Origin of the sequence: Azospirillum aestuarii (assembly GCF_016632405.1) — a bacterium.
Classification (GTDB): Bacteria; Pseudomonadota; Alphaproteobacteria; order Azospirillales; family Azospirillaceae; genus Azospirillum; species Azospirillum aestuarii.
In genome coordinates, this window is sequence record NZ_JAEPIV010000015.1 from 57,294 (window position 1) to 114,210 (window position 56,917).

The 56,917-nt window shown below is 69.2% G+C and carries 50 protein-coding genes and 1 pseudogene (2 of these 51 only partly in view); 17 read left to right on the forward strand and 34 right to left on the reverse strand.

Annotated features, from left to right (window positions below; genetic code table 11):
- On the forward strand, positions 1–74 hold the end of the coding sequence (locus JJL56_RS21970; protein ID WP_200486271.1) for a hypothetical protein. It extends 235 nt beyond the left edge of the window; the window shows 74 of its 309 coding nt (coding positions 236–309); its start codon lies off the left edge, out of view; the stop codon is at positions 72–74.
- Between the two features lie 63 nt (positions 75–137).
- The gene (locus tag JJL56_RS21975) at positions 138–392 is read left to right on the forward strand and encodes a DUF4167 domain-containing protein (RefSeq protein ID WP_200486272.1); all 255 of its coding nucleotides are present in this window, start codon (positions 138–140) and stop codon (positions 390–392) included.
- A 132-nt stretch (positions 393–524) separates the two neighbouring features.
- Here the strand turns inward: JJL56_RS21975 and JJL56_RS21980 are convergent, their stop codons facing one another.
- The 5 genes from JJL56_RS21980 to JJL56_RS22000 form a co-directional block, all read right to left on the reverse strand.
- Positions 525–1,052 carry a hypothetical protein gene (locus JJL56_RS21980; protein WP_200486273.1) on the reverse strand — a complete coding sequence of 176 codons (528 nt, stop codon included), beginning with the start codon at positions 1,050–1,052 and terminating at the stop codon, positions 525–527.
- A 44-nt stretch (positions 1,053–1,096) separates the two neighbouring features.
- Positions 1,097–2,956, reverse strand: a complete 1,860-nt coding sequence (locus JJL56_RS21985; RefSeq protein WP_200486274.1) for a DUF294 nucleotidyltransferase-like domain-containing protein — start codon at positions 2,954–2,956, stop codon at positions 1,097–1,099.
- A 98-nt stretch (positions 2,957–3,054) separates the two neighbouring features.
- Positions 3,055–4,818, reverse strand: coding sequence for a sodium:solute symporter family protein (locus JJL56_RS21990; RefSeq protein WP_200486275.1), 1,764 nt, complete (start codon positions 4,816–4,818; stop codon positions 3,055–3,057).
- Positions 4,819–4,835: 17 nt separating this feature from the next.
- Positions 4,836–5,117 (reverse strand): DUF4212 domain-containing protein, encoded by a 282-nt coding sequence (locus JJL56_RS21995; protein ID WP_200486276.1) that lies wholly within the window; start codon positions 5,115–5,117, stop codon positions 4,836–4,838.
- Positions 5,118–5,960: 843 nt separating this feature from the next.
- On the reverse strand, positions 5,961–6,176 hold the full coding sequence (locus JJL56_RS22000; RefSeq protein ID WP_200486277.1) for a hypothetical protein: 216 nt from the start codon (positions 6,174–6,176) through the stop codon (positions 5,961–5,963).
- Between the two features lie 460 nt (positions 6,177–6,636).
- Here JJL56_RS22000 and JJL56_RS22005 point away from each other — a divergent pair, with 460 nt between their 5' ends.
- The 4 genes from JJL56_RS22005 to JJL56_RS22020 all read left to right on the forward strand — a co-directional run bounded on the left by JJL56_RS22005 (position 6,637) and on the right by JJL56_RS22020 (position 11,110).
- On the forward strand, positions 6,637–8,832 hold the full coding sequence (locus tag JJL56_RS22005) for a heavy metal translocating P-type ATPase (protein ID WP_200486278.1): 2,196 nt from the start codon (positions 6,637–6,639) through the stop codon (positions 8,830–8,832).
- An 11-nt stretch (positions 8,833–8,843) separates the two neighbouring features.
- Positions 8,844–9,374: a signal peptidase II gene (gene lspA / locus JJL56_RS22010; protein WP_200486279.1), complete on the forward strand. Its 531-nt coding sequence runs from the start codon at positions 8,844–8,846 to the stop codon at positions 9,372–9,374.
- Between the two features lie 39 nt (positions 9,375–9,413).
- Complete coding sequence (locus tag JJL56_RS22015; protein ID WP_200486280.1) at positions 9,414–10,064, forward strand: DsbA family protein; 651 nt, start codon at positions 9,414–9,416, stop codon at positions 10,062–10,064.
- Between the two features lie 167 nt (positions 10,065–10,231).
- The gene (locus tag JJL56_RS22020; protein ID WP_200486281.1) at positions 10,232–11,110 is read left to right on the forward strand and encodes a cation diffusion facilitator family transporter; all 879 of its coding nucleotides are present in this window, start codon (positions 10,232–10,234) and stop codon (positions 11,108–11,110) included.
- A gap of 5 nt (positions 11,111–11,115) precedes the next feature.
- On the opposite strand, the gene JJL56_RS22025 is transcribed toward JJL56_RS22020, so the two are convergent.
- From JJL56_RS22025 to JJL56_RS22050, 6 genes are all read right to left on the reverse strand, one after another.
- The gene (locus tag JJL56_RS22025) at positions 11,116–11,988 is read right to left on the reverse strand and encodes an IclR family transcriptional regulator (protein ID WP_200486282.1); all 873 of its coding nucleotides are present in this window, start codon (positions 11,986–11,988) and stop codon (positions 11,116–11,118) included.
- Between the two features lie 85 nt (positions 11,989–12,073).
- A complete protein-coding gene (dapA, locus tag JJL56_RS22030) occupies positions 12,074–12,994 on the reverse strand; it encodes a 4-hydroxy-tetrahydrodipicolinate synthase (RefSeq protein WP_200486283.1) in 921 nt (306 codons plus the stop codon).
- A 49-nt stretch (positions 12,995–13,043) separates the two neighbouring features.
- Positions 13,044–14,828 (reverse strand): ABC transporter permease subunit, encoded by a 1,785-nt coding sequence (locus tag JJL56_RS22035; RefSeq protein WP_200486284.1) that lies wholly within the window; start codon positions 14,826–14,828, stop codon positions 13,044–13,046.
- A gap of 1 nt (position 14,829) precedes the next feature.
- The gene (locus JJL56_RS22040) at positions 14,830–15,963 is read right to left on the reverse strand and encodes an ABC transporter ATP-binding protein (protein WP_200486285.1); all 1,134 of its coding nucleotides are present in this window, start codon (positions 15,961–15,963) and stop codon (positions 14,830–14,832) included.
- A gap of 121 nt (positions 15,964–16,084) precedes the next feature.
- Positions 16,085–17,167, reverse strand: coding sequence for an ABC transporter substrate-binding protein (locus tag JJL56_RS22045; protein ID WP_200486286.1), 1,083 nt, complete (start codon positions 17,165–17,167; stop codon positions 16,085–16,087).
- Between the two features lie 58 nt (positions 17,168–17,225).
- Positions 17,226–18,653, reverse strand: a complete 1,428-nt coding sequence (locus JJL56_RS22050) for an FAD-linked oxidase C-terminal domain-containing protein (protein ID WP_200486287.1) — start codon at positions 18,651–18,653, stop codon at positions 17,226–17,228.
- A 367-nt stretch (positions 18,654–19,020) separates the two neighbouring features.
- Between JJL56_RS22050 and JJL56_RS22055 the strand changes: the two genes are divergently transcribed.
- From JJL56_RS22055 to JJL56_RS22090, 8 genes are read left to right on the forward strand one after another with little or no spacing between them, the layout of a single operon-like run.
- Positions 19,021–20,157, forward strand: a complete 1,137-nt coding sequence (locus JJL56_RS22055) for a PepSY-associated TM helix domain-containing protein (RefSeq protein WP_200486288.1) — start codon at positions 19,021–19,023, stop codon at positions 20,155–20,157.
- A complete protein-coding gene (locus JJL56_RS22060; RefSeq protein ID WP_200486289.1) occupies positions 20,150–20,608 on the forward strand; it encodes a hypothetical protein in 459 nt (152 codons plus the stop codon). Before JJL56_RS22055 ends, JJL56_RS22060 begins: the two co-directional genes overlap by 8 nt.
- Complete coding sequence (locus JJL56_RS22065) at positions 20,605–20,922, forward strand: hypothetical protein (protein ID WP_200486290.1); 318 nt, start codon at positions 20,605–20,607, stop codon at positions 20,920–20,922. Before JJL56_RS22060 ends, JJL56_RS22065 begins: the two co-directional genes overlap by 4 nt.
- Positions 20,923–20,944: 22 nt before the next feature.
- Entirely contained in the window at positions 20,945–21,508 is a 564-nt protein-coding gene (locus tag JJL56_RS22070) for a DUF6162 family protein (RefSeq protein WP_200486291.1), read from the forward strand.
- A complete protein-coding gene (locus tag JJL56_RS22075; RefSeq protein WP_200486292.1) occupies positions 21,505–22,425 on the forward strand; it encodes a metal ABC transporter solute-binding protein, Zn/Mn family in 921 nt (306 codons plus the stop codon). The genes JJL56_RS22070 and JJL56_RS22075 overlap by 4 nt, the downstream gene beginning before the upstream one ends.
- Positions 22,422–23,150, forward strand: coding sequence for an ATP-binding cassette domain-containing protein (locus tag JJL56_RS22080; RefSeq protein WP_200486293.1), 729 nt, complete (start codon positions 22,422–22,424; stop codon positions 23,148–23,150). Before JJL56_RS22075 ends, JJL56_RS22080 begins: the two co-directional genes overlap by 4 nt.
- Positions 23,147–24,037, forward strand: a complete 891-nt coding sequence (locus tag JJL56_RS22085) for a metal ABC transporter permease (RefSeq protein WP_200486294.1) — start codon at positions 23,147–23,149, stop codon at positions 24,035–24,037. The genes JJL56_RS22080 and JJL56_RS22085 overlap by 4 nt, the downstream gene beginning before the upstream one ends.
- Positions 24,034–24,897 carry a metal ABC transporter solute-binding protein, Zn/Mn family gene (locus JJL56_RS22090; RefSeq protein ID WP_200486295.1) on the forward strand — a complete coding sequence of 288 codons (864 nt, stop codon included), beginning with the start codon at positions 24,034–24,036 and terminating at the stop codon, positions 24,895–24,897. The genes JJL56_RS22085 and JJL56_RS22090 overlap by 4 nt, the downstream gene beginning before the upstream one ends.
- A 113-nt stretch (positions 24,898–25,010) precedes the next feature.
- On the opposite strand, the gene JJL56_RS22095 is transcribed toward JJL56_RS22090, so the two are convergent.
- The 17 genes from JJL56_RS22095 to JJL56_RS22170 all read right to left on the reverse strand — a co-directional run bounded on the left by JJL56_RS22095 (position 25,011) and on the right by JJL56_RS22170 (position 46,460).
- Positions 25,011–26,948, reverse strand: a complete 1,938-nt coding sequence (locus tag JJL56_RS22095; protein ID WP_200486296.1) for a MacB family efflux pump subunit — start codon at positions 26,946–26,948, stop codon at positions 25,011–25,013.
- Positions 26,945–28,168 carry an efflux RND transporter periplasmic adaptor subunit gene (locus JJL56_RS22100; protein ID WP_211111937.1) on the reverse strand — a complete coding sequence of 408 codons (1,224 nt, stop codon included), beginning with the start codon at positions 28,166–28,168 and terminating at the stop codon, positions 26,945–26,947. Before JJL56_RS22100 ends, JJL56_RS22095 begins: the two co-directional genes overlap by 4 nt.
- Complete coding sequence (locus JJL56_RS22105) at positions 28,168–30,678, reverse strand: TonB-dependent siderophore receptor (RefSeq protein WP_200486298.1); 2,511 nt, start codon at positions 30,676–30,678, stop codon at positions 28,168–28,170. The genes JJL56_RS22100 and JJL56_RS22105 overlap by 1 nt, the downstream gene beginning before the upstream one ends.
- 112 nt (positions 30,679–30,790) lie before the next feature.
- The gene (locus JJL56_RS22110) at positions 30,791–31,672 is read right to left on the reverse strand and encodes a FecR domain-containing protein (protein WP_200486299.1); all 882 of its coding nucleotides are present in this window, start codon (positions 31,670–31,672) and stop codon (positions 30,791–30,793) included.
- A 65-nt stretch (positions 31,673–31,737) separates the two neighbouring features.
- Complete coding sequence (locus tag JJL56_RS22115; RefSeq protein WP_200486300.1) at positions 31,738–32,244, reverse strand: sigma-70 family RNA polymerase sigma factor; 507 nt, start codon at positions 32,242–32,244, stop codon at positions 31,738–31,740.
- 423 nt (positions 32,245–32,667) lie between these two features.
- Positions 32,668–33,858, reverse strand: a complete 1,191-nt coding sequence (locus JJL56_RS22120; RefSeq protein ID WP_200486301.1) for an NnrS family protein — start codon at positions 33,856–33,858, stop codon at positions 32,668–32,670.
- A gap of 26 nt (positions 33,859–33,884) precedes the next feature.
- A complete protein-coding gene (locus JJL56_RS22125) occupies positions 33,885–35,099 on the reverse strand; it encodes an NnrS family protein (RefSeq protein ID WP_200486302.1) in 1,215 nt (404 codons plus the stop codon).
- Positions 35,096–35,869 (reverse strand): ATP-binding cassette domain-containing protein, encoded by a 774-nt coding sequence (locus JJL56_RS22130; protein ID WP_200486303.1) that lies wholly within the window; start codon positions 35,867–35,869, stop codon positions 35,096–35,098. Before JJL56_RS22130 ends, JJL56_RS22125 begins: the two co-directional genes overlap by 4 nt.
- A 27-nt stretch (positions 35,870–35,896) precedes the next feature.
- Positions 35,897–38,182, reverse strand: a complete 2,286-nt coding sequence (locus tag JJL56_RS22135) for a TonB-dependent receptor family protein (RefSeq protein WP_247891187.1) — start codon at positions 38,180–38,182, stop codon at positions 35,897–35,899.
- A gap of 172 nt (positions 38,183–38,354) precedes the next feature.
- Complete coding sequence (locus tag JJL56_RS22140) at positions 38,355–39,179, reverse strand: ABC transporter permease (RefSeq protein ID WP_200486304.1); 825 nt, start codon at positions 39,177–39,179, stop codon at positions 38,355–38,357.
- An 8-nt stretch (positions 39,180–39,187) separates the two neighbouring features.
- Positions 39,188–40,180 carry an ABC transporter substrate-binding protein gene (locus tag JJL56_RS22145; RefSeq protein ID WP_200486305.1) on the reverse strand — a complete coding sequence of 331 codons (993 nt, stop codon included), beginning with the start codon at positions 40,178–40,180 and terminating at the stop codon, positions 39,188–39,190.
- Positions 40,181–40,191: 11 nt separating this feature from the next.
- Positions 40,192–40,323: a hypothetical protein gene (locus tag JJL56_RS33730; RefSeq protein WP_282188823.1), complete on the reverse strand. Its 132-nt coding sequence runs from the start codon at positions 40,321–40,323 to the stop codon at positions 40,192–40,194.
- Positions 40,324–40,735: 412 nt separating this feature from the next.
- Complete coding sequence (locus JJL56_RS22150) at positions 40,736–40,873, reverse strand: hypothetical protein (protein ID WP_247890564.1); 138 nt, start codon at positions 40,871–40,873, stop codon at positions 40,736–40,738.
- A 44-nt stretch (positions 40,874–40,917) separates the two neighbouring features.
- On the reverse strand, positions 40,918–42,078 hold the full coding sequence (locus tag JJL56_RS22155) for a PepSY-associated TM helix domain-containing protein (RefSeq protein ID WP_200486307.1): 1,161 nt from the start codon (positions 42,076–42,078) through the stop codon (positions 40,918–40,920).
- A gap of 64 nt (positions 42,079–42,142) precedes the next feature.
- Positions 42,143–44,638 (reverse strand): TonB-dependent siderophore receptor, encoded by a 2,496-nt coding sequence (locus JJL56_RS22160; RefSeq protein ID WP_345772620.1) that lies wholly within the window; start codon positions 44,636–44,638, stop codon positions 42,143–42,145.
- Between the two features lie 160 nt (positions 44,639–44,798).
- Positions 44,799–45,809, reverse strand: a complete 1,011-nt coding sequence (locus JJL56_RS22165) for a FecR family protein (RefSeq protein WP_200486308.1) — start codon at positions 45,807–45,809, stop codon at positions 44,799–44,801.
- Positions 45,810–45,935: 126 nt separating this feature from the next.
- Positions 45,936–46,460, reverse strand: coding sequence for an RNA polymerase sigma factor (locus tag JJL56_RS22170; RefSeq protein ID WP_200486309.1), 525 nt, complete (start codon positions 46,458–46,460; stop codon positions 45,936–45,938).
- 468 nt (positions 46,461–46,928) lie between these two features.
- Between JJL56_RS22170 and JJL56_RS22175 the strand changes: the two genes are divergently transcribed.
- A complete protein-coding gene (locus JJL56_RS22175; protein ID WP_200486310.1) occupies positions 46,929–47,555 on the forward strand; it encodes an FmdE family protein in 627 nt (208 codons plus the stop codon).
- A gap of 23 nt (positions 47,556–47,578) precedes the next feature.
- Complete coding sequence (locus tag JJL56_RS22180; RefSeq protein ID WP_200486311.1) at positions 47,579–48,124, forward strand: hemerythrin domain-containing protein; 546 nt, start codon at positions 47,579–47,581, stop codon at positions 48,122–48,124.
- A gap of 58 nt (positions 48,125–48,182) precedes the next feature.
- Here the strand turns inward: JJL56_RS22180 and JJL56_RS33240 are convergent, their stop codons facing one another.
- Both JJL56_RS33240 and JJL56_RS33950 read right to left on the reverse strand, forming a co-directional pair.
- Entirely contained in the window at positions 48,183–50,747 is a 2,565-nt protein-coding gene (locus JJL56_RS33240; protein WP_282188944.1) for an aldehyde dehydrogenase family protein, read from the reverse strand.
- 67 nt (positions 50,748–50,814) lie between these two features.
- Positions 50,815–51,096, reverse strand: a pseudogene (locus tag JJL56_RS33950) (thiamine pyrophosphate-dependent enzyme); the annotation flags it as partial.
- On the opposite strand from JJL56_RS33950, the gene JJL56_RS22195 reads away from it, so the two are divergent.
- On the forward strand, positions 51,026–51,184 hold the full coding sequence (locus tag JJL56_RS22195; RefSeq protein ID WP_200486343.1) for a hypothetical protein: 159 nt from the start codon (positions 51,026–51,028) through the stop codon (positions 51,182–51,184). The pseudogene JJL56_RS33950 and the gene JJL56_RS22195 sit on opposite strands and share 71 nt — an antisense overlap.
- 35 nt (positions 51,185–51,219) lie before the next feature.
- Here the strand turns inward: JJL56_RS22195 and JJL56_RS22200 are convergent, their stop codons facing one another.
- The 4 genes from JJL56_RS22200 to JJL56_RS22215 form a co-directional block, all read right to left on the reverse strand.
- Entirely contained in the window at positions 51,220–52,341 is a 1,122-nt protein-coding gene (locus JJL56_RS22200; RefSeq protein WP_200486312.1) for an ABC transporter permease, read from the reverse strand.
- A 3-nt stretch (positions 52,342–52,344) separates the two neighbouring features.
- Entirely contained in the window at positions 52,345–55,110 is a 2,766-nt protein-coding gene (gene rbbA, locus JJL56_RS22205) for a ribosome-associated ATPase/putative transporter RbbA (RefSeq protein ID WP_200486313.1), read from the reverse strand.
- Positions 55,107–56,177, reverse strand: coding sequence for an HlyD family secretion protein (locus JJL56_RS22210; protein ID WP_200486314.1), 1,071 nt, complete (start codon positions 56,175–56,177; stop codon positions 55,107–55,109). The genes rbbA and JJL56_RS22210 overlap by 4 nt, the downstream gene beginning before the upstream one ends.
- A 131-nt stretch (positions 56,178–56,308) precedes the next feature.
- A protein-coding gene (locus JJL56_RS22215; RefSeq protein ID WP_200486315.1) for an ROK family transcriptional regulator crosses the window boundary here: on the reverse strand, positions 56,309–56,917 show its 3' portion. It continues 570 nt past the right edge of the window; only the last 609 of its 1,179 coding nucleotides appear in the window; its start codon lies off the right edge, out of view; it ends in the stop codon at positions 56,309–56,311.

The following is a 56,917-nucleotide window of genomic DNA, read 5'->3' on the forward strand; positions in this document are numbered from 1 at the left end:
TCCCGCAGGTCATGAATGATGTGACCGAAGCCTTCCGCGCCCTTTCCGGTGTGACGAGAGAACACCAGGATTGAGCATTCGGGAAAGGCCCTCCCCACTCCTGATCGCGTCTGTCGACCACCCAAGGATCAACGTTCATGCCTTTCGACAATCCGGCTGGTGATCGAGCCCATCGGCAGCCACGGTTCGGTAAAGCGGCTCAACGGCAAGCCGTGCAGGGAGCCCCGGCGCGAGCGCACCAGAAGGTCAATGGCTCCGCCCAGCAAAAGCACGTCCAGTGGCTCGCCCGTTCCGCTGATGCCGAGCGATCCGGTGATTCCGTCGAAGCCGAAACCTGTCGTCAGCACGCGGAGCACTGGTTCCGCGTGGCCCACGGCCGCAACGATCCCTGAGGCTCCGCTGATCCACCGTTATCAGCGTCCTCGGGCCGTGGCGGCGTGACTCATGCCAAAAGGCCTCCGGGAAAACCAGAGCGGTTCAAGGCCATCGGCTCGGCGATCTGATTGAGCAACGGGCAGGCTCGCTTACCCTCGGGGCGTTTTGCAAACCTCGCCGTACAATGCCTTGGGCTCCTCGTCGGATACCCAGACCTCCGGCTTCGGCAGCCCGTCCTGGGTGAAGGTCGTGTCGGCGGTGACCGGCGCCCGGCGGCGCTTGGCGCAGTCGACGATGTGCCGGCTCTTGATCGTTTCCGCGTTCGGCTCCACCAACAGGATGGACACCAGCGCAAGATCGGGATGATCGGGATGACGCATGGTTTCCCGCCCATCCAAGACCATCAGTCCACCGGCGCGGGGCCGGACGAGTGTCCATGGCTCCAGCACGCTGCTGTAGGGAACCGTCGCGATGACGCTCAGCCCTTCGGGAAGGGACGAGGCGGCACGGTCGGCCCAACTGTGGCGAAGCCAAGCGGTGGCGGCCACGATGCTGACGGCTGCCACGATCGGAATGACGGCCTTGGGCAACCGGACGCGAAGCAGCCGTGACAGGATCAGCGTCACGCCGCTCATGGCGAAGGCCGCGCAGACGACGATTATGATTTCAAAAAGCATGAACCCACCTGAAACAACCAATGATTCGCATGGAAAGCCCGTCGCTAGAAACGACCGAGCTGATAGGTCGACGCCATCGCGGTCTGCATGGTCTTGACCACGAAGAAGGCGCTTTTCAAATTGCCTTTTTCGAAACCTGACAACTCCGCAGGAGAGAGGAAATTGTCCGTCGGCTTGCCCTCGCGGGCCATCCGCGCCTGATGACGCAGGCGCGTGATGCCAATGAACTCCAGCGCGTCGATCAGATCCGCGGCGGTCTTCTGGTTGAGCGCCCCTGCCGCCGCCGCGGCCTGCAGCCGGTCGGCGGTGTCGACCGCCGGGCTACCGGCGGCCAGGGCATAGAGCCGCGCGATGTCGACGATCGGTACCACGCCGTTGTGCTTCAGGTCGAGCGTCCGGTCGTGCTCGCCGCCATGGATCAGCACGAGGTTGCGGAAGAATCCGATGGGCGGGTGCCGCGAAACCGCGTTGCCCGCCATGTAGGTCTGGAAGATCCGGTTGGACTTGGCCTTTTCCAGAACGATGTCGTGCAGTCCGTTCAGCAGCTCCGGATCGCCGTGGACGTGCCGCAGGTCGAAGAAGACGCAGCACAGCATCAGCGCCTTGGGCTCCGGCTCCTCGATCCAACGACGGAAATAGCTCTTCCAGACCGACAGCGGTTTGCGCCACTGCGGGTTCATCGCCATCATCCCGCCTGGACAGTAGACGTAGCCGCAGGCGTTCAGCCCCTGGCAGACGGCATCGGCGAGCGCCTCGAAATAGGCGCCGTGCTCCTGCTCGTCGTAGCTGTCGTGCAGGAGCAGGCAATTGTCCTGATCGGACAGCGCCGTCTGCTCATGGCGGGCCTGCGACCCGGCGGCCAGCCAGGCGTAGGGGACCGGGGGCGGGCCGAGGCTGTCCTCGGCGAGGCGAAGCAGGCGGACGGTGACGGCGTCGGTCAGCGCCGACACGATGTGCCCGATGCTGTGCGCCGTGGCGCCGGACTCCGTCAACTGATGGACCAGACCCGGCAGGCCCCGCATCGCCTCCCATACCCCTTGGGGCGATTCGGCGTTGTGGATGTTCCGGGCCAGGAAGACGGGTGAGGCCGTGTGACTCTCGACCACCGACGTCGCGGTCAGGCAGCCCGCCACGGCACCATCCCGCATCACCGGCAAATGGTGGATGTTGTGGCGAGACATCAGCATCAGCGCATCGAGCGCGTAATCCGCGACCTGCATGCGCAGCGGATCGCGGGTCATCACCCGTTCCACCGTCGCGTCGATGGACAGCCCCTCGGCGACGACACGGTTCCGCAGGTCGCGGTCGGTGAGGATGCCCACCAGCGCACCGCCGTCGGTGATCATCACGCAGGACACCCGCTCGTTGCGCATGGTCCGCGCCGCATCACGGATCGCGGTGCCCGTTGGGACCGTGACCGGATCACGGGCCAGCAGAGCGCCGACGCGCTTGTTCAGCAGATCGGAGCCGCGCGTGCCCGGAATCCCATTCACGGAGTCTTGAAGGCGACCGCCCTCGAACGCAGCGAAATGATAGGCGAAGGGAAGGTGGTTGCGGCGCAACCGGTCGAACATCTCGGACGGCATCAGCAGCAGCCGCGTGTCCTCGATGGTCTCGGTACGGTTGACGGCGATGCCGCCCCGCAGGATCGCGCGCACGCCGAAGCACTCGCCCTCGCCCAGCCGCGCGAGCAACTCGCCGTCCGGGCTGCGGGTTTCGGCGGCGCCGAAGCAGACGATGTGCAGGGTGTTCGCCGGTTCACCCGGCGTCATCACGACGGTGCCGCGCGGGACGTCGCGGACGGTCAGGTTGCCGCTGACCTCGGCCAATGTGTCGGGCGGCAGCAGGTCGAAGGGATGATGCCGCCCCAGGAAGGCGTGGAAATCGGTCGGTTCGGCGTTCACGGCAGGGCTCCGCGGCACGGGCGGTGGAAAGGGGTAAAGCGGACCCCGCGCGTGCCGCGGGGTCCGCTCTCCTCACTCGGTCATCCGACCCAGCCGTGTCAGTGGCTGTGAGCGCTTCCGGCACCCGCCGGAAGGCGGATGGTCTCGATCAGCTCCTGCACGTCACGCGGCGGGGCCGCCGTCACCTTGCTGACGGCGAAGGCCACGAGGAAGTTCAGAAGCATGCCCACCGAGCCGATGCCCTCCGGAGAGATGCCGAACATCCAGTTGGCCGGGACGTCGGCGGCGAACGGCGTGATGAAGATGCCCTTGAAGTACAGGATGTAGCCCATCGTGAAGATGAGGCCGGTCAGCATGCCGGCGATCGCGCCCTCGCGGGTGATCGTCCGGGAGAAGATGCCCATCAGGATCGCCGGGAACAGCGATGCCGCCGCCAGACCGAAGGCGAAGGCCACCACCTGGGCCACGAAGGCCGGTGGATTCCATCCGAGATAGCCCGCGATCAGGATGGCCACGGCTGCGGCCAGTCGGCCCGCCGTCAGTTCCTGTTTCTCCGTGATGTTCGGGGTAAGCGCGCCCTTCATCAGGTCGTGCGAGATCGAGGACGAGATGACGAGCAGCAGACCCGCGGCCGTGGAGAGCGCGGCGGCGATCCCGCCCGCGGCCACGAGCGCGATCACCCAGTTCGGCAGGTTGGCGATCTCCGGGTTGGCGAGCACCATGATGTCGTTGTTGACGGTCAGCTCGTTGCCCTTCCAGCCCCAGGCGGAGGCCTTCTCGGCGAACTGCGGATTCTTGTCGTTGTAGTACTGGATGCGGCCGTCGCCGTTCTTGTCCTGGAACGCCAGCAGGCCGGTCTTCTCCCAGCGCTTGAACCACTCGGGGCGCTGCTCGTACTCCAGATTCGCGGTGGCGACGCCGACGTCGCCGTTCTGGATCGTGGTGGTCAGGTTGAAGCGGGCCATGGCGCCGACCGCCGGGGCCACGGTGTAGAGCAGGGCGATGAACACCAGCGCCCAGCCGGTGGACGAGCGGGCGTCACGCACCTTGGGCACGGTGAAGAAACGCACGATCACGTGCGGCAGGCCGGCGGTGCCCGCCATCAGCACCAGCGTGATGCAGAAGATGTCGATGGTCGTCTTGTTGCCGTCGGTGTAGGCCGCGAAGCCCAGGTCGGTCACCAGGGTGTTCAGCCGGTCGAGCATGTAGCCGCCCGTGGTCAGCTCCGAGCCCATGGCGACCTGTGGCACCGGATTGCCGGTGAGGTTGAAGGCGATAAAGACGGCCGGGACCGTGTAGGCGGAGATCAGCACGACATACTGCGCCACCTGGGTGTAGGTGATGCCCTTCATGCCGCCCAGCACCGCGTAGACGAACACGATGCCCATGCCGACGATCAGGCCAGTCTCGACGCTCACTTCCATGAAACGGGAGAACACGATGCCGACGCCGCGCATCTGGCCGGCGACGTAGGTGAAGGAGATGAAGATCAGGCAGACCACCGCCACCAGTCGGGCGGCCTTGGAATAGTACCGGTCGCCGATGAACTCCGGTACCGTGAACTTGCCGTACTTGCGCAGGTACGGGGCCAGCAGCATGGCGAGCAGCACGTAGCCGCCGGTCCAGCCCATCAGGTAGACCGAGCCGCCATAGCCCAGGAAGGCGATCAAGCCGGCCATCGAGATGAAGGAGGCGGCGCTCATCCAGTCGGCCGCCGTGGCCATGCCGTTGACGACCGGATGCACGCCCTTGCCGGCCACATAGAAGTCGCCCGTGCTGCGCGCCGTGGTGTAGAGGGCGATCCCGAAGTAGAGCGCGAAGCTGGCGCCGACGACGAGATAGGTAAGCGTCTTGAGTTCCATTCCCGTTGCCCCTTCGCTCAGTCTTCGTGAACGCCGTGTTGCCGATCGATGACGTTCATTCGCAGCGCATAGAAGAAGATCAGGGCGACAAAGACATAGATCGAGCCCTGCTGCGCGAACCAGAAGCCAAGCTTGAAGCCGCCGAAATTGATCGCGTTCAGTTGGTCGACGAGAAGAATACCAAATCCATAGGAAACAACGAACCAGATCACCAGGCAAAGCATGATGAGGCGCAGCGATGCCTGCCAATAGCTGTTGCGTTGTGCCGTCTGTGCTGAATCTGCGCTGTTCACTGTCATAAGTGCGATCCCCCTGGATTTTAATATTTTGTGGCGCAGGGCCGTTCGCGAGGGGCTGGGAGCGGCGTTCCACGGCGGGCTTCTCGCGTGACCTGCTTCCCTGTGGTCATATCGTTTTTTCGCGAAGCGGTCTAGAGGAACGTAAACAACGTCAGATAAATAGATGCTTTCACCGATGTCTGGCGGTAACAGGTCCCAGGAAATCCCTAGGCATAGGCGGCAGTGCAGTGCACAACCAACCAGCTCGTTGGGCACACTTCCCCTAACTCAGACATGATTGAGCCCGCAAAATCATAGAACAGTTTTTCCTGTTGGCCTATGTCAGGGGCGTGAGTGCAGTAGCGTTGGTGGTATTGATGGCGTATGTATCCATTTCAGTTGCTGCAATGCAGCAATAATCTAGAAGTTTATCATCGTTGACTTACCGTCATCCGATGATTACATTCTATCAGTCCGTATAGTGCTTGCGCGGCACCGTTTGGTGTAACGTAAGGCGGCAAGTGTTCGTAAAAGCTTTTTCTTGCCTATTCTACAGATATATGTGTGGAACAGGCTCATGCGGCTTTGTGGGCCAGTTTACGCTTGTCGGTATTGCGGAAGGGCGCTGTGCGGTACTTTTTCTTTCTAGTGCGTCACACTCAATCGGCACTTTGGCTTCGGCTGAGGTGCCGTTTTTTCGTGCGGCGATGTTTCGTTGTCCGCCGTACTTCGACGTGACGGAATGACGGCTGGTGGCGGCTCGGTGGCGCGGCAGGGAAAGGCGCGGGATCGTCCACCAAATGGACGTGCCTGTTGCGTCAGCCTTCTTGGGCCGCGCCTTCGGCTAAGCCGGAGGGACCGCGCTTACGCGCCGGTCGAGAGATGCGTCGGAGGACGCCAGCAGGGCGTTGCGGCCCAATGAGCGCGGTCGTCGTGCTCGGAGAACAGCGCGATGGATTCGGCGGGGGTCGATCGGGGCGATGCCACGAGAGGAACGGCCTCGTCGCGGCTCCGTTCGGCGTCTCCGTCGCTGCTCTCCAGGACAGCGACGATGCTGTCCCGCACTGCGTCGTCGGCCATGGTGACCGCCGACTCCTCGGCATTCGCGGATGTGACGGATGTGACGTCGTACTGCACGTTCGTGGGGATGGGCAGTATCTCGGTGTGTGCGCTCCGCGCCGACATCAGCAACGGCACCAATGACAAAAGCAGGGCTATCGCAATGGCCCTGGCTCCGGTCAGCAGGTGAGTTGCCACACACATCATGCGATAATTTGTGCGTTGGTCATGCAAACAAATCAAGTCCTATCTGCGGGCCAATCCCGCGGACGGGGCGGGTTTGCCGGGCGAGGATTTCGCCGCTGTCCGGATCGACCGCGCGGTGCGGCTTACCCCGGCCTTCGCGGTGGTCCCGGTAGCGTCCCGACCGGAGAAAATCCCTCTTGACCCTGTAGTGACTCCAGGGTCCAGGATGGCGCACGACAGGCAGCCGCGCATTCGTTCCCACCGCGGCCCGCCACACCGCCGGTCGGAGTGGATCATGCAGGACAAGACGATGGAGGCCGCCCCACCGGTCATTGGGCAGCCCATGCGCTACAGGGTGGCGGGCATGGATTGCCCGAGCTGCGTCGGCAAGATCGAAACCGCGTTGCGCCGTCTGCCGGGGGCGTCCGGCGTCGGGCTCAACCACCATTCGCAGATTTTGCGACTGACGCTGGACGAGGCCGCGACGCCGCGCTCGGCGGTCGAGGCGACCATCCGCGGGCTTGGCTTCGGGGTCGAGCCCGCCGACACGCTCCATGTCGCCGAGGGCGGCGGCGCAGCGTTCGATCCCACGGCCCGGCAGGAGCCCCGCTGGTGGCAGACCGGCCGGGGCCGGATCGCCATCCTGATCGGACTGCTGGTGGTGGGCGGCTATCTGTTGTCCTGGCTGGTGCCGGGTGTGGCGGATCACGCGCCACTGCCCGCCGCCCTGCTTGGGCTGGCCGTCTTCGGGCGCCGGGCCGTCCGGCTTGCCCGCTCCGGTTCGCCCTTCAGCATCGAGATGCTGATGTCGGTGGCGACGCTTGGCGCGCTCGCCATCGGCGAGGCGGAGGAGGCCGCGGTGGTCGTCCTGCTCTTCGCCATCGGCGAACTGTTGGAGGGTGTCGCCGCCGGAACCGCCCGATCGGGCATCCGGGCGCTGTCGGCGCTGGTCCCGCGGACCGCGCTGCTGATCGAGGGTGAGAGCGCCCGCGCGGTGCCGGTGGAGCAATTGGAGGTCGGACAGCTCGTGCTCGTCCGGCCCGGCGACCGCGTGTCCGCCGACGGCGTGGTGGAGGAGGGCGAGTCCGACATCGACGAATCCCCGGTGACCGGCGAGTCCGTGCCGGTCACCAAATCCGTGGGCTCCCCGGTCTTCGCCGGCGGCATCAACGCCACCGGGGTGCTGCGCGTCCGCGTCACCCGCAAGGCGTCGGACAACACCATCGCCCGCATCGTCCAACTGGTGGAGGAGGCGCAGGCTGCCAAATCGCCCACCGCGCGCTGGATCGAGCGGTTCAGCGCCCGCTACACCCCCGCCGTCATCACCGTGTCGGTCCTGACCATTCTGGTGCCGCCGCTGGGCTTCGGCGGGGACTGGCACAGCTGGATCTACCGCGGTCTGGCGCTGCTGCTGATCGGCTGCCCCTGCGCGCTGGTCCTCTCCACCCCGGCGGCCATCGCCTCCGGGATCGCCGCCGGTGCCCGGCGGGGCCTGCTCATCAAGGGCGGCGCCGCGCTGGAGGCGATCGGCAAGGTGCGGACCATCGCCTTCGACAAGACCGGCACGCTGACCCTGGGACAGCCGCGCGTCACCGACATCGTCCCGCTCGACGGAACCGAACGCACGCTTCTCGGTCTCGCCGCCACCGCCGAGAACGGCTCCTCCCATCCGCTGGCCCGCGCCATCGTGGAGCGCGCGGCAGCCGACGGCGTGCCGCTGCGCCCGGCGCGCGACCGCAAGGCCGTTCCGGGGCGGGCGGTGCAGGCGGTGGTCGGCGGGCGCCTGATCGAGGTCGGCTCCCCCCGTCACGCCATCGAACGGGGCGGCGCCGGGTCCTTGCCCGTCGACACCGTCGCCGCCCTCGAGGAGGATGGCAAGACGGTCGCCGCGGTCCTGGCGGATGGCCGGCCCATCGGCCTTCTGGCGCTCCGCGACGAGCCGCGGCCCGACGCCGCCCAGGGGATCGCCGCCCTGCGCGGGCTGGGCGTGCGCAGCGTCATGCTGACCGGCGACAACCGGCACACCGGTCAGGCGGTCGCCCGGACGCTCGGCCTGGCGGTCGAGGCCGGACTCCTGCCGGAGGAGAAGCTGCGGGCGATCGTGGGCCTGAAGGGGCAGGGGACGGTCGCGATGATCGGCGACGGCATCAACGACGGCCCGGCCCTGGCCGCCGCCGACGTCGGCATCGCCATGGGCGGCGGCACCGACGTCGCGCTGGAGACCGCCGACGCCGCCCTGCTGGGCAACCGGGTCGAGGGGGTGGCCGAGCTTGTCACCCTGTCGCGGGCGACCCTGGCCAACATCCGCCAGAACGTCGCCTTCGCCCTCGGCCTGAAGGCGATTTTCCTGGTGACGACGCTGTTCGGGATCACCGACCTGTGGCTGGCCATCCTTGCGGACACCGGGGCCACGATCATCGTCACGCTCAACGCGTTGCGCCTGCTCCGCCGCAGGGGCGGACGCCTCCCGGCTTCACAGCCGGCTGCTTGAAGGAAGGAATCATGAAGACCACATGGGCGGCCCCGTCCGCCGGCTTGAAACTGGCGGGTGCCGTCGGCGCCATGGTCCTGGTCCTCGACCAGCTCACCAAATGGGCGGCGCTGGAGCAGCTCCTGGCGCCGCCGCGGCTGATCGAAGTGACGCCCTTCCTGAATCTGGTGCTCGGCTTCAACACCGGCGTCAGTTTCGGGCTTCTGGAGAACGACAGCGCCTACGGACCCTGGCTGCTCTCCGGGGCCGCGCTGCTCGTCGTCGCGGTTCTGGTGGTCTGGGCGGCCCGTTCGGACAGCCGCACCGAGGCGGCGAGTTTCGGCGCGATCGCGGGCGGTGCGGTGGGCAACGTCGTGGATCGTCTGCGCCAGAGCGCCGTCACCGATTTCATCGACCTTCACGCCTTCGGATGGCACTGGCCGACCTTCAACGTCGCCGACATCGGGATTACCGGCGGCGTCGGGCTGCTGCTGATCTCCGGGCTGTGGCCGCGACGGGTCGCAAGCGATGAGACCGGTGGGCGGGTCGGCAAGCAGCCCTGATCGCGAGCTTCCCTGGTGGACATCGAGGAGAAAACGACAATGACCGTCCTTCCGTTCAACCGGCGCCGGGCGGTGGCCCTGCTCGGCGCCATCGGCCTGCTGGCTGGCGCGCCCATGGCCCTGGCGCAATCCCCGGGCGCCGCACCGGCTCCGGAAGTCCCCGCGACGGCGACGGCCCCGCGCGTCCTGGGAAGCCCCGACGCGCCCATCGAGGTCATCGAATACGCGTCCCTCACCTGCCACCACTGCGCCACCTTCCACAACGAGGTGCTGCCCCAGGTGAAGAAGGAGCTGATCGACACCGGCAAGATCCGCATCGTCTACCGGGATTTCCCGCTGGACCGGGCGGCCCTCGATGCCGCCGTCCTGGCCCGCTGCGTGCCGCCCGGCCGGTACTTCGCCATCCTGTCGGTGCTGTTCGCCAAGCAGGACGACTGGTCCCACGCCAAGGACCCGCGCGAGAGCCTGACCCGCTACGGTCTGCTGGCCGGATTGCCGAAGGAAACCTTCCAGGCGTGTCTGGACGACCAGGCTCTCAGCGATGCCATCCTCCAGTCGCGTCTCGACGGCGCGGAGAAGCACCAGATCGACTCGACCCCGTCCTTCGTGATCGACGGCAAGACGCACAAGGGGGTGCTGAGCTACGAGGCGTTCCTCAACGCCTTGCGGCCGCTCCTGCCGCCGTCCTGATGACGCGGCACGCCGCCCGTTTCGACGATTCCACGGACTGACACACGGCATGGGCTGATCACATGGCACATCATCATGGTGACGATCATGGGCACGGTCACACGCACGATCACGGACATGGCCACGGGCACGGCCACGGGCACGGCGAAGTGGGCCACAGCCACGACATGCCGACGGTGACCGAAAGCAGCGAGCGCAAGGTCTTCTGGGTGATGCTGCTGACCGGCGGCTTCATGCTGGCCGAGGTGGTGGGCGGCATCGTTTCCGGCTCGCTGGCGCTGCTCGCGGACGCCGGGCACATGCTGACCGATTTCGCGGCGCTGGCGCTCGCCTGGTTCGCCTTCCGCCTGGGCCGCCGCCCGGCCGACCCGCTGCGCTCCTACGGTTACCACCGCTTCCAGGTGGTGGCCGCCTACACCAACGGGATCAGCCTGTTCGCCATCGCGCTGTGGATCGTCGTGGAAGGGGGCGGGCGCCTCGTCGATCCGGTCGAGGTGATGGGACCCCAGATGCTGGTCATCGCCACGCTGGGGCTGCTGGTCAACATCCTCGCCTTCTGGATACTGAGCCGCGGCGGGAACGGGAACCTGAACGTCCGCGGGGCCGCCGTCCATGTCCTCGGCGACCTTCTCGGCTCGGTCGGCGCCATCGCCGCCGCGCTGATCATCCTGTGGACCGGCTGGATGCCCATCGACCCGATCCTGTCGGTGGTGGTCGCCCTGCTCATCCTGCGCAGCGCCTGGAGGATCACGAAGGAGGCCGGGCACATCCTTCTCGAAGGCACCCCGCCGGGCATCGACGCGGCCAGCGTCGGCGCCGCCCTGGGCGAGGTCGCCGGAGTGCTCGACGTCCACCATGTCCATGTCTGGTCGCTCAACACGGAACGCCCCCTGCTGACCCTGCACGCGGTCGTCGAGGACGGCGCCGACCGAAACCGGGTGCTGCGCGACGCCAACCGGGTCCTGGAGGAGCGGTTCGGCATCCGGCACGCCACGGTGCAGCTGGAGCACGGCGGGTGCGCCCACACCGACCAGGGGCACCCGTGACGCCGCTACCGCGGATAGCCGGCGAACTTGTTGACGGAGATCGAGGTCGCCGCCACCTGGACATGCCGGGCGAGTTCCTGCTCGGCCGTCTCCGGCGTCCAGCGGGTGGTGGGGACGGAGATGTTCAGGCCGGCGACCGCGTGCCCATGCTCGTCGGTGATGGCGGCGGCGACCGAGATGTCGCCCATCACCGTCTCGTTGGTCACCACGGCGTAGCCTTTTTCCGCCGCCTCCTGCACGCGGGCGCGCAGGCGGCCGGGGTCGTTCACGGTGAAGGGGGTGAGCGGGCGGAGGTCGGTGCGGGCCAGGATCTCCTCCCGCTCCTCCGCCGACAGGCGCGACAGGATGGCGGTGCCCGAGGCGGTGAAGTAGGCGGGCAGCCGGCTGCCGACCATGATGTCGATGTTCACCAGATGCCGGCCGGGGAAACGGGCGACGAAGACGATCTCGTGGCCGTCCAGCTCCTGCAGATTGGCGGTTTCGCCGACGCTGCGGCTGATGTCCAGCAGGTAGGGCGACGCCTTCTCGATCAGCTCGTTCGCCCGCAGATAGTTGTAGGAGAATTGCAGCAGCTTCGGGCTGAGCGCGTAGTTGCGGGTGCCGTGGACGCGCCGCAGATAGCCCAGCGTCTCCAGCGTGTAGACCAGCCGCTGGGTGGCGCTGCGGTCCAGCCCCGCCGCCTTGGCGATCTCGGACAGCGGCATCTGCCGGTGCGGGCCGTCGAAGGCGTGCAGGATCTGGAAGGTCTTCTCGGTCGAGCCGACGAACAGCGACGACTCGCGCGGGTCGGCCTTCGGCTTCACGGCCGGTGCGGTGTCGGTCCGTTGGTCCTCGCCCTCCGCCATGCCGCCCGTCCTGGTGGTCTTTCCGGCCTTCATGGGTGCTCGTCCTCGCGTCGTCGGCATGGTTCGCCTACGCATAACATCCGGCGCACCGGATGCCACGCGCAAGCGTTGCCACCGGTCAGGCCACCGCGGCCGCCGGCAGCCCTTCATAGGTGGTCAGAAGGCGCGCCAGTTCGCTTTTCAGCGCTTCGCGCAGCTCCGACCGCGGCTCGCGCAGCGGCGGCAGCATCGCCGGAGCGTTCACGCCGATCAGGCCCATCACCGACTTCATCGGGCCGGGGTTGGTCTCGGCGAAGGCGAGGTTCATCATCGGGATGAGAGTGCGGTGGACCTCCAGCGCCTCGGCGGTCCTGCCGGACGAGGCGAGGTCGAAGACCAGGCGCCAGGCGCGCGGCAGGAGGTTGGCCGTGACCACGATGCCGCCCTTGGCGCCGGCGGCCACATGCAGCGGGAACAGCGTGTCCTCGCCGCTCAGCATGGCGAAGGACGGGTCCAGCCCGGCCATGGTGCGCAGGAAATGGTACATGTCGGTGTTGCAGGCCTTCATGCCGACGATCCGCTCGTGGCGCGACAGCTCGTGCAGGACCTCCGGATCGACGGCGATGCGGGTGCGGTAGGGGATCTCGTAGATCAGGATCGGCACCGGCGACTCGTCGGCGTAGCGCAGGAAGTAGTCGCGGATGCCGGCCTGGGTCGGGTTGGTATAGTAGGGCGTCAGGACCAGCAGGCCGTCCACGCCGGCCGCCGCGAAATCGCGGCCCGCGGCCAGGGCGTCGTGATAGCCGGTGTCGAGGACGCCGGCGATGACCGGCTTCCTGCCCGCCATCGCCTCGACCGTCAGTTCGGCGAAGCGGTTGCGCTCGGCCCGCGCCAGTGCGCCGTACTCGCCGGTGCCGCCCAGCGGAACCACCCCGTCGATCCCCTGGCGGTTCAGCCAGGAGAACAGCGCCTTCGACGCCGCGACGTCGATCGTGCCGTCGGCGGTCACCGGCGTCGGGGTGGCGGGCAGAATGCCGCGGAGTTTGGTGGCATCGAGCATGATGTATCCTTGGAAGTGCGAAGAGGTGAGGCGTCGGTGCTGATAAGGATCAGGAGGCCAGGCTGCGCCGGCGCAGCCGGTCCGCGGCGTAGATCAGCACCGCGACGAAGACGAGGAGACCGGTCGACACCGCCGCGATGACGGGGGAGACCTGCAGCGTCACCTCGTCCCAGAACTGCTTGGGCAGGGTGGCGCTGAGTCCGCCCGACGAGAACAGCGAGATGGTCAGCTCGTCGAAGGAGGTGGCGAAAGCGAACAGGAAGGACGACAGCATGCCGGCCCCCAGGATCGGGAAGGTGACGTGGCGCAGCGCCGCCAGCGGACGGGCGCCCAGGCTCTGCGCCGCGAGGTCGAGCCGGGTGTCGTAGTTGCGCAGCACCGCCGTCATCGTCATCACCACATAGGGGACGGCGACGACCGTGTGGCCGATCACCAGACCCAGGATGGTGCCGACCAGCCCCATCTGGGCGAACAGGTAGAACATGCCGACCGCGATGATCATGCGCGGCACGATCACCGGCGACAGGATGAAGGCCAGCATCGCGCCCTTGCCCCGCATCCGGCTGCGCACCATCAGGAAGGCCGCCGGCACGCCGATCGCCATTGACAGCAGGCCGGTGCCGAAGGCCACCACCAGCGAGCGGGTCAGCGCCTGCATCCACAGCGGCGACTGGAAGAGCTGCTCGTACCATTGCAGGGAGAAGCCGGTGGGCGGCCAGGCCAGCCCGGCCTTGCCGAAGGACAGCGGGATCATCAGGAAGGCCGGCAGGCTGACGAGCACCAGCATGGACCACACCAGCGTCCGCAGCGTGGCCGACGGCATCTCGCCGGTGCCGCGCGGGCGGCGGCGCGGGAACAGGCCGAGCAGGGCGTCGCTCGCGGCACCCAGCAGCCCGAGTACCCGGCCGCCCAGCCGCCGCATGGCGGTGTCGCGGTTGTGCGCGGTCTCCGCGGTCTCGCCGGTCAGCGTTGCGAAGCCGAAGACGCGGTCGTAGAGCACGAACACCGCCAGCACCACCGTCAGCAGCAGCACCGAGATGGCGCCGGCGAGGCCCCAGTTCAGCGTCTGCTGGATCTGGTCGATGATGAGCTGGGTGATCATCGTCTCGCGCCGCCCGCCGAGCAGGGCCGGCACGATGAAGAAGCCGATGGCCGACACGAAGACCATGATCGCCGCGGCGGCGACGCCGGGCAGCGACAGCGGGAAATAGACGGTCCAGAAGGCGGTGCCGGGACGCGCGCCCAGCGTGCTGGCGGCGCGGGGCAGGGTGCGGTCGATGTTCTCCATCACCGCCAGCATGGTCATCACCGCCAGCGGCAGCATGGCGTGCACCATGCCGACCAGCACGGAGCCGAAGCCGTAGAGCAGGTCGATGGGCCGGTCGATGATGCCCAGCGACATCAGCGTGCCGTTGATGACGCCGTTGCGGCCGAGGATGATGACCCAGGCGAAGGCGCGCACCAGGAAGCTGGTCCAGAAGGCCAGCAGCACCCAGAAGATCAGGCGGCTCTTCGCCGGCCCCTTGGTGACGGAGATCAGGTAGGCGATGGGGTAGGCCCCGGCCACCGCGACCAGCGTCGTCGCCAGCGAGATCTTCAGTGTGATCCACAGCACGGTGACGTAGAGGCTGGACGAGAAGAGCTGCTGGTAGGGCGCCAGCGTGAAGCCCTGGCCGTTGTAGACGCTGAGCGCCAGAAGCTGCCCGACCGGGAAGACCAGGAAGACGGTGAGGAGCAGGACGATGGGTGCGCCCATCAGCACCGGCTTGCGCCAGGCCGGTGGGGCGCCGCGCCGTGGGGCGGCGTGGGGCATGGTCATGATCTGGTCGCTCATGTCAGGCCGCCTTGGCCGTGGTTGCGGGCATGGCCGCCGGGCCGCGGTCCGCGATCACCACGGCGTCGCGGCTGTCCCAGGACAGCGCCAGCACATCGTCGATGCGGATCGCCTCGGCCTCGTTGCGGGTGGCGAAGGCGGCGACCAGCGGCGGCAGGGCGTCGTCGAGCGGCCGCATGTAGACCTTGGTCAGGCTGCCGGTGACCATCACGTCGGACACCCGGCCCATCACCCCTGCGGCGCCGTTGTCCGAGGGACGAGTGATGGTCAGGTTCTGCGGGCGCACCATCACCCGCACCGGGGAGCCCGGCGGCAGGTCCTGGCCGTTGGCCAGTGCGCGGCCTGGAATGCCGGCGCTGCCCAGCCGGATCTCCGCCTCGTCGCCCAGCCGCGGCCCCAGCACCGCCGGCAGCAGGTTGGATTCGCCGAGGAAGTCGGCGACGAACAGCGTGCGCGGGCGGAAATAGAGGTCGGCCGGCGTGCCCAGCTGCTCGATGCGTCCGGAATTCATCAGGCAGATGCGATCGGACATCGTCATCGCCTCTTCCTGGTCGTGGGTGACGTAGACGACCGTCGTTCCCAGCTCGCGGTGCAGATGCTTGATCTCCAGCTGCATGTGCTCGCGCAGCTTTTTGTCCAGGGCGCCCAGAGGCTCGTCCATCAGGATGATCGACGGCTTGTAGACCATGCAGCGGGCCAGCGCGACGCGCTGCTGCTGGCCGCCCGACAGCTCGCGCGGGTAGCGCCCGGCGATGTGCGGCAGGTGGACCATCTCCAGCGCCTCGCGCGCGCGCTTCTTCGCCTCGGCCTCCGGGATCTTCCGCATCTTCAGCGGGAAGGCGATGTTCTCGGCGATCGTCATGTGCGGGAACAGGGCGTAGTTCTGGAACACCACGCCGATGTCGCGCTCGTAGGGCGGGGCGTAGGTCACGTCCTGCGCGCCGATGCGCACGATTCCTTCGTCGGGCGGAACCAGCCCGGCGAGCAGACTGAGCAGTGTCGTCTTGCCCGAGCCCGAGGGGCCGAGCAGGGTCAGGAATTCACCGTCGGCGACCACGAGATCCGTGGGGGCGAGCGCCACGAAATCGCCGTAGCGCTTGGCGAGGCCCTGGACGGTTAGGCTGGACGACGACATGGCAGGTCTCCTCGCGTCGAAAAGGGAGTGGGGAAAAATGCGGGAGCCCCGCGACCGGCCCCGCCAAACAGGAAGGGGGGCCGGTCGCGGGTCCTCAGTCGGGACGGAGCGTCCCGTCGCCTCAGCTCAGCAGCCAGGCGTTGTAGCGCTCGAGCGCCTTCTGCTGGTTGTCCAGCCAGAACTGCGCGTTGATCTTGACGCCCTTCTCGATGTTCGCCGGGAAGGTCGGGCAGTTGGGGGCGATCGCCGCGTCGATGTGCTTGAAGGCGTCGGGCATGGTGACGCCGGCCGGGAAATACTTCACCAGCTCCGCCTGCCGCTTCGGATCGCAGGTGAACTTGATGAACTGGCGGCAGGCGTCGGCGTTCGGGGTGCCGGCCAGGATGGCCCAGTTGTCGAGGCCCCAGATGTTCTGGTCCCAGACGATGCCGACCGGAGCGCCGGTGGCGATCGCCGCCTGCGGGCGCGACACCCAGGTCGGGACGAGATCGACCTCGCCGGAGATCAGCATCTGCTCGACCTGCGCGCCGCTGGTCCAGAAGATCGGAATGTCCTTCTTGATGCGGTCCAGCGCCTTGAAGGCGCGGTCGAAGTCGCAGGGATAGACCTCGCCGGTCGGCACGCCGTCGGCCATCAGCGCCTGCTCGATGGTGTCGAAGGGATGCTTGCGCAGGGCGCGGCGGCCTGAGACGCCGGCGACGTCGTAGAAATCCTTCCAGGAGGCCGGCGCCTTGCGGCCCTTGAAGGCGTCGGTGCGGTAGGCCAGCACGGTGGTGTAGACGTTGGTGCCGACGCCGTACTCCGACATGTACTGCTTGGGAATGCCGGCGACCGCCGGATCGTTCTCCAGCCCGTGCTTCTCCAGCATCGGCTTGTCGCCGCTGGTCAGCATCAGGATGGCCGGCTCGCTGATCTTGGCCATGTCCCAGGTGTAGGACTTCGCCTCGACCATGGAGCGGATCTGCGCCGTCGGCTCGGCGTTGGCCTGGACGCCGACGACCTCGATGCCGGTCGCCGCGGTGAAGGGCTTGTAGAAGACCTCGCCATAGGCCTTGGTGTAGATGCCGCCGTCGTCGCGCACGACGATGCGCTTGTTCTGCGCGCGGGCCGGGCTCCAGATCGCCGGCATGGCGAGCGCCGCGGTGCCGGCGGCGCCGGCTTTCAGCAGGGTGCGGCGGGACCAGCCGGTTTGACGTGTGCTCATGTCGGAACTCCTCGAGGATGGGCCGGGACGGCGGATGGGCGGGGGAGGACAGGGGAAATCAGCCGGGCGGCAGGAGCCGTCCGGGATTGAAGATGTTCTGCGGGTCGAGCGCCTGCTTGACGGCGCGCATCAGCGCCAGCTCCGCCGGCGGCTTGTAGCGGGCCATCTCGGCGAGCTGGACGCGGCCGACCCCGTGCTCGGCGCTGAAGGTGCCCTTCAGCCGGGCGGCCTCGTCGTTGACGGCGTGGCGCAGCGCGGCGGCGAGCGCGTCGCGGTCGCCCGATGCGGCGGCCTCCCAGGCGTCGAAGGTGAAGAAGGGGATGAAGTGGACGTTGCCGTCGCCGAGATGGGCGACGACGATCACCGGCAGGTCGGGCACCAGCGCGCGCACCGCCGCGGTCGCCGCCGCGATGAAGGCGGGCACCGCCGACAGTGGCACCGCGCAGTCGGTGGTCAGGCCGACGCCGGCCTTCTTGTTGGCCTCCGACACGCTGTGGCGCACCTCCCACATGGCGTGGCGCTGCGCCTCGCTGGAGGCCAGCGCCGCGTCGCTCAGCAGGCCGTCGGCGAAGGCGTCCTCCAGGATCGCCTGCAGTTCGGCGTCGAGCGCCTCGCCGGAGCCGTTGTCCGACAGCTCGATCAGCACATGCCAGTCGGCCTCGCTCTCGATCGGGCTGCGGCGGCCGGGGACATGGCCGGCCACCAGATCGAGCTGCAGGCGGTTGATCATCTCGAAGGCGGACAGCCGCGCCGCGCTGCGCCCCTGCACGCGGGTCAGCAGGGTCAGCGCGTCCTCCGGCGACGCCATCCCGACCCAGGCCACCGCGTGGCGCGTCGGCAGCGGATGCAGCTTCAGGGTCGCCGCGGTGATGATGCCGAGCGTGCCTTCCGAGCCGATGAACAGATGCTTCAGGTCATAGCCGGTGTTGTTCTTGCGCAGGCCGTAGAGGCCCGACCAGACCGTGCCGTCGGCCAGCACGACCTCCAGCCCCAGCACGTTCTCGCGCGTGTTGCCGTAGCGCAGGACCGACGTGCCGCCGGCGTTGGTGGCGATGGTCCCGCCGATCTGGCAGGAGCCCTCGGCGCCCAGGCTGACCGGATAGAGCCGCCCGGCGGCGGCGGCGGCTTCCTGCACGGTGGCGAGGACGCAGCCGGCCTCGACCTCCATGGTGTTGTTCACCGGGTCGATGGCGCGGATCGCCCGCAGGCGGGTCAGGCTGAGGATGACCGGGGCGGGTCCCGTCTCCGACGGAACGGCGCCGCCGCACAGGCTGGTGTTGCCGCCCTGCGGCAGGACCGGCACGCCATGCTTGGCGCAGCAGCGCACCACGTCGGCCACCTGCCCGGCGTTGGCGGGACGCGCGAGGCAGAGCGCCGGTCCGCGATAGCGCCCGCGCCAGTCCTCGGTGACGGCATCCAGATCGGAGGGGGCGGTCAGGACGGCGTCGGCGCCGATCAGGCTCGTCAGTTCAGCGATCACGTCCACGCGCGATCTCCTTGATCTATCCGTTATCTAATCGCAATGCGATTGCATCAACTGGAATATGATAACTTGAGTTTTGTGCTCCAACAAACCTCTTTTTGCGGAGCGTGCGAATTTTCGGTCCCCGGAAGCGTCGGCGCGGAACCGTCAAGTCCTCGGTGGCAGGACGGGAAGGGGGCGGGATGGAAGGGGGGCGGGTACGGGGTTTGCCATGGCGACGCCCCTCAACTTGCCTCGCTCGCGCTGATGCGACGGTGCTTGGCCAGGAGCCTTCAACCGAAAATGAGAATTCTTCGCATTTGGGCGTGAGGCGGGGGGCGTGTCCGTTCGTCTGAACAGGAGGATTGGTGGTTCCTTCTGAGAGGACGAGATGAGCGTCGGCAAGTCGCGCACGCGGCTGTGGTTCCTGTGGCACTCCTGGTTGGCGATGCCCCTCTGGGCGTTCCTGTTCTTCGTCTGCCTGACCGGGACCATCGCCGTGGTCAGCACCGAGATCATGTGGCTGGTCAATCCCGCCATGCGGGCGTCGGGCGCCGGGGAGCCGCTGCCGGCCAGCGCGCTGATCGCCGCCGCCGAGGCCGCGGCGCCGGGCGGACGGGTGAGTTCGCTGAGCTGGGGCGGCTCGCACATGGCGGTCGGCGCCCGGATGGCGATGCCCGACGGCACCTCCACCACCGCCTGGGTGAATCCGGTCAGCGGGGTGGTGCAGGGGGTGTCCACCGGCAACTCGTTCCAGAGCTTCTTCCGCGCGCTGCACGGCTGGCTCATGACCTTCCCCGTGGGCTGGTACCTCGTGACCCTGCTGGCCATTCCACTCGTCGGGTCGCTGGTCACCGGGCTGGTGGTCTACAAGCGGTTCTGGAAATCCTTCTATCAGCCGCGCATCCGCTGGCGGCAGGCGCCGCGCGTGATGTGGGGCGACCTGCACCGCGTCGCCGGCACATGGTCGATCTGGTTCATCGCGGTCATCTCGGTCACCAGCCTGTGGTTCCTGATCTACATGATGCTGTTCCATCTCGGGATGGGGCTGGGCGGCGGGAAGGCGCCGGTGCTGCTGGCCCGCGACCAGATCCCGGTGACCGCGACCGCGCCGAGGCCGGACGTCGACGCCGTCCTGGCGAGCGCCAAGGCGGCCCTGCCGGACATGCGGCTGCGCTACCTGTGGCTGCCCGGCACCGCCTACGACCCGGCGACGGTGGCGGGGTCCAGCGGGCAGGTGCCGCTGCTGCCCGACTATGTCCGGGTGAATCCCTTCACCGCCGAGGTGATCATCATCGAGGGCGGGATGGACGCGGCATCCGGCATCGAGCTGACCCGCACCATCATGCGCGCCCTGCACACCGGCGATTTCGGCGGCCTGCCGGTCAAGCTGGTGTGGTTCGCCTTCGGCCTGCTGATGACCACGCTGGTCTTCAGCGGCATGCTGATCTGGATGAAGCGGACCGCCCGCGCCACGGTCGAGGCGGTGCGGGGGCTGCGCTTGGCGGAGGGGTCGTCCAATGCGTAAGCTCTGGCAACGCGGCAAGTTCCATCTCAGCGCCCTGATGATGCTGGTGCCGCTTCCCTTCCTCCCCGACTATTTCAGTCCGAAGCCGATCTTCGTTCCGCCCGAGATCCGCCGGGACGTCGCGGTCGGCCCCTTTCCTGTCGCGCTGGCGACCTACGACGAGACTCCCAGACGCATGCCGACCGGGGAGCGGATGAAGGAGTACCGCATCCACATCCGTCCCGCCGACATCGACCGCGTGCGCGGCGTCTTCCTGCGCGTCGGCAAGCCGCGCAGCCTGCGCACCGCGGGCGCGCTCGCCTTCGGCAACCCCTATGAGCGGGAGGCCGACGTGACCGTGCCGGACGAGCTGGCCGGCACGGAGGAGCTGTGGGTGACCATGGAGGATTGGAGCGGCGGGGTGCATCAGGCGTCCCTGCCGCTGGGCGAGATTTTCGGAGGAAAGCGATGAAGACCCACCGCCTGTTCGCCCTGGCGGGGCTGTTCGCCCTGTGCGCCGCCGGTGCGGCGGAGGCCCATTACCCGATCTGCGAATGCCGGATGGCGGAGGGCGACACCGTGCAATGCACCGGCGGCTTCTCCGACGGCTCGAAGGCGCCCGGCGTGGTGCTGGACGTCATCGCCTACGACGAGCAGGTGCTGGTCAAAGGCAAGCTGGGGCCGGATTCCACGCTGTCCTTCCAGCGCCCCGCGCAGGATTTCTACGTCCTGTTCGACGCCGGCCCCGGCCACACCGTCGAAATCGAGCACACGGCGATCAAGTAGCGCCCTCAGCGAAGCCGGAACCATGCATCACCAGATCGTCCGCCGCGCCGGGGCCGAGCGCGAGACCCTGTGGGTCCTGCTGGCCGCCGGCGCCATTCTCGCGTCCGCCACCCTGGCAGTCGGGCTGCGCGCCGCTCCGGACGCGGACGCCCCGCTGGCCGCCCACCTCGTCGACTCCCGCACCGGCCTGACCGCCGCCGAGCAGGGCCTCTACGCCGATCTGAAGGCGGCGGGCGAGGAGATCGCCGCCCTGCGGACGGCGGAGGGCCGGGCGCCGACGCCGGAGGAACTGGCCGCCGAGGCCCTGCCGCCCTTCGCCGCCGACCCCAGCGCCGCGGCGCGCGGCGGGCACGCCTGGACCCTTGCCGAGACCGACGACGGGACCGGCGATGGGATCGTCTATGCCGGCGTTTCCGCCGCACCGGAACTGGCCGGGTCCCTGGTCCTGCGGCTGGACGGCCATGGCGCCGACATCTGGCTGAAGCGCGCCGCCGAAGCCCCGCCCGCCCCGCCGGAGGACGCGGCGCTGACCGCCGCCGGCTGGAAGCGGATCGTCTCCACCTTCACCGCCGGGGTGACCCGATGAGCCTTCTCCCGAACCGCCGCCTGATCCTGGCCGGCGCCCTGGCCGCCGCGGCCATTCCCGCCCGTGCCACCGCGGCTCCCGCCGGGCGCCGTCGCATCGGCGTCACCCTGCACCCCTACTATTCCTACGTCGCCAACATCGTCGGCGACGCGGCCGAGGTGGTGCCGGTCATTCCCGCCGGCTTCAACCCGCACGCCTACGAGCCGCGCCCGGAGGACATCCGCCGCATCGGCGGGCTGGACGCCATGGTGCTGAACGGCATCGGGCACGACGATTTCGCCGGGCGGATGATCGCCGCCTCGGCGAAGCCGGCGCTGCCGGTGGTCGAAGCCAACGCCGACGTGCCGCTTCTGCCCGCCGCGGGAACGGCGGCGCGGGCGGCGGGGAAGGTGGTCAACCCGCACAGCTTCCTGTCGATCACCAATTCGGTGCTCCAGGTTTCCACCATCGCGCGCGAGTTGGGCAGGATGGACCCGGACAACGCCGCCGCCTACACCGCCAACGCCCGCGCCTATTCCCGCCGCCTGCGCCAGCTGCGGGCCGACGCGCTGGCGAAGCTGGCGACGGCGGGCACCGCCAGCCTGCGCGTCGCCACCATCCACGGCGCCTACGACTACCTGCTGCGCGAGTTCGGGCTGGAGGTCTCCGCCGTCGTGGAGCCCGCCCACGGCATCGAGCCCAGCCCGGCCCAGCTCGCCGAGACCATCGCGACGATGCGCAAGCTCGACGTGCAGGTGATCTTCTCGGAGCTGAACTTCCCCAGCGCCTATGTCGAGACGATCCGGCGCGAGACCGGCATCCGGCTCTACGCCTTCTCCCACATCTCGCACGGCGACTACGCGCCCGACCTGTTCGAGCGCGAGATGGCCCGGAACCTCGACACGCTGGTTCTGGCGATGACGGAGGCGGCGCCGTGACGGGTCCCGCCATCCTGTTCGACCGGGTGGACCTGACGCTGGGCCGCACCGTGATCCTCGACGGCGTGTCCCTGCGCGTCGCGGCGGGCACCGTGCACGCGGTGGTCGGTCCCAACGGCGGCGGCAAGTCGTCGCTGATCCGCGCCCTGCTCGGGCAGGCGCCGCACCGCGGGACCATCCGGCTCGACTGGCCGGGCGACGGGCCGGGCACGGTCGCCTACGTGCCGCAATCGGTCGAGTTCGACCGCGGCCTGCCGCTGACGGTGGAGGACTTCCTGGCCGTGCTGTGCCAGCGCCGTCCCGCCTTCCTCGGGCCGGACCGGCGCATGGGCTACGGCGCGGCGCTGGACCGCGTCGGCATGGCCGGCAAGGCCCGCCGCCGCTTCGGCGCCCTGTCGGGGGGCGAGCGGCAGCGCGTCCTGCTCGCCCAGGCGCTGATCCCGGCGCCCGACCTGATCGTGCTGGACGAGCCGATGACCGCGCTCGACGAGGCGGGGATCGCCATCTTCGAAACGCTGCTGGCCGAGCTGTCCGCCGCCGGGACCACCGTCCTTTGGGTCGAGCACGATCTGGCCCAGGTGCGCCGGCTGGCGACGCGGGTGACCGGCCTGAACCGGCGCGTGCTGTTCGACGGCGCCCCGCTGGAGATGCTGTCGCCGGAGCGGGTGTTCGACCTGTTCTCCGCCATCCCACGCCGCACTGGAGCCGAGAGGATCGCGTCATGAGCTTCGAGGCGTTGCGCGCCCTGGTCCAGGGCTGGGCCGGGGCCGGGTTGCTGCCCGCCGGGCTGACCCACGGCTTTCTCGTCAACGCGCTGCTGTGCGGTTTGGTCATCGGCCCGGTGCTCGGCGGGCTCGGCACGCTGGTGGTGACCAAGCGGCTGGCCTTCTTCTCCGAGGCGGTCGGCCACGCCGCGCTGACCGGCGTCGCCATCGGCATCCTGGTGGGGGAGCCCTACACCGGCCCCTACGCCAGCCTGTTCGGCTATTGCCTGCTGTTCGCGCTGCTGGTCAATTACACGCGCAACCGCAGCAACCTGACCTCCGACACGCTGATCGGAGTCTTCCTGTCGGTGTCGCTGGCGCTGGGCGCCAGCCTGCTGCTGATCCTGGCCAGCCGGGTCAACATCCACATCCTGGAGAATGTGCTGTTCGGTTCGGTGCTGACGGTGGACGACCGCGACCTGACCGTCCTCTTGGCTGTGGCTGTCGGGGTGACCGCGCTGATGCTGCCGCTGTTCAACCGGCTGCTGCTGGCCAGCTTCAACCCGGCGTTGGCGCGGGTGCGCGGCGTGCCGGTGAAGGGGCTGGACTATCTGTTCATCGTTCTGGTGACGGTGGTCACCGTCGCGTCGGTGAAGATCATCGGGGCCATCCTGGTGGGGGCGCTTCTGGTCATTCCCGCCGCCGCGGCGCGGGTCGTCGCCTCGTCGCTGCGCGGCTTCTTCCTGCTGTCGGTCGCCTTCGCCAGCGTGGCGGCGGTGGCCGGAATCCTGCTGCCCGTGCACTTCGCCCTGCCGGTGCCGTCGGGCGGTGCCATCATCCTGGCGGCGGGGCTGCTGTTCCTGGGCGCGCTGCTGGCGCGCCTGTTCATGAAGGGGGAAGAGGGATGAAGTGCGTCACGCTCGCGGCGCTCCTGCTGCTGTCCACGGTGGCGGGCGCGTCCGCCGAGACGGTGCTGGCCGGTCACCCGGTCACCGCCGGGCTGGCCCAGGCTCTGACGAAAGGCACGCCGGTGGTGGTGGAGGCGGTGGTTCCGCCGGCCATCCCCATGGGGCGCCAGCACGCCTTCCTGAGCGGGCGCGGCGAGGCCAGGCTGGCGGAAGCCGCCCGCAAGGCCGACGCGGTGCTGACCCTGCGCTCCGCCTGGGGCGAGGACCCGCTCTATCCGCTGGCGCGGCGCGCCAACATCCGCCTCGTCGAGATCGACGCCGCCCGGCCGGTGGACGGCGCCTTGCCGGGGATCGCGGTCAACGACGGTGCGGCCTTCCCCTGGCTGGGCATCGCCAACGCCGGGCGGATGGCCGACATCCTGGCCGCCGACCTGCGGCGCCTCTATCCTGGGTCCGCCGCCGCCATCGACACGAATCTCGCCGCCCTGAAGCGCGGGCTGCTGATGGTGTCGTCCCAGTCGGCGCAGTCGTTCGCCGCGCTGCCGGACCCGTCGGCGGCGGCGCTGTCCGACCGCTTCGCCACGCTGGCCGCCGATCTCGGGCTGGATCTGCGCCGGGTCTGGACCCGCGACGACCGCGACTGGACGCCGGAGCGTCTGGCCGAGCTGACCGCCGCCCTGAAGGCCGAGGCGATTCCCGTGGTGCTTCACCACCGCCAGCCGGCCCCGGAGATCGTCCGGGCGGTGGCCGACGGCGGCGCCCGGCTGCTCGTGCTGGACAGTCTGGAGAGCGGTCCGCCGGCGGCGATGGACACGGCGTTGGCGCGGATGGCGGAGCAGCTGGAGGCGGGGTTGCGCTGAAGCAATCCCAACCCCCACCCTTGCCCTCCCCCGCTGGGCGGGGGAGGGGAACAAGCTCCTTCCCCCGCCCGGCGGGGGAAGGTTGGGATGGGGGCAACGCCCCGACACCCCAATCACTCGCTCGCCAGCGCCGCCACCGGGTCGAGCCGCGCCGCGCGGCGTGCCGGGATCAGGCCGAAGACCATGCCGGTGAGCACGGCGGAGGCCACCGCCCCGGCGATCGCGGTCGCCGTGAAGACCACCGGCATCGCCAGCAGCCCGATCACCGCGCCGCCCGCCAGCCCCAGCGCCACCCCGACCAGCCCGCCCAATCCAGCCACCAGAGCCGCTTCCATCAGGAACTGCCGCTCGATGTCGGCGGCGCGGGCGCCGACGGCCATGCGGATGCCGATCTCGCGGGTGCGCTCCGTCACGCTGACCAGCATGATGTTCATGACCCCGATGCCGCCGACCAGCAGGGTGATCACCGCGGCGCAGCCGAGCAGCAGCGTCATGGTGTCCTGGGTCTCCGCCGCCGCCTGGATGCGCGCGGTCACGTCGCGGATCTGGAAATCCTCCTGACCGTGGCGCTCGGAGAGCAGGGCGTGGATGGCGTCTCGGGTCCGCTCGATCCGTCCCACGTCGTGCACCGAGACCAGGATCAGTTGCAGGTCCGGCTTGCCGATCAGGCGTTGCACGCCCGTGGACAGCGGCACGAACACCCAGTCGTCGGTGCTCTGGTTGCCGGTCAGGTCGCCCTTTTTCGCCATCACGCCGGTCACCAGGAAGGGAATGTTGTTCACCAGCACGTGCTTGCCCAGCGGCGACTCCCCGCGCGGGAACAGCCGTTCGGCGACGCCGTGGCCGAGCACCGCCACCGCCGCCCCGGCCCGCTCGTCGGCGCGGGTGAAGAAGGCCCCCTGGGCCACCGGCCAACGGTGGGTCAGCGGCAGCGACGCCGAGGTCGCCAGCCCTTCGGTCCGGTGGTCGATGTTGCCGTGGCGGACCATCACCGGCGTGTCGAGGTAGGGCATCACGCTCTCGACGTTGGGCAATCGCAGGATGGCCTCGCCGTCCGCTTCGGTCAGCGGTGTGGCCGGCAGGCGGGGATCGCCGCTGCCCGCCAGCACGAAGACCAGATTCACCCCCAGCGCGCCGACCCGCGCCATCACCGCCTGCTTGGCGCCCTCGCCGATGGCGAGCAGCGCGATCACGGACGCCACGCCGATGACGATGCCGAGCAGGGTCAGCGCCGTCCGGAAGCCGTTGGCACCCAGCGACCGCAGCGCCGCCGACAGGGCTTCCCCCGCGTCGGTCCACAGGGAGGCGCCGGCCACCACGCGCTCCGGCGGGGCAGGGAAGGCGCCAACCGGCGGCGGGGCCGGGCGGCCGCTGTCGGCGACGATGCGGCCGTCGCGCATTTCGATCACCCGGCTGGCGGCCTCGGCCACCTTGCGGTCGTGGGTGATGAGGATCACCGTGCGCCCGGCGGCGGACAGCTCGCGCAGAAGCGCCACCACCTCCGCCCCGCTGGCGCTGTCCAAAGCACCGGTCGGCTCGTCGGCCAGGATCACCGGGGCGTCGTTCATCAGCGCCCGCGCGATCGACACGCGCTGTTGCTGGCCGCCCGAAAGCTGGTTGGGGCGGTGATGGCGCCGCTCCTCCAGCCCCAGGCGGCCGAGCAACTCCACGGCGCGGCTTTCGCGCAGCGGCGCGGGCAGGCCCGCGTAGCGGCCCGGCATCTCGACATTCTCCTGCGCCGTCGTGCCGGGGATCAGATGGTAGTGCTGGAAGACGAAGCCGAACCCGTCCCGCCGCAGCGCCGCCCGCTCGTCGCCCTCCAGCGCCGTCACGTCGCGTCCATCGACGCGGTAGCGCCCGGAGGTCGGACGATCGAGCCCGCCGAGGATGTTCATCAACGTCGATTTGCCGGAGCCGGAGCTGCCGACGATGGCGACGAACTCTCCCGCCTCGACGGTCAGGGAGACGCCGCGCAGCACCTCGACCGCCAAGCCGCCGCCGCTTATGTAGGTCTTGCGGATGTCCTCCAGGACGAGAAGCGGGCCGCTCACAGCCGGAACCCGATCTTGGGCGGGCGGCCGTCGTCGGTTTTCCAGCCCACCACGATCCGCTCGCCTTCGGCCAAACCTTCCAGGATCTGGGCGTTGAAGCGGTCGCGCACCCCGACGCGGACCTCGCGCGTCTCGACCGCGCCACCGGCGCCGATCAGAGAGACGCGGTGCCGTCCCGCCGCCTCGTCGTCGGCCGGGGTCAGCGCGGCGACCGGCACGGTGACAGCGTCCTTCGCCGCGGCGGCCACGAAGAAGACCTGGGCGGTCATGTCCGGGCGCAGCTCCCCTTGGTCATTGGCGATTTCGAACAGCGCGGTGTAGAGCACGACGCTGTTGGCCGCCCCGCCGCCCCCGGACGGGGACGAGCCGCCGCCGTTCCCCGAGGCGGGCGGCTTCGGCGGGGCGGGCAAAATCTCTTGCAGGCGCGCGGTCCAGCGCCGTCCCGGATGGCCGAGCGTCGTGAAGTAGAGCGGCATGCCGTCCGCCAGCCGCGTCACGTCGGCTTCCGACACCTGGGTCCACACGGTCATGGCCGACAGGTCGGCGATCCGCATCAGGACCGGAGCCTCGTAGGCGGAGTTGATGGTTTGGCCCTGGCGGGCGTCCACCGCGATCAGCGTGCCGCTCATCGGCGCGTAGATGCGGGTGTAGCCGAGCTGCGCCTCGTCGGCCTGGAGGGTCGAGTCCGTCTGGCGGATCTGCGCCTGGGTCGCCTCGACCTGGGCGGCGGCGATGCGCGCCTCCATGCGGGCCTGGTCGTAAGCCTCGCCGCGCCCCGACCCGCTGCGCCGCAGAGCCGCCTGACGGGCCAGCTGGGCCTCGGCGAAGTCGGCGCGCGCCCGCTGCTCGGCCAGCAGGGCGGTCAGGCGGGCGCGCTCGGCGCGCCCGGCCTCGACCTTGGCCTGTTGCAGGGCGGGGTCGATCTCGGCCAGCAGATCGCCCTCGCGGACCATCTGACCGACCGTCACATGCAGCCGCGTCAGCTGGCCGGACACCTGGGCGCCGACGTCGACGTAGGCGCGCGGCTGGATCTTGCCGAGCGCCGTCACCGTGTCCTCGACCGTGCCGCGGCCGACCACCGCCACCTCCGCCGAGGCGGCGGGATCGGCCGGGCGCAACAGGGCGGCGGACGCCAGCCCGCCGAGGACCAGCGCGGCGGCGGCAAGGCCGCGGCGGACACCGCGCCGGGAGCCGGAGGCCGCCGCCCGCCGCGCCGTCATCACCACGTCGCCCGCAAAGACAGCAGGACGTTGCGCGGCTCGCCGTAATAGCCGTTGGTCTGGATGCTGGTCAGGTACTTCTCGTCGAACAGGTTGTTGAGGTTCAGCGTGGCCGCCACCTTCTCGGTGATCTGATAGCGCGTCATCAGATCGACCACCGCGTAGCCGTCCCGGTCATACCGCCGGGCACCCGTCCCGTTGTGGATGTCGCCTTCCCACTTGATGTTGCCGCCCACCGTCACGCGGTCCAAGGCGCCCGGCAGCCGGTAGGTGGTGAACAGCTTGAACGTGTCCTGCGGCACGTAGGTCATCATCCGCTGGCCGTTGGCGTTCTTGACCGTGGTGTGGCTGTAGCCGCCGCCGACCTGCCAGCCGGCCATCACCTCGCCGGCCACTTCCAGCTCGAAGCCCTTGCTTTCCGCACCCTTGACCGCCCGGTAGGCCTGCCCGCCGTCGGGGGTGAAGCGGCCGGGATCGACCTCGCCCAGATTGTTTTGCTTGATCAGGAACACGGCGGCGCTGGCGTTCAGGGCGCCGCCGAAGAACTCGGCTTTCACGCCGGCCTCGTAGGCGTCGCCGTCCAGGGGGTCGAGGGTCTGGCCGCTGACGTCCTTGTAGTCCTGCGGCTTGAAGATGCTGGTGTAGCTGGCGTAGACCGACCAGATGTCGGTCACGTCGTAGACGATGCCGGCGTAGGGCGTGAACACCCCGTTCTCCGACCGCTTCTTGAAGGTCGCCACGCCCGTGTTCGGGTGGCTCTTCTCCTCCTGCGACCAGCGGCTGATGCGGCCGCCGAGGATGAAGGACAGGGCATCGGTCGGGCGCAGCCGGGTCGCGGCATAGGCGGCCATCTGCCGCTCGTCGGTCTGCGACCAGCCGGTCGGGTTGAGCGTCGGCTGGGCGATGTTGCCGTTCCAGGTGAAGTAGTTGGGGATCGAGGTGTCGTAGCCGGTGATGTACCAGAGCGGGTAATCGAGCCCCTTGCGCTTGGCGTAATAGCCGCCGACGCCGGCCATCAGTTCGTGCTGCCGTCCGAACAGTTCGAAGGGTCCGTTGACGTCGGCGTTGATCGAGGTCTGCTCCAGGTCCGAGTTCCAGCGGCCCGGCCAGATCCCCATGCCGGACCCGTCCCGGTTCAGGTTGCCGCGCACCGCGTAGCCGAGCAGGCCGTCATATTCGCGGTTGTTGCGCTCCACGTTGAGCGTCGCCGTCCAGCCGTTCCCGAAGCGGTGCTTCAGGTCGCTGAAGACGGTAAGGTTGTCGTGCATGAAGTACGCCCAGTTGGCGCCACTGTTGTAGGACCGGGGAAAGTTGGTCTTCGTCCCGTCCGCGTAGAACAGCGGAAAACCGGCGCGGGAGGCGTCGTCGGACCGGTGCTTCTGGTACTCGACGCCGACGCTCCAGGTCGTGTCCTCGGTGACGTCGGCCTCCAGGACGCCGTAGAGCACCTTCTTGCGCTCGTGCAGGCGGTCGATGAAGCTGTCGTTGTCCTGATAGGCACCGACGACGCGCCCGCGCAGGCGGCCGTTCTCGGCCAGCGGACCCGACAGGTCGGCCTCGCCGCGGTAGCGGCTCCACGAGCCGATCTGCCCCTCGGCGTATCCCTGGAGGACCGGGGTCGGGCGCTTGCGGACCATGTTGACCGCGGCGGAGGGATCGCCGACACCGTTCAGCAGGCCGGTCGCCCCGCGCACCACCTCGACCCGGTCGAACACCGCCATGTCGGAGATGGAGTCGTCGAAGCCGTACACAGTCGAGCGTGGGATGCCGTCCACCTGGAAGTTTTTGACCGCGAACCCGCGCGAGAAGATTTCGGAGCCGTCACTGCCCAACGCGCCGGCCTGCAACCGCGACACGCCGACCGTCTGGTTGAGGACGTCGCGGATCTCGTTCAGCCCCTGGTCGTCCATGCGCTGGCGGGTCATCACGCTGACCGACTGCGGGGTCTCGCGCGGCGTCAGGTTCAGCTTGGTGGCGCTGTTGGTCGAGCCGGTGGTGTAGGAGCCGGTGCCCTCGCTGCGGCCCGGATCGCGGGAAAGCCCGCCCTGGACGGTCACCGGGTCGAGCACCGCCGCACTTCCCGCCTGGGCCGGCAGCTTCTCCAGCGTCACCGTGTCTGGGTCGACGAAGCGCGCGATCAGGCCGGTGCCGGCCAGCAGACGGATCAGCGCGTCCTGGGGCGCCAGAGTGCCCGTCACCCCCGGCGAGGAGACGCCCTGCGCGATGTCAGAGGGATAGAGCACCTGGAAGCCGGTGGCCTGCCCGAAAGCGGCGAGCACACCCGGCAGCGGCCCGGCGGCGATGGCGAAGGTGGTGGTCCGCCCTTGCTGAGCCACCTGAGCGGGCGTTTCCCCGGTTGTCACGGTCGCCGCCAAGGCGCCGTGCAGCGCGGTCGATGCCAGCAGCATGCCCAGCAGCGCCGGAGCCCAACCACTCCGCACCTTGTTCCCCCACACCTTGTTGCCCTGCGCCGTCTGCCCCCGCAGCAGGCGCCCCCCACCGTCGATCATCACCAAGACCCCGTCGTTTTGCGAATGAGTTGCATTTTCGCGTATGCAAGTCACGACGTTGGTCGATGAGATTCCCCTCACCTCGATTTTGAAAAAACTTGCTACGAACCGGTTAGGCGGAACGGATGATTACCAAGCCGGGAACAGGGCGCAGAGTGCGCAAGGGCAGCGTGCGCAGAATGGCGTTCAAAGCCGCGTCCGGCCTGCTGATGTCCACGCTGCCGTCGAAGCGCAGGCCGGCGAGGGGGCGGTCCCACAGCACGATGCGGGCCGGGTGGTAGCGGTTGATGTCCGCGATCACCGCGTCGAGCGGCTGTCCCTGGAAGACCAGCCGGCCGTGCCGCCACGCATTCTCCACCGCCACGCCCTGGCTCAACAGAGGACCAGGGCCATCGGGGCCGTAGGACCGGCTTTGCCCGGCGGTGATGGAAAGCGGAGGCTCCACACCGGTCGTCAGGCTGGCCGTTCCGGCTTCCACCGCCACCACAACGGAATCCAGGCAGCGATGCACCACGAATCTGGCGTCGGCGGTGGCGACGCGCCCGTTGGCGCAGGTCACGACGAAGGGGCGTTGCGGGTCGGGGGCGGTGACGAAATGCGCTCGCCCCTCGGTCAAACGGACGCGCCGTTCCCCGGCGGTGAACGCGATGGACAGCGCGCTGTCGGCGTCCAGGGTGAGGACCGAGCCGTCGTCCAGCGCCACCGTCCGTCGCTCGCCGATTCCAGTCTTCAGGTCGCCGGGCCAGCCGGTCAGGACGACCGCACCGCCCAGCGTCGCGACGCAGACCGCCGCCCCGCCAGCGGCGCCGAACGCCAGGAAACGACGGCGCGTCGGCGCGGCACGGCGTTCCTTGCGCGGGTCGGCCACCCGGTCCAGATCGCCCCACAGCCCGGCCAGCCGGTCGTATTCGCGGCGGTGGGCCGGGTCCCGCGCCAGCCAGGCGTGAAAGGCCCGGCGGTCCGCCGGATCGGCGTCGCCGGATTCCAGGCGCACGAACCACGCCAGAGCCGCGTCCCTTGGGCTCTCCGGTAAGTCCGGTTGGTCGCGCTCGCGCTCCATCAGAGCGCCAGCCGGTCGCGGCAATGGGCCAGGGCCTTCATGACATGCTTCTCCACCATGCTGCGCGAGATGCCGAGGCGCGCGGCGATGTCGGCATGGCTCAGCCCGTCGAATTTGTGAAGCAGGAACACCTCGCGGCAGCGCGGCGGCAGTTCGTCCAGCGCCCGGCTCAGCCGTTCCAGCCGCTGCTTGTGCTCCAGCGTCGCCTCGGCGTCTGGCTCGTCCAGCGGACGGTCGAGCCCCAGTTCCACCGGGGCGAAGCGGCGCCCCCGGCGGGTTTCCGCGCGCAACCGGTCCAGCGCGATGTTGTCGGCCATGCGGTACAGGTAGGAACGCGGGTTGTCGATCTCCGGCAGCGCGGTCAGGCTGCGCAGGCGCAGATAGGTGTCCTGCACGACATCCTCGGCGAGGCAGAGCGACCCCAGGCGCCGGGCCAGATGGCCGGTCATCTCTTCGTAGTGGTCGAGCAGCAGACCCAGCAGGGAAGTCCGGTCTCTTTCAGCCATAACGTGGGCATCACCCGTTCCCAGAAGATTGCGACCCCTCATAACCACGAATGCGAATCATTCGCAATCGATACATTGCCCGGTAAAAATTTCTTTGCTGGGAAGGGTGAGGGGACGGCCGGCGGCGATCGTCCTTATGTCGGGAATCCTGTACGCGATCGCCGGGGCGCCTCCCGGGGACCTGCCGCTGACCGTCCTCCGGTTCGCCACGGCTGGGAACGTGTTCGTGGAGGTTATGCGCTGACCTTCTGGGGAGCGAGCCGCCTCAGGCGCCTGGAAAGGATCGAGAGTGTTGCTGCAGGGCCAGTCGCCATGCGCGGTGCAGCCGGTCGAGCAAGCGCCGCTCCCGCCGCGCGCCCTTGCTCGGCGTAAAGGAGCATCCCGATCGGCACCGCCAGGGACGAGCCTGCCGCGGACATGCCCTCAGTCCGGTGTCGCCGGTCGCACGGGCTCGCTCATCCACCGGCCAGATCTCCGCCCATGAAGCAGCGCGAACGTCAGAAAGGCGGCGATCCACAGGGCACCCGCCATTGGAATCAGCAGCATCGTGCGCTGCGGGTCGAGTGCGGCGGCGATCCGCGCGCAGGCCGCCGCCGCCACGGCGAGGTGGATGCCGGTCGTCAGCCGGGAGGCCGTGGACGCGAGCTTGGTGTGGCCGGGAGCGGTCCGCGTCATCACCGTCAGCGCCATGCCGCCAATGGCGCCCATGGTCCAGGCATGGAGCGCCGCAGCGTTGAAGGCGGTATCGCCGCTCAGCGAGGCCCAGGCCGCCAGCAGGAACCCGGCCGGGATGAAGGCGTAGGAAACACGCGGGACGGTCACGGACCGCCCGGACGGCGCGTGGCGCGGTCGCCACCGTGCCAGCCGCGCCGTCAGCGCGAATCCGGCGGCCAGCAGCAGGGCGCCGGTCAGGCGTTCGTTCAAGACATCGTCGTCCTGCAAGATCCAGATCCCGAGGGAAAGCAGCCCGAACCCCATCGTCACCCCGTCGAAGCGGGAGGAGGGAACTTGCGGATGGGAGGCGCCGCGCGCTTTCCGCCAGCCTCCGGCGATGCCCGGCATGACCCCGCCCCCCAGCACAGTCCAGGTCAGGAGCGCCGCCACCGCGAGGCGCGTGCCGTGGGCGCTTCGCCCGAAGCGCCACAGTTCCCAATGGAACAGGCCCTGCGCGCCGACCAGGACGGCAAGGACGGCGAGGATTGTCAGGTTGCGGCCGTTTCTCGTCAGAATGAATTCCCGGCCGGCCACGGCGATGAGGGCCACCGGGAACAGCAGGGCAAGCAGCGCGACGGTCAGCGGCTCCAGCGCCGTCGATCCGACCAAGCCCAGCCGCCCAACGATCCAGACGGCCAACAGCATGGTCAGCAGCCGGCCGGCCAGAGGTGGATGTCCGGTCCAGTTCGGCACCGCCGTCAGCAGAACGCCGCCAATGATGGCCGGCATGAAGCCGAACAGAAACTCGTGCGCGTGCCAGGAGGAGGGGGAGAACGCCATTTCCGGACCGATGAGGCCGAGGAACCATGGCACCCAGACGGCGACCAGCGCGGCGGCGTAGAGCGCTCCGAACAGGAGGAAGGGGCCGCAGCCGGCTTTGGAAGGAGAGGGGGGCTTCATCGGGGTTCGCCTGTCTCGCCGTGAGGTCAGCACACGGCGGCCTCCTCCACGCGGGGCCGCGACAGGAAGGGCCAATAGACCTTGAGCCAGAGCAGGAAGGCCGCCGCCCAGAACAGCGCCGCCAGCGCGTGGGGCGGTCCGGGCGGCGCCGGCAGGAGGCCCAGCTCCGGCAGGACCCGCAGGGCCACGGCCCCGATCAGCAGCGCAATGGCTGGGCGTGCCGCCGCCGGAAGGGGAAAGGTCCGGCCGGTGTGGAACAGCCCGGCGATGGCGAAGACCGCCAGCACGCCGAGGCCCAGCCCGCCCATCAGCGCCAAGTGCAGCGCCGGCGTTTCGGTGAATCCGGCCCCAAGCCGGGAGGCGCCGACCAGCAGCAACCCGGCACCCGCCATCAGGCTCGATCCGGCCAGCGCCAGAATTTCCGCGCGGAAGATGGCGCGTCCGATGAAGGCTTCGGCGACCCGGTCGAGAAAGGCGGCCCCGGCGGCGACGAACAGATAGGCGCCCACCGCCGGCGACAGCCCGGCGATCTGACCGGCGATCGCGATGGCGACCAGACCGGGGGCCAGATTGAGTCGCCCCGGATGTGGCCGGTAGGGCGAACTGCCCTGGCTGGGGTCGAGGACGAGATTCGTGACGGGCACCGAAATGCGCGCCAGAACGAGTCCGAGCAGCCCGAGCAGCACCAGCCCGGCGGCGTGCAGCCCGGCCTGTGCCCGCTCCACGTCGCCGAGAACGAAGGCGGCGTGGACCATGGCACCCGACACCGCCAGCGCGCTCAGCCAGAGGAGGATGCCGAGCAGCCGGCTCGTGCGCTTGCGCCAGGACACCGCCGCGACGTAGACGGGCAGGGCGGCAAGCCACGCCGTGTCGGCCACCGCGGCGACGACGGCCGCCCCGTCGGCACCGAGCAACCCGGCGATCCGCCCGATCCCCCACAGCGCCGCCAGCGCGAAGAGGGCGCGGCCCTGAAGCCGCCGGCTGTCGGTCCATTCCGGGATCGCCGTGGTGATGAAGCCGATCACCGCCGCGCCGAAGGAGCCGAACAGCATCTCGTGCGCGTGCCACATCCCCGGCGGGATCGCGCCGTCGAAGGGCAGGGCGAAGCCGTTGACCACCACCCACAGCACCGGCCACAGCGCGGCGTGCAGGGCCGAGAGCGGGAAGAACAGCCGCAGCCCCTCGTCGCCGAGGATGCCGGTGAGGGCCGGCGCGGGGGCGGTACGGATCGCGTGTGTCACGGGGTCCGCCTTTCGTCGATGTCGTGGATGTGGCGGAACAGCGGGTCGTCGGACAGGAACCCGGCGACCAGCCGGTAGACGGTGCCCTCGTCGCGCCCGCCCGGTTCGCCGGGAACGGCGCGCGTCCCGGCGATGCCGCGCCCCTGGGCGTCCATGACGACGACGCGGTGGGCGATGCGCACCGCCTCCATCAGGTCGTGGGTGATGAACAGGGCGCCGAACCGCGCCCCGCGCGCCGCCTCGATCACCAGATCCTGCATGCGGCGCTTCAGCGCGACGTCGAGCGCGGTGAAGGGCTCGTCGAAATAGACGAAGTCGGGACCGATCGCCAGCGCCCGCGCGATGGCGGCGCGTTGGCGCATGCCGCCCGACAGCTCGACGGGATACTTGTCGAGGTCGGCGCGGTCGAGCGCCACCCGCCGCGCAGCCTCCTCCGCCCGCTCCCGCCGTTCGCGGCGGGGCAGGCCGAGCAGGCGCAGCGGGTAGGCGATGTTGGCCCGCGCCGTCGCCCAGGGCAGCAGGCGCGGGTCCTGGAACACCATGCCGTGGCGGCGGTAACGCCGAGCGACGCGGCCCCGCGACGGCTCGACCACCCCGGCGGCGATGTGCGCCAGCGTGCTCTTGCCGCAACCCGAGGGGCCGACGAGCGCCGCCACCTCCCCCGCCGCCAGCGACAGGTCCACGGCGTCGAGCACCGTGCGGCCGAGATAGGCGTGGCCGATGCCGGACAGCGTCAGGGAGGGGGGGGCGTCCGTCGTTTCCCGGGTCATGGCAGGGTGCCTTTCAAGGGTCGGATGTCAGAAGCTGACCTTCAGGCCGGCGTAGAAGGCCCGCCCGTCGCCCGGCAGGTAGACCGCCTGGGTGGGCGACGCCTGATCGACGATCAGGGTCGAGGAGGCGTAGGTCGCGTCGAAGATGTTGCGCGCCTCGCCATAGACGCTGACATGCTCGTTGATGGCGTAGGTGCTGCGCAGATCGACGGTGGCGTAGCCGTCCGTGTAGACGCTGTTCATGTTGTCCACGGGGGTCCTGCCGGGATACCAGTCCACCTCCGCCCCCACCGACAGCGCGGTCGTGATGTCGTAGCGCGCCGAGGCGTTGATGACGTGGCGCGGCGCGCCGGCCAGCCGGTTGTCGCCGCGCACCGGATCATCCTGGAACCGGAAATCCTGGAAGGTGTAGGCGATCCGTCCGCTCAGCCGATCGGTGAGGAAGGCCGACAGCCCGAGATCGACGCCGAAATGCCGCGTCCGGTCGGCGTTCACCGCGCCGAGCGAGGCCCCGGTGGCGTCGCGCAGGCTCAGCAGCTCGTTCTTGACCCAGGAGTAATAGGTCCCGGCATCGACCGCGACGACCCCGAAACGGCCGCGCCAGCCCGCTTCGACGGTGGTCGCCGTCTGCGCCTTCAGGTCCGGCGTGCGGTAGGCGGTCGAGACGAGGCCGGGCTGGGCCGGGTTCGGGCGACCGGCGCTGCTGTTCGGCGTGCCGTTGACGGTAGCGATCAGGTCGTCGTGGGTGGGCGGCTCGAAGCTGCGGCTGACGGCGGCGTAGAGGGTGTGGTCCTCCTGCGGCTTCCAGGTCAGGCCGAGGCTGGGGCTGACCCCGTCGTAGCTGCGGTCGTAGCTGGTGTTCCCTGCGGGGATCGAACCGGCGGGCAGGGCCAACCGCGGGTTGGCCGGGTTGAAGGCGATGGTCGGCCGCCGCGCCGCGCCGAACGTGTCGTCGTTCTCGCGCGTGGCGTGGGTGACGGTGACCGCCGGGGACAGGGTGACCGCGTTGCCGAGCGGCAGGTTCAGGCCGCTGTGCAGCGCCAGGGTGGAGGCGTCCATTGTGCTGCGTCCGAACAGGGCGCCCTGGCTGCCGGCGTTGTTCAGGTAGTCCTCGCGGTCCGCCGAGCCGACGACGTAGCGCAGGGTCGTCTCGAACAGCGGCAGGGGCTGGCCCGCGTCGGGGCTGTAGGCGTAGCGCGCGACGGCGGTGACGTCGCCGCCCTCTGTCTTGCGGATGCCCGAGGAGATCGGGAAGCGGAACGTGTCGTCCGTGTATGTGTAGCCCAGCGCCACGTCCAGCAGGTGCGGCCCGAAGGTTGCCGTCGTCCGGTTGCCGGCGCGGAACTGCTTGGCCTCGCGCTCGGGCCGGTCGCGGACGACGTTCGGCCCCGGATTGGTGGCGACGCCGCCGACCACGCGGGGACCGGTGTAGACCGCCTTGGGGTTCGATTCCAGAAGCTGGCGGGTCAGCGGGCCGGCGACGTCGAAGGACAGGTCGGTGTAGCCGGCGAAGAAGCGGGTGGTGACATTGTCGGACAGCACGGCGCCCGCGTTGGCGTCGAAGCCGGTGCGTTCGGAGCGGTTGTAATCGCGGTAGCCGTCGCGCTGGCTGCGCTGGAATTGGACCAGCCCGTCGAGCTTTCCGGCGCTGCCGCCGGCCTGCAGGCTGGTGTTGAACTGGCCGAAGCTGCCGCCCTCGACGCCCAGCCGGTAACCCGGCGCGGAGGAACCGGTGGGGGAGATGAAATTGATCGCCCCGCCCAGCATGCTGGCGCCCAGCCGGTTGGCGGTGTAGCCGCGGTAGATTTCGGTGAATTCCGCTTGGCGTGGGTTGGCCAGCCCGACGATGTAGGAGCCGTCGGCCCGGTTCAGCGGCAGGCCGTTCTGCAAGGCCAGGATGCCGCGCTCCACCGGATTCTGCTGAAGCCCGGAGCCGCGGATCTGGATGCGCGGCTGGTCGTTGCCGCCGAAGAAGTTCTGCACCACCACGCCGGGCACCCCGGACAGCGCGTCGGACACCGTGACGTTCGCCTTGCCGGCCAGATCCTCCTCCGCCACCAGGGCGGTGCCGCCGGGAATCGCCTCCAGACGGCGGCGGGCGGTCGCCTCGGCGCTGTCGGCCTGTCCCTCGACCATGACGGGGGAGAGGACGACGGCGGCCCCCGGTGCCGCCGACTGCGCGTGGGCCGGCTGCGGTGTCGCGGCGGTCAGAGAGGCCATGGCCAGCCCGGCCAGAAGGATGGGCGCGCGGGTGGCGGTGTCCGCTCGCGCGGTTCGGAACGCCGCTTGTCCGGCCTGTCCCCGTGTCGTCATGGTTCTCGTTTCCCCAGAAAAGCCGATCTCTCGGATCAAAATGCGAATGATTGTCGTTCGCACTCTATCGGCCTTTCCAGCGGGCTGTTTGTCCGCGGTCAAGTTCGCGGCGGAAAAGCAGTGTGCACAGTCGATTTTTCCGCCGCCGCTTTCTCCGGGGCTGCTCCGGCGGTCAGCGCTTGACGCCCCAGGGGCGCGCGGCGTTGCGCCAGCGTTCGAACTCGGAGCGGATGGGGTGGACCAGCGTGTATTCGACGACGATCAGCCCGGTCACCGCGATCAGCACCCAGGCCAGCGCCTCGGCGACGTCGAGGTTGGCGCGGGCGGCGGCCAGCGCGCCGCCGATGCCGCCGGTGTTGGCGAGAAGCTCGGCCATCACCGCCACCTTGAAGGCCGAGCCAAGCGCCACGGTCAGCGCCGGGAACAGGAAGGCGGCGACGTGGCGCAGCCCGAGCGTGGTCAGCCGGGCGAGCGGGCCGGCGCCGAAGGCGCGGGCCATGTCGTCCAGCCCGCGGTCGCGGGTGACGGCGCCCTCGGCGACGCCGACGAACACCACCGGGGTGGCGGCGACCAGCACCGTCGTGATGATGGTCCCGTCGGTGGAGCCGAACCAGATCATCGCCAGCACGATCCAGGCGATGGGCGGGACCCCCAGCAGGACGGTCAGGATGGGGCGGGCCAGCCGCATCGTCGCCGGCGAATAGCCGGCGGCCAGCCCGCCCGCCGCACCGGCAAGGGCGGCCATCGCGAAGCCCTCGACGGCGCGCAGCGTGGTCTGCCCGGCCAGTTCCCAGGCGGCGGGATCGGCGGCGATGGTCAGGCCGGCGGCCAGCGTCGCCAGCGGGGCCGGCAGGATGAAGTCGCCGTAGCGCTCATGCCCCGCCTGCCAGAGCGCAGCGAACAGGGCCAGCCCGGCCAGCCCGGCCCAGCCCGACCACAGAAACTGCCCGACCCGGCCCAGCCGGTCGAGAACCGCGTCGGCGCGCGCCGTCGTCATGCCGCACCTCACAGATAAAAGTCCGCCGCAGGCAGCGCGCCGCCGATGATCTTGGGGTCGAACTCCGCCAGGGCGCGGAAGACGGCCTCCATCGGTTCGCGAACGGCGCTGGCGCGCTGGGCGACCAGATTGGAGTGGGGGATCGCCTGCTCGATGACCGGCCAGGGCAGGCCGAGCGGCGCTGCGGCGTCGTTGGCGGCCCGCGCCGGGTTGGCGTTGACCGAGGCGGTCGCCTTGGCCAGGGCGCCGTGCAGAGCCTCGACGGTGGCGGGATGCTCCGCCAGGAAGGCGCCGGAGACGCCGAGGCCGGCCTGCGGGAGGACCGTTGCCAGTCCGGTGGCGGCGCCCCAGGCCTGCTGGATGTCGAGCACCCGCGTCACCGTCTTGCCGGCCATCCCGGCGCGCAGGATGGCGGCGGAGGCCGCCGGTTCGGGCAGCAGGGCCGCATCGGCCCGTCCGGTGACGAGAAGCTGGATCGCCTCCATCGGCGTGCCGGTGAACTGAAGGGCGACATCGCCGTCGGCGGTCAGCCGCTCCGCCGCCAGCAGGCGCCGGAACACATATTCCGGCGTGTCATTGCGGAAGGGGATCGCGACGCTCCGGCCCTTCAGCGCGGCCACCGAGGTCAGTGACGGATCGGCGGACAGCAGATAGAGCAACCCGTTGGTCATCACGTTGACCAGCCGGACGCCGAGGCCCTTGTTGAACAGGTTGGCGGCGGATTGGGTCGGCAGCACGAAGGTCTGCATGGTGCCGGAGGTCAGCCCGGCGCGCAGTTCGTCCGGGGTGCGCCACGCCTTGAACACCACCTTGTCGGCGACCGGGCGGAGCAGGCCGGAGGCGATGGCGTGAACCAGCGTGATCGACGGACCCGCCGGCGGTCCCCACAGGGTTAGCAGCGGCAAGGGGGCCGTGGCGGCGGCGGCGGGGCGGCGGAGGGCGGGAACGGCCAGCAGGGCGGCGAGCCCCGCCAGCGCGGCGCGGCGGTTCGGATGGATCATGGGAAAGGCCATCAACGGATTGCCGTCTTGGCGGCGCGGCCTGCGTCGCCGTGCCGGCCCGGAGGCGTGCGGGCGATGCTCGGCTTCAGAGCGGTGATGGTCTTTCGGGTCTCGTGGATGAAGGCTTGCAGATCTTCGGGCATGATGGTGTCTCCAACCGAGGCCGCATGCTCATGAGCGGTGTCGGAAGCGACAGTGCCGGTCGGCGGGCCGGGGATCGTTGCGCAAGAGCAAGCAGGATCACCGAGGGCTTCGATTGTCGTCGCTAAGCTGGCGAGCCTGAGGGTCGCCTGAGGGGCGTGTCCATCGCCCGCCTAGGCAAGATCGTGACGCGCGCGCGGCCACAACGACGCGATCGCGGGCGATGGTGACGTGATCAACGGCGAGACCGGGCGGAAGCGGGGACAGCGGCGATTTTGGCAAGGAAATCAGCGCACTCATGAAGGTGATGCCGTCCCCTCTGTGTGCTCGCCGCCGCCCGTAAGCGCATTCACGCTGCGCCGAAAATGCGGAAGCACCTCCGAACTGTCCCCGTGGCGACGCGTGGAGCCGCTCTTAGCGCCTACGCTTGCGCCAGGACCAAACCACGGTCAGCACGGGGACCGACAATGCTACCCAGGACACGGCGTCCACGACGCCGTCATCCAGCAGGGCGGCGATCAGCCCTGCGGTGGTGACAAGCGCGATCGCCATGGGAATCCCGAAGATCGCCGGCAGTCGGAAGGGGGTGCGCGGCGTCATTCCGCAGCCTCTCCGGCGGTGGCACGAAGGCCGGAGCCTGTGGCGGCATGATCCTGGGCGCGGCCCTGGGCATGGCGGCGGCGGGCGATCCACAAATACAGGCCGCTGCCGAGGATGACGATGGTCAGCAGGTCCAGCACCGCCCACAGGACCTTCATCGGCAGCCCGCCATAGTCGCCGAAATGCAGCGGTTGCGACAACCGCAGCGCCAGCATGTACCAGGGCATGGAGCGCATGTCTGTAAAGGCCCCCGTCTCCGCGTCGATCAGGGCGGGAGTCAGAATCCGGTTGGTGGCCGGCGTGGCTCCCTTCAGCCACACCGCGTAATGGTGGTTGCTGGAAAAGCGCACGCCGGGGAAGGCGACGAATTGCGGCCGCATGCCGGGGGCGGCCTCCATGGCGGTGCGGACGGCCGCGTCGACGGAGGCGAAGCGCTCCGGAACCGGCTTGCCCTCATAGGGGGCGATCATCGCCGCAAGCTCGTTGGCGCGCCAATAGGCGACCAGCGGCACGGACAAGGTGTTGATGACGCCGGTCAACCCGACCACCACCACCCACATCAGCGTGACGATGCCCAGCATGTTGTGCAGGTCGAGCCATTTCAGCCGCCGGCCACGCCCGGCGCGCACCGTGCCGAAGGACAGCTTGCGCATGAAGGGGGCGTAGATGACGACCCCCGACAGGGTGGCCAGGAACAGCAGGAAGCCCATGAAGCCGAGGAACAGCTCGCCGGGCAGACCTGCGAACAGGTCCACATGCAGGCGCAGCATCACATGCATGAACCCGTCGTCGTCGTTCAGGTCGGCCAGGATCCGCGTGGTGCGCAGGTCGATGGCGGAGATGTGCATCTGCGACACCGGGGGGCGGGCCCCCGGGCCGGTGGTGACGTTCACCACCGGCCGGTCCACGTCGAAGCTGAGGAACAACGGACGCTCGCCGGGGTAGGTCGCCAGCGCCGAGGCCACAGCGTCGTCCAGCGACTTCAAGGGCGTGTCGGCCGGCATGGGCGGAAGCGTGTCCTCCGCCGTCAGCGCCTCGATCTCGTCATGGAAGATCAGCGGCAGGCCGGTCAGACACAGCAGCAGCATGAAGATCGTGCAGATCAGACTGGTCCATTTGTGGATCAGAGTCCAGATCCGGATGGTTCGGTTGGTCATCAAGCCCCCTTCATGCCGCCGTCATGGCTTCGCCGGTCGGAAATCCGCCCTCAGAAATCCGCCCTCAGAAATCCACCGACACCGACAGCTTGGCCGTCAGCGGGCTGCCCTGACTCAGGTAGCCGCCGGAGGCCGACGCCCAATAGGCCTTGTCGGTCACGTTCTCGACCGCCGCCCGGACGGTGACCGGACGGTTCTGGATGTCGGCGACCATGCGCGCGCCGATGTCGAAACGGGTCCAGCTGGGAATCTTCAGCGTGTTGGCGGTGTTGAGATACTGCGACCCGGTGTGGATCACGCGCCCGGTCAGCGTCACGGTGGGGAAGGACGCGGGGATGAACGGCAGGTCCCATTCGACATTGGCGTTGAACTGGTGGCGCGGCACGCCGACGGCGTCCTTGCCCTCGGTCGCGGCGCTGCCGGTGTCGCTCAGCTCCGGATCGATGAAGGTGGCGCCACCCAGCAGCCGGACGCCCTGCACCGGTTCGCCGTACAGCATCAGTTCAATGCCGCGGTTGCGCTGTTCGCCCGACACGCTGTAGACGCGGGTGAACGCGTCGGTGACGCCGCTGGGCTGCGTGGTCTGGAACAGCGACAGCGAGCCGCCGAAGCTGCCGAAGTCCAGCTTGCCGCCGACCTCGTACTGGACTGACCGGTAGGGCGCGAAGATCTCTCCGGAATTGGCCGCCGTGGACGGAGCGGTCGGTCCCTGCGCCAGCCCCTCAATCCGGTTGGCGTAGAGCGACAGCGGCTCGACCGGCTTCACCACCAGCCCGACCACCGGCGTCAGCGCCGACTGGTCGTAATCGGAGGTGCGGGCGCCGTTGGCCCGATTGTAGCCGCGAACCTGGATGTTCTGCTGGCGCAGACCGGCGGTGACCATCACCCGGTCGTTCAGGATCGACACGGTGTCCGACGCGTAGACGCTGCGCAGCACCGACTCGCTGACCTTCGGCAGATCGCCGACCATGCCGCTGGCCGAGGTCGTCGCCGGGCGCGGGAGGCCGACCATGCTGTAGAGGTTGATGGCGGAGGTCGTGCCGAACTCGAAGCCGTTGTTGTTGGTCGTCCGCAGCGCGGAGGCGCCGGCGTTCAGCTGGTGCCTGAGCGGGCCGGTCTGCAGGTCGGCGCGGACGCCGGCCTGGCCGGTGACGGTGTCATCCTCGCGCGGGACGGTCAGGCGCCGGACCGTGCCGGTGCCGTCGGGCCGCGTGATGGTGGGGGAGGCATAGTCGCCGTCCTCGCGCATGCTGCGCAGGCCGAAGGCGCCATAGGCGGTCAGGCTGGGCAGGAGGTCGTATTCCGCGCGGATCTGGCCGAAGGTGTCGCGCATCCGCGAATAGCTCCAGGGCTGCGCATAATTCTGCGAGGCCGACGGCACCGCCGGGACGAAGCTGCCGACATAGACCACGGGGCGGCCCTGCTCCACCCGCTGGGTCTGGGTGCCGACGTCGAGCGTCACGCGGGCGCGCTCGCCGCGGTAATCCAGCGCCAGGGAGCCGAGCGTCAGCGTCCGCTCCTCGTCGTCGATGGCGGTATCGCCGCCGCGGACCGCGGCGTTGGCGCGGACGCCGAACTGGTTGGCGTCGCCGAACCGGCGGCCGACATCGGCCGACAGGCCCAAACGGCTGTCCATGGCGTAGCTGGCGGTCAGCCGGGTCAGCGGCTCGTCCTCCGCCCGTTTGGGCACGAGGTTCACGCCGCCGCCGATGCCGGACCCGCTGGGGGCCGCACCATTGAGGAAGGCGTTGGCGCCCTTCAGCACCTCCACCCGTTCGAACATGTTGGTGGCGACGATCTGGCGCGGAGCGGTGCCGTAGAGGCCGTCGACCGACAGATCCTCCCCCGCCAGCTGGAAGCCGCGGATGACGAAGCTCTCGGAGAAATTGCCGTAGCCGAGGCTGCTGCGCACCGCCGGGTCGTTGGCCAGGACGTCGGCGATGGTGTCCGCCTGCTGGTTGCGGATGGTTTCGGCGGTGTAGCTGGTGATGGAGAACGGAACGTCCATCGCGTCCTGGTTGCCCAGAGCGCCGATGCGCCCGCCGCGCGCCACCTGACCGCCGGCATAGGCCGGGGGCAGGGCGCCGGGGCCGGTGGCGCCCCGGTTTCCTTCGACCTGCAGCGGATCGAGCAGGACGGCGTTGCCAGCGGCCACGCGCTCGACCGTCACGGTTTCCGTGTTGAGGAAGCGGGCGGCCAGCCCGGTTCCGGACAGCAGGCGGTTCAGCCCTTCGCGCGCGGTCATCGATCCGCTGACGCCGGGGGAATTGACGCCCTGGGTCACAGCGCCGGGGGTCAACACCTGGATGCGCGTGGCGGTGGAGAAGGCGGCAAGTGCCCCGTCCACCGATTGTGGCGCGATGGCGAAGGTCACCGGGCCGGCCGGGATCGACCCCTGGCCCGACCCCTGGGCCGACTGCGCCATGGCCGCGGGGGCGCTGGACAGCAGAAGGCCCGGCACGATCAGTACCGTGGTCGCCAGGAGCCGCCCCAGGAGCCGCCCCGTGAGCACGCGCCCCAACCGGCCGCCCTGGGCGCTGTCCCGGCGTCCGTTCGTCACACCCGTCGCTTCACACTTCACCGATGTCATCGCTCGCCTCTGTCGTCCGGTGAGAGAGCGCGCCGCTTTCTGCTATTGCGTCTCATTCTCTCCTTTCCCGGACATGACGACGGGCGCGCGGAGAACCCTGGGAAGTTTTTTTCAGGTCCCGAAGATTTTTTCAGCGGAGCAGGGTCAGGTAGGGGGTGATGCGGGTGGCGCGCACGCCGAGGCCGCGCTCCAGCGCATCGAGCACGGCATCCGGCCTGTCGAGCGCGAAGACGCCGGATACGACGCGCTCCGCCGCCTCGTCGTTCAGCAGGACCACCCGGCCCGGCCATTGCCGGTTCAGAGCCGTGATGACGGAGGCGAGCGACTGCTGGCGGAAGACGATCTGACCCTGGCGCCATGCGAAGGCGACGGCGGGGTCCGCCGCCCGTGGCCCGGTCAGGCCGTGAGGGTCGGCCTCCACGCTCTCGCCGGGGTGCAGGCGGACGCTGTCGGGCCAGGGGGCGTTGCCGTCGGCGTTCCGATGGGCGACGACTTCCACCAGCCCTTCGCCCACGGTGACCGTCGTGCGGTCGTTCTCACGCCGGACGCTGAATTGGGTTCCCAGCACACGGGCGGCACCCGCCCCGCCATCGACGACGAAGGGATGATCGGGATCGCGCGTGACGTGGAACCACGCCTCGCCACGCAGAATCCGGACGCGCCGCTCGCCATCTCGATAATCGAGCGCCAATGCGGTGTCGCCGTTCATGTCGACCGTGGAGCCATCCGGCAGGGTCAAGGTCCGGCGCTGTCCGGTCGTGGTCACCTGATCCGCAACGGCGTTCTGGTAAAGCGTCGGTCCGTGCCAGACGCCGAGGCCGCCGACCACCAGCAGGATCGTCATCGCCGCGGCAAGGCGCCTTATACCGGTCGCCGCGGGGCGGCGGGGAGACCCGATGCGGGACTTGGCGTAAGCGGCGCGGGCGGGTTCCTTCAAGTCGTGAAGGAGGGTCTGCAGGCCGGCCCAGGCATGGGAGTGCGCCGGACTGACGGCCAGCCACTCGGCGAAGGCGGCGCGCTCCGCCGGCCTGACGTCGTCGGATTGCAGGCGGAAGTGCCACGCGGTGGCTTCCGAGAACAGCCGGTCTTCGTCCGGTCCGCCGTCTGCCGGCTCGCTGCGCTGTCCATCCTGATGATCCATCGCGTCTCGCTGAGCGCTCCTGTTGTCTCGTGTTTGGATAGACGGCCAAGGACGTCCGATCCCTCAAAGAAAACGACCTGCCGGGACATCGGCTGTGTCGATCATCGCGGCGGACGCCGCTTCATGTCATCGCGGCGGACGCCGCTTCATTCGCGCGCGGCACTGCTCCAGCGCCGTACGCAGATGGTACTCCACCGTACGGGGGGAGATGCCGAGCCGCTCACCAATGGCGCGGTAGGTCAAACCTTCGACATGGTAAAGAAGGAACACGTCACGGGTTTTGGGCGGCAGGGAGTCGATGGCGCCGCGCAGCCGGGCCATGGTCTGGTTCCGCTCCACCACCATGTCGGCACCGGGGCCGGGGGAGGGCGATTCCTCGTCGGGCGGACCGACCTCGCGCAGGCGCTGGCGCTTGGCAGCCCGGCAATGGTCCAGCGCAACGCGGTCGGCCACCACATACAGCAGACCGGCCGGATTCTGGATCGCCTCGCCATCAGGCAGACGGGCCAGCCGCAGGAAGGCATCCTGCGCGAGATCGCCCGCCGTTTGCGGATCTCCGGTCCGCCGCGCGATGGCACGCTCCACACGCAGTCGATGCGCCTCAAACAACTCCGCGATCTTGCGCGCCCAAGCGCCTACGGAGCCCGTCATCGGGCGCGCCAGGAATGGGTGTCGTCGTGCAGCGGAGGGCGGAGGGTGTCGATCACGGATGCGCGGAATGGCGGATGCAAAGTAACCAGCGCCCGTGGGGCCATCGCCTCGGATGCCGGTCACGCCGGTATAGCCGCATCGAACCCATAATGCGAACTATTCTTATTATCAGAAAGCACCCCTTGGTCACGGAGCCCTTTTTGACGAAAGGGTTGGTTCCGTTGCGAAGTGTGTTGGTGGGCGCGGAGAACTCCTCCAGGCCGGCGTCGAGTGCTCCGGTCTGCCGGCCCAGCTCGACACCGCTCGGCATGCTCGGCAAGGCTTACGTTCATCACATGGTGTGCCACATGCCTCTTGCCCCGCCGACGCACTACACCGGGCGCCTGCGAGGGGGCGTGACCTCGTTTCGTTTTCAGCAGTTTGCGCGAGGACAAAGAGGCCTGGGCATCCTCGCGGCATGATCCGGCTATGACCTTTCCATCCTTCTATGATGCGGCGCCGCGGCTCGTCGTGCGCGATCCGCTCAGCGCGTTCCTCGGCGCGGCCGAGGGCGGCCTGCTTGATTACGGTTATGCCGATGCCGTGCGGCTGGCCGGCCATTCCTGTCCGACCGTCGCGGGCGCTTACCTGATGACCGTACGGTCACTGGAGCACCTGTACCCCGATGAGGTGCCCGAGCGCGGGGCCGTTGCGGTGTGTGTTCGTGAGGCCGCCGACGAAGGCGTGGCCGGCGTGATGGCAAGCGTCGCCACGCTGCTGACCGGAGCGACGGAGAGCACCGGCTTCAAGGGCATCGGTGGACGCTTCGACCGCCGGAACCTCCTGTCCTTCGGCACCGACATCCAAGGCGCGATGGCCTTTGTCCGCACCGACACGGGAGTAGGCGTGCAAGCGACGCTCGACAGCGGCGTCGTACCGGTCGACCCGGCGATGCCCGGCCTTCTGCAGCGCCTGTTGTCCCACGCGGCATCAACGGACGACGCGGCTCAGTTCCGCACCCTATGGCAGGAGCGGGTCCGACGCATGCTGGTGGACCACGCCGACGATCCTCGACTGGTCAGCCTTGCCGCTTGGAACGGCCGACCCGACGCGTGACCTCTTTTCAAAAGACTTCGGACATGCACACCGACAGCCAGACCGGCCAACTCCTGCACGACGATCATCACCGGACCATCGACCTTCTGAACGCGTTCGAAGCCTACCTCGAACGCACCAGGGAGGACGAGATCCCGCATCTGGATGCGGACGGTCGCGTTCTGCTCGCCACCCTTGGCAAGGAACTGGGCCAGGACCTCGAACGGCATTTCATTTTGGAAGAGCGGTGCCTCTTTCCGCCCATCGCCGCCGCCGGCGCTTACGAGATGACGGCCGACCTCTCGGCCGACCATGAAGCCCTGCGCCCGCTTTTCCGCCGCATCGCCCGGCTGTGTGCCCTGGCTCTGCGTGAGGGGTTCGATGAGGAAAGCTGGCCGGTCCTCCGCCATTTCGGGCAGCAGCTGATCGACGGCCTCGTCCTGCATATTCAAAAGGAGGAGACCGCACTGCTCAGCGCCGTCGACGCCGTGCTCACGCCGGCACAGGACGTCGCCCTTGCACGGGCTTACCGCCATGGGGAAGAGGCGCTTGGCGGCGTGGATGAACGTGCATCACCGCTGCACGTTTAGGACGGACATTCAGCGGCAGGTCGGTCGCGGCCCACGTGCGTCGATGTTCCGACCTGCCTCAAGCCGGATTCATCGGCTCGGTGGGCGGGGCTGGGGTATCCTCGGGTTCCGCCGGCGCGGCAGGCACGGGCTCGTCGTCGTCCTCTTCCGGAAGGCGGCCGAGGCAGGACCCGTCGGGGCGGTCGGCGACGATGGCTTCCGCCCAGCGCTCCACGGCGCCGAGTCCGCGCCGGAAGACCGCGCAGCGCGATGCGGCCAGAGCGGTGCACGCATCCTCCTCCGCGGTGACATGGTATCCCAGAAGGGTGAAGCGCTCCGGATCGAGCTGGGTGAGCCAGCCGGCCAGGATCGCCCGCCACACCGAATGGTCGTGGAAATAGGACGAGACGATCCCGACCCGCAGTCGCGTCCGGGCCGTCCGGGGGCGGCTGGATGCCTTGGACGCTTTCGTGATGGTCGGGATGCGGTTTCCCGCGCGTGCCGCCATCAGACCGGCCATGATGCCGCCGTGGGTTTCCTGCAAAGCCCGGTTGCCCATGCCCTGGTACGCCAACAGGAACGGCAGATGCGCGCCTGCGAGGTCGGAGGCGTTTCGCCGCGCCTCGGCCGGCGCGTTGGGGCCGATCAGCCCGTCGAGCGCGGCGAGGTGATGCGCGTAGGCTTCCCGTCTGGACTCCAGTTCCGCCTCGTCGGGGTAGACAGGGCGGAGTTGCCCGACGCACAAGGCCAGCCGGCACCCGGCGTCATCCGGTGCGACCTCCACCCCCCTGCTCAAAAGGCCGGTGGCGACGATGTCTTCCCCTCGGCCGGCGTGAAGCACTCCCAACGCGTACAGCAGTCCCGGATGGTCCGGGGCGACGCGCAGCCCCTGGTGCAACACCCGCAAGCTGTCGGGAGCGCACCGTCCGGCCGACGCGCTGCCGAGCCCGAAATAGGCGTCGCCGGTGTCGGGGTGGCTGGCGATCGCCCGACGGAATGCCTCCGTCGCCGCCCCAGTGCGCCCGAGGTCGGCCAGCGCCGCGCCGAGATTGACCAGCATCATCGCGGAGCCGGGCGCGAGCCGCGCGGCGCGGCGGAAGGAGGTCACCGCCTGCTCCACGGCACCGTCGGCGCGCAGGAGGTTGCCAAGGTTGTTCCACGCCGCGCCGTGGGTGGGATCGAACGCGATGAGACGGCGATAGGCCGTCGCCGCCTCCGTCGCCTCCGCCCGCGCCCGCAGCATCCGCGCGAGGGAGAAGCACAGGCCGCCATCCTCGGGCTTCAGGCGCAGGAGTTGCCGGATCACCGACACGGCCTCGTCGGTCGGGGGACCCTCGGCCAGCAGCGGCGCCAGACCGGCGAGGGCATCCGGGTGGCCGGGGCGCAGGATCAGCGACCGGCGGTGGTGTGCGGTCGCCTCGTCCGTCCGGCCCAGCGCCATGGCCAGCTTGCCGAAGTTGGCGTGGAAGTCGGCGATGTCCGGAGCACTGGCGATGGCGCGGCGAATGAGCGCCATCGCCTCCACCGGGCGGCCCTCCTGCCCGTGGAGCAAGCCCAACAGGTGCAGCGCGTGAGGCTGGTGCGGCTCGACGGCAAGGATTCGGCCGTAAAGCTCCCTGGCCTCCGTCAATCCGCCCTGGACATGATACTCGACCGCAAGTTCCAGCGCTTCCTGCACCGTCGCCATGGAGAACTCCCCGCCCGCCTCATCGACCCGCAGCAAGCGCCCAGGGTTGTACCTGCGCAACATCGTCTTAAACCATGAGGCCAAGACGACTGTCGAACGGATTCCGGGCGGTTGCGGCAGCGTTCGCACCCGCTTTATCGCCGGGCCGTAGCTGGAGCCCTTGCGCCTGCCGAACGGCACATGAAAATCCAGACCGGCGGTCGGCAGGTTGACCATGACCAGCCCGGCCGCCGAGTGGGCGCGGAAATGGGTGGCGTGCTTCAGCGACGTGGTGCAGATGCCCGACGAAAGACTGAAAGGCGTGTCGTTGGCAACGGCCAAGGCCTCGTCGTAATCCTTGACGGGGACGACGCTGGCGACCGGCCCGAAGACCTCCTCGCGGTTGATGCGCATGGCGTTGGTCGTCTCGGTGAGCAGGCACGGCGAGAGGTAGAAGCCGGGGGTGTCCCGTTCCAGCACCCGACCGCCCCAACACCGCTGCGCCCCTTCCCCCTCGGCGGTGGCGATGTGGGAGAGATCCTGCTCCAGCTGCCGTTCGTCCACCACCGGACCGATGTGCGTCTCGGGTCTCAGCACGTGCCCCACCACCAGCCGCTCCAGCCGCCCCGTCACCGCCGCGACGAAACGATCATGGATGCCCTCGGTGACGACGAGGCGCGACGACGCCGTGCAGCGCTGTCCGGTCTGGAAGAAGGCGCCGTTCACCGCCGCCTCCGCGGCGACGTCCAGATCGGCGTCGTCCAGCACGATCAGGGGATTCTTGCCGCCCACTTCGAGCTGGCATTTGATCATGCGGCAGACCGCCCGTTGCGCCACGCGGGTTCCCGTCGGGACGGAGCCGGTGAAGGTGATGGTGTCCACGCCGTCGACCAGGGCGTCCCCGATCACCGAACCCGGCCCCATCACCAGATTGAACACGCCGGCCGGCACGCCGGCGCGCGCGATGATGTCCGCCAGCGCCCAGGCCGGTCACAGTGTGCGTCGGGCTGATCGCGTCGGGGTCGATGACCAACTCCAGCAGGGCGAGGCGTCCTGCCGCCATGGCGCGTTCGAAGGCCGGCATGAAGTCTCCGGTTTCGGTGATCCGCTCGGCATGGGCGCCGAAGCTCTGCGCCAGGGTGACGAAATCGGGATTCGTCAGGTCGGTGCCGCTGACCCGGCCGGGATACTCGCGTTCCTGGTAGGCGCGGGCCCTGGCCGCGCGCATCGCCGTCAACCGGCCGCATGGGGTGCGCATGACCAGACGTCTGCTGCGCGAGGGCCAGACGGTCAAGCTCGACACGCTGCTGGAGATGTCGGCGGCCATGCAGGCGCTGGCCGACGCGACCGAGGATCACAAGGAGGCGATCGCCGCGCTGCTGGGCAAGCGTCCTCCCCGCTTCATCGGCGCGTAAGCCGTCGGGGCCGGCGGCGGCTCATGATACCGGGCTCATGACATCTGGTTGATGGCCTTGCGGAAGCGCGACAGCGACAGGCTGAACAGGGCCGCGCCGATTCCGATGAGCGCGAGGAACTGCGGCCAGACCACGTCGAGGCCGGCGCCGCGGTACAGGATGGCCTGGGCCAGCGTGACGAAGTGCGTCGTCGGCGCGGCGAGCATCACGTCCTGAACGAGGGCGGGCATGCTTTCGCGCGGCGTCATGCCTCCCGACAGCATCTGCAGCGGTACCATCACCAGGATCAGCAGCATGCCGAACTGCGGCATGCTGCGGGCCACCGTCCCCAGGAAGATGCCCATCGACGTGGTGGCGAACAGGTGCAGGACGGCGCCAGCCAGGAACAGGGCGACGGAGCTGCTGATGGGAACCGCCAGCAGTCCCTGGACGACGAAGACCAGCGAGGCGGCGCAAGCGACGAGCACGACCAGGGCCATCGACCAGATCTTGCCGACCATGATCTCGACGGGCGTGACCGGCATCACGAGCAGATGCTCGATGGTGCCGTGCTCGCGCTCCCGGATCAGGGCGGCGCCGGTCAGGATGATCGACAGCATCGTGACCTGGTTGATGACCTCGATCACCGACCCGAACCAGCCCTTGTTCAGCTCGGGATTGAAGCGGACCCGCAGGGCGAGCTCGACCGGAAGGGTCGGTTCCCCGCGGTAGCGTTGCACGAAGGCATTGACCTCCCCGTTGACGATCTGCTGGACGTAGCCGCTCCCCGAAAAGGCCTGGGTCATCCGGGTCGCATCGACGTTGAGCTGGATCGCCGGTTGGCGCCCGGCGAGGACGTCCCGCTGGAAGTCGGGTGGAATGTCGAGCGCGAAGGTGTCGAGCCCGGCATCCATGCGGGCGTCCATCTCGGCGGGCGTGATCAGCGCCGGCGGCAGGAAGTAGGGCGGGTAGAAGGCGCCGACGATGCGGGCCGACAGGGGCGAGCGGTCCTCGTCGACGATGGCGATCGCCGCCTTGTTGAGCGTCTCCGGTATGGCGGTCGCCGCCGTGTAGATCGCCAGCGTGAAGGAATAGACGATGAGGACCAGAAGCATCGGGTCGCGGGCGAGGCTGCGCAGCTCCTTGATGCCGAGGTTCAGGACGTTGGATGCCTGCATCGCTCAGGTCTCCTGCTTTTTCAGCAGCAGCGCGCTCGCGCCGACCAGGACCGGCACGGCGATCAGCAGCGCGACGAAGGCGGCGTGCAGATCGCCGAAGCCCAGGGCCTTGGAGAAGACGCCCCGCGCGATGGTCAGAAAATGGGCGGTCGGATAGACCTCCCCGATGACGGCGGCGGCCCCCCCCAGGGACGAGACCGGATCGATCATGCCGGAATACTGGGTGGCCGGAATCAGCGTCGCGATGGCGGTGCCGAAGACGGCGGCGATCTGGCTGCGCATGAAGCTGGACATCAGGAGTCCCATGGCGGTCGCCGAAAAGCTGTAAAGCAGGGCGCCGGTGGCGAGGGCCAGCACGTTCCCGGTCAGCGGCACGCCGAAGGCGGTGACCGCCAGCGCCGTCATCAGAAGGACGTTGAGCATGGCCAGCCCGACATAGGGCAGTTGCTTGCCGAGCAGGAACTCCAGCTTGGTGACCGGCGTGACGTAGAGGTTGATGATCGAGCCGAGTTCCTTTTCCCGCACGACGCTGAGCGCCGTCAGCATCGCCGGGATCAGCAGCAGCAGGATCGGGATGACCGCCGGCACGATGGCCTTCAGGCTCTCGACATCCGGGTTGTAGCGAAAACGGGTCTCGATGGTGGCGAGGCTGGGCGTGCTGGTCCGCGCGGCGAGCCACTGGCTGTGCATGCCCTGCACGTATCCGTTGACGGTTTCGGCCCGCGTCGGCATGGCGCCGTCGATCCATGCCCCGATCTGAACCGGACTCCCGCGGGCGACGTCGCGCCCGAAGCCCGGCGGGATCTCCAGCGCCAGGGAGAGGTCTCCCGCCCGCATGCGCCGGTCGAGATCCTCGTAGTCGATGATCGGCGCCCGTTCGACGAAGTAGCGGGAGCCCGCGAGGTTCAGCGTGTAGTCGCGGCTCACCGTCGTCTGATCGCGGTCCAGGACCGCGAAGGTGAGGTCTTCGACATCCATGTTGATGCCGTAGCCCATGATGACCATCAGCAGGAGGCTGCCGACGAGGGCGAGCGTCGCGCGGATGGGATCGCGCCGCAGCTCCAGCGCCTCCAGACGCGAGTAGCTGAGCATGCGCCACGGGTTGAAGAAGCGGCCTTCCACGCGTTCGCCGGGAGGGATGGCGGCGGGCGGCGGGACCTGTCGGCGATCGTCGGGCGCCGCCGCGTCGCTTCCCTGACGCTCCGCCACGGCCTCCTCCAGATAGCCGATGAATGCCTCCTCCAGCGTCGCGGCGCCCCGCCTCTCGACGAGCGCCGCCGGCGTGTCGCTGACCAGCACGCGGCCGGCGTGCATCAGCGAGATGCGGTCGCAGCGTTCGGCCTCGTTCATGAAATGCGTCGAGATGAAGATCGTCACCCGGTCCCGGCGGGCCAGGCCGATCATGATCTCCCAGAACGCATCGCGCGCGATCGGGTCGACGCCGGAGGTCGGCTCGTCCAGGATCAGCAGTGCGGGCTCATGGACCATCGCGACGGCGAGGGACAGGCGCTGGCGCTGGCCGAGCGGCAGCCGGTCCGGCAACGCCTCCATCGCGTCGGCGAGGCCGAAGCGCTCCGCCACCGCCGCGACCCGGCGGGGCAGGACGCTCTCGGGCACCTGGAACAGGCGGGCGTGCAGTTCCAGGTTCTGCCGGATGGTCAGTTCCGAATAGAGCGAGAAGGCCTGGGACATGTAGCCGACGCGCCGCCGGGTCCCGATGTTGCGGGCGTCCACCGGTTGCCCGAACAGCCGGGCCTCGCCCTCGCTCGGCTGGAGCAGGCCGGTCAGCATCTTCATCGTCGTCGTCTTGCCGCAGCCGTTGGAGCCAAGAAAGCCGAAGATCTCGCCGCGCGGGATGCGGAAGCTGACGTGATCGACCGCCACGAAGTCGCCGAAGCGCATGGTCAGGCCCTTCGCCTCGATGGCGGTCTCGCTTCCGTCCTCCGGCCGCGGCACGATCGCGACGGCCTTGTGCCCGCGGCGCTTCTCCTCGGGCATCAGCGCGACGAAGGCCTCCTCCAGCGTCGCGGTCCCGGTGCGCTCCAGCACCTCCCGCGGGCTGCCGGTGGCCAGCACGCGCCCCTCGTCCATGGCGACGAGCCAGTCGAAGCGCGCCGCCTCCTCCATGTAGGCGGTGGCCACCACCACGCTCATGCCGGGACGGTCCGCCCGGATGCGGTCGATCAGCTCCCAGAACTGCCGCCGCGAGAGCGGGTCGACGCCGGTGGTCGGCTCGTCGAGGATCAGCAGGTCCGGGTCGTGGATGAGCGCGCAGCACAGGCCGAGCTTCTGCTTCATGCCGCCGGACAGCTTGCCGGCCGGCCGGTCGAGGAACGGCGCCAGACCGGTGCTTTGCGTCAGGTCGGCGATGCGGCCCCGGCGTTCGGCCCGGCCCTGGCCGAACAGCCGTCCGAAGAAATCGAGATTCTCGGCGATCGACAGCGTCGGATAGAGGTTCTTGCCGAGGCCCTGCGGCATGTAGGCGATGCGGGGGCACACGGCGCGGCGGTGGCGGGCCTGGGCCATGTTGCCGTCCAGCACTTCGACCGTCCCCTCCTGCAAGGCGCGCGCCCCCGACATCAGCGACAGCAGGCTCGACTTGCCGACGCCGTCGGGGCCGAGCAGGCCGGTGACACGCCCCGCCGGGACGTCCAGGCTGATCCCATCGACGGCCCGGACCTTTCCATACACCAGACGGACGCCCCGCAGACGCGCGATGGGCAGACGCGCGACGGGTGATGCGGCGGAACGGTCGGCGGCGTCGCTCATGGCACGAGATTTTGCAGGTTGGCCGGCCATTCGGTGTCCGGATCGATCCGCACATAGGCCACCCCCGGCAAGCCGGTCTTCACGTCACGGATGTACTTCTTGAGCAACGGAGGAGGGATCTGGGCCTTGATCCGGAACATCAGCTTCTGGCGTTCGCTGGCCGTCTCCACGGTCTTCGGGGTGAATTGGGCGACGTCGGCCACGAAGGTGGCCTTGGCGGGAATGACGTATTGCGGGAAGGCATCCAGCGCGATCCGCACCTCGGTGCCGATCCTCACCCGCCCGGCGGCCTCCGTCGGCAGGAAGAAGGTCATGTAGACGTCGCTGAGATCGACCATGTTCAGCACCCGACCGCCGGCGCCGAGCACCTCGCCCGGCTGCGCCACCCGGAACTGCACCCGGCCGTCGCGCGGCGAGCGGAGGGTACTGTCCCGGATGTCGGCCTGGATGCGCTCGACGGTGGCCGCGGCGGCGTCGACCGCCGCCCCGGCGTTGACGACCTGGGCCTCGGCCGTGGCGATGGCGGCGTCGGCCGCGGCGACCTGGGCCTTCGCCGCGCTGACGGCGGCGTTCGCGCTTTCGAAGCGGGCGCGGTCGGTGTCGAGGACCTGCCGCGACGTCGTTCCGCGCGCTTCCAACTCCTCCGATCGGGCGAGTTGCTTCTGGGCGACGTCCCGCTCGGCCTCGCGCTGGGCGACCAGGGAGAGCGCCGACTGCCGTTCGGCTTGGCGCTGGAGCACCTGATGACGGGCGGTCTCGACGCCGATCACCGCCTGCTGCTTCTGCGCGTCGGCCTGCTTGGCCTGGGCCTGGAGCACATCGGTGTCCATCCGGGCGAGCACTTGGCCGGCGGTGACGAAATCGCCCTCATCGACCAGGATGTCCTCGACCCGTCCGGCGGTTTTCGTGGCGATGTCGATCTCGACCGCCTCGATCCGGCCGTTGCCGCTGGCCAGACCGGCAGGCAGTCCCCTGGGCTGCAAAAACAGCCACACGCCATACAGGACCACGACGACGGACAGCGCGGCTGCGGCTTTGAGCAGCCACCGGCTTGGCTTCATCATCATCCACCAATCCATTCGCTTGCAGGCAACGCCTTCAAGGCCGTCCAGCCTATCAGACCGCCCGCGCGGCGCCACCGGCTTTTCCGCTTGAAGTGGATGGCCTTTTTGCCGCATTGGCGCGATCGCGCATGCTCTTACAGGATGGGTCCCGGCACCGAGAGGAAGCCATCCATGGCCAGGGCGATTCCCCCCATGGGCACGGCGTCCGGGCCGAGCGGCGAGACGAGAAGCCGCAGGTCGCGGCGCAGCGGTTCCAGCGCATGCTCGTCAAGAGTGGCGTTCAGCGTCGGAAGGATGAACTCCGCGACGATCGACAGGTTGCCGCCCAGCACCACCAAGCCCGGATTCGTCAGGTTGACCATGTGGGAAAGCGCGAATCCCAGATGCGCGCCCGCCGCCTCCAGAAGGGTGCGCACCACCGGGTCGCCATCGCGCGCGGCGGCGGCGGCGGCCCAAAGGTCGGGCAGGGCGCGTCCCCGCTCGCCGGCCTGGGCGAGGATCGAGGTTTCGGAGACGTAGGTTTCCAGGCAGCCCCGCTTGCCGCAGCCGCAGGGACGGCCGCCCGGCACGACGGTCAAATGCCCGATCTCCCCGGCGAAGCCCTGAGCGCCGCGGTACAGCCGCCCGCCGAGAAACAGTCCGCCGCCGACGCCCGAATGGCCGGTCAGGTAGACGAAGTCCTCCACCCCCCGGCAGGCGCCGAACAGCCGCTCGGCCATGGCGGCGGCCTTGGTGTCGTTGTC

Excerpts from the sequence above, each read along its gene's own strand:
- JJL56_RS22090 (WP_200486295.1), top strand. The coding sequence starts at position 24,034 with ATGAAGTGCGTCACGCTCGCGGCGCTCCTGCTGCTGTCCACGGTGGCG.
- JJL56_RS22120 (WP_200486301.1), bottom strand. The coding sequence starts at position 33,858 with ATGAAGCCCCCCTCTCCTTCCAAAGCCGGCTGCGGCCCCTTCCTCCTG.
- JJL56_RS22075 (WP_200486292.1), top strand. The coding sequence starts at position 21,505 with ATGAGCCTTCTCCCGAACCGCCGCCTGATCCTGGCCGGCGCCCTGGCC.
- JJL56_RS22060 (WP_200486289.1), top strand. The coding sequence starts at position 20,150 with ATGCGTAAGCTCTGGCAACGCGGCAAGTTCCATCTCAGCGCCCTGATG.
- JJL56_RS21980 (WP_200486273.1), bottom strand. The coding sequence starts at position 1,052 with ATGCTTTTTGAAATCATAATCGTCGTCTGCGCGGCCTTCGCCATGAGC.
- JJL56_RS22175 (WP_200486310.1), top strand. The coding sequence starts at position 46,929 with ATGACCTTTCCATCCTTCTATGATGCGGCGCCGCGGCTCGTCGTGCGC.
- JJL56_RS22180 (WP_200486311.1), top strand. The coding sequence starts at position 47,579 with ATGCACACCGACAGCCAGACCGGCCAACTCCTGCACGACGATCATCAC.
- JJL56_RS22105 (WP_200486298.1), bottom strand. The coding sequence starts at position 30,678 with ATGATCGACGGTGGGGGGCGCCTGCTGCGGGGGCAGACGGCGCAGGGC.
- JJL56_RS22200 (WP_200486312.1), bottom strand. The coding sequence starts at position 52,341 with ATGCAGGCATCCAACGTCCTGAACCTCGGCATCAAGGAGCTGCGCAGC.
- JJL56_RS21995 (WP_200486276.1), bottom strand. The coding sequence starts at position 5,117 with ATGACAGTGAACAGCGCAGATTCAGCACAGACGGCACAACGCAACAGC.
- JJL56_RS22115 (WP_200486300.1), bottom strand. The coding sequence starts at position 32,244 with ATGGCTGAAAGAGACCGGACTTCCCTGCTGGGTCTGCTGCTCGACCAC.
- JJL56_RS22085 (WP_200486294.1), top strand. The coding sequence starts at position 23,147 with ATGAGCTTCGAGGCGTTGCGCGCCCTGGTCCAGGGCTGGGCCGGGGCC.
- JJL56_RS22135 (WP_247891187.1), bottom strand. The coding sequence starts at position 38,182 with ATGACGACACGGGGACAGGCCGGACAAGCGGCGTTCCGAACCGCGCGA.
- lspA (WP_200486279.1), top strand. The coding sequence starts at position 8,844 with ATGAAGACCACATGGGCGGCCCCGTCCGCCGGCTTGAAACTGGCGGGT.
- JJL56_RS22045 (WP_200486286.1), bottom strand. The coding sequence starts at position 17,167 with ATGAGCACACGTCAAACCGGCTGGTCCCGCCGCACCCTGCTGAAAGCC.
- JJL56_RS22130 (WP_200486303.1), bottom strand. The coding sequence starts at position 35,869 with ATGACCCGGGAAACGACGGACGCCCCCCCCTCCCTGACGCTGTCCGGC.
- JJL56_RS22025 (WP_200486282.1), bottom strand. The coding sequence starts at position 11,988 with ATGAAGGCCGGAAAGACCACCAGGACGGGCGGCATGGCGGAGGGCGAG.
- JJL56_RS22005 (WP_200486278.1), top strand. The coding sequence starts at position 6,637 with ATGCAGGACAAGACGATGGAGGCCGCCCCACCGGTCATTGGGCAGCCC.
- JJL56_RS22035 (WP_200486284.1), bottom strand. The coding sequence starts at position 14,828 with ATGAGCGACCAGATCATGACCATGCCCCACGCCGCCCCACGGCGCGGC.
- JJL56_RS22145 (WP_200486305.1), bottom strand. The coding sequence starts at position 40,180 with ATGATCCATCCGAACCGCCGCGCCGCGCTGGCGGGGCTCGCCGCCCTG.
- JJL56_RS22100 (WP_211111937.1), bottom strand. The coding sequence starts at position 28,168 with ATGACGGCGCGGCGGGCGGCGGCCTCCGGCTCCCGGCGCGGTGTCCGC.
- rbbA (WP_200486313.1), bottom strand. The coding sequence starts at position 55,110 with ATGAGCGACGCCGCCGACCGTTCCGCCGCATCACCCGTCGCGCGTCTG.
- JJL56_RS21975 (WP_200486272.1), top strand. The coding sequence starts at position 138 with ATGCCTTTCGACAATCCGGCTGGTGATCGAGCCCATCGGCAGCCACGG.
- JJL56_RS22150 (WP_247890564.1), bottom strand. The coding sequence starts at position 40,873 with ATGGCGATCGCGCTTGTCACCACCGCAGGGCTGATCGCCGCCCTGCTG.
- JJL56_RS22070 (WP_200486291.1), top strand. The coding sequence starts at position 20,945 with ATGCATCACCAGATCGTCCGCCGCGCCGGGGCCGAGCGCGAGACCCTG.
- JJL56_RS22140 (WP_200486304.1), bottom strand. The coding sequence starts at position 39,179 with ATGACGACGGCGCGCGCCGACGCGGTTCTCGACCGGCTGGGCCGGGTC.
- JJL56_RS22170 (WP_200486309.1), bottom strand. The coding sequence starts at position 46,460 with ATGACGGGCTCCGTAGGCGCTTGGGCGCGCAAGATCGCGGAGTTGTTT.
- JJL56_RS22020 (WP_200486281.1), top strand. The coding sequence starts at position 10,232 with ATGCCGACGGTGACCGAAAGCAGCGAGCGCAAGGTCTTCTGGGTGATG.
- JJL56_RS22155 (WP_200486307.1), bottom strand. The coding sequence starts at position 42,078 with ATGACCAACCGAACCATCCGGATCTGGACTCTGATCCACAAATGGACC.
- JJL56_RS22195 (WP_200486343.1), top strand. The coding sequence starts at position 51,026 with ATGACCAGACGTCTGCTGCGCGAGGGCCAGACGGTCAAGCTCGACACG.
- JJL56_RS22210 (WP_200486314.1), bottom strand. The coding sequence starts at position 56,177 with ATGATGATGAAGCCAAGCCGGTGGCTGCTCAAAGCCGCAGCCGCGCTG.
- JJL56_RS33730 (WP_282188823.1), bottom strand. The coding sequence starts at position 40,323 with ATGCCCGAAGATCTGCAAGCCTTCATCCACGAGACCCGAAAGACCATC.
- JJL56_RS22165 (WP_200486308.1), bottom strand. The coding sequence starts at position 45,809 with ATGGATCATCAGGATGGACAGCGCAGCGAGCCGGCAGACGGCGGACCG.
- JJL56_RS22000 (WP_200486277.1), bottom strand. The coding sequence starts at position 6,176 with ATGGCCGACGACGCAGTGCGGGACAGCATCGTCGCTGTCCTGGAGAGC.
- JJL56_RS22015 (WP_200486280.1), top strand. The coding sequence starts at position 9,414 with ATGACCGTCCTTCCGTTCAACCGGCGCCGGGCGGTGGCCCTGCTCGGC.
- JJL56_RS21990 (WP_200486275.1), bottom strand. The coding sequence starts at position 4,818 with ATGGAACTCAAGACGCTTACCTATCTCGTCGTCGGCGCCAGCTTCGCG.
- JJL56_RS22065 (WP_200486290.1), top strand. The coding sequence starts at position 20,605 with ATGAAGACCCACCGCCTGTTCGCCCTGGCGGGGCTGTTCGCCCTGTGC.
- dapA (WP_200486283.1), bottom strand. The coding sequence starts at position 12,994 with ATGCTCGATGCCACCAAACTCCGCGGCATTCTGCCCGCCACCCCGACG.
- JJL56_RS22040 (WP_200486285.1), bottom strand. The coding sequence starts at position 15,963 with ATGTCGTCGTCCAGCCTAACCGTCCAGGGCCTCGCCAAGCGCTACGGC.
- JJL56_RS22055 (WP_200486288.1), top strand. The coding sequence starts at position 19,021 with ATGAGCGTCGGCAAGTCGCGCACGCGGCTGTGGTTCCTGTGGCACTCC.